The organism is Halomonas sp. SSL-5, from assembly GCF_030708455.1.
GTDB lineage: Bacteria > Pseudomonadota > Gammaproteobacteria > Pseudomonadales > Halomonadaceae > Halomonas.
This window is the reverse complement of sequence record NZ_JAUYWF010000009.1, coordinates 1-57,671: the sequence shown is the minus strand read 5'-3', so window position 1 is coordinate 57,671 and position 57,671 is coordinate 1. Positions and strand designations below refer to the sequence as shown.

At 67.8% G+C, this 57,671-nt stretch carries 44 protein-coding genes and 3 tRNA genes (1 of these 47 running past the window's edge); 25 read left to right on the top strand and 22 right to left on the bottom strand.

The annotated features are described in order from the left end of the window. The 4 genes in view from RAN53_RS11750 to RAN53_RS11735 are tightly spaced (at most 5 nt apart) and all read right to left on the bottom strand, a layout consistent with a single transcriptional unit that may run on beyond the window. Positions 1-825: the 5' portion of a GspE/PulE family protein gene (locus RAN53_RS11750; protein ID WP_305797003.1), read on the bottom strand. 681 nt of this gene lie to the left of the window's left edge; the window shows 825 of its 1,506 coding nt (coding positions 1-825); it begins with the start codon at positions 823-825; its stop codon lies off the left edge, out of view. After that, complete coding sequence (gspD, locus tag RAN53_RS11745; RefSeq protein WP_305797002.1) at positions 822-2,792, bottom strand: type II secretion system secretin GspD; 1,971 nt, start codon at positions 2,790-2,792, stop codon at positions 822-824. Before gspD ends, RAN53_RS11750 begins: the two co-directional genes overlap by 4 nt. A 5-nt stretch (positions 2,793-2,797) precedes the next feature. After that, the gene (locus RAN53_RS11740; RefSeq protein WP_305797001.1) at positions 2,798-3,226 is read right to left on the bottom strand and encodes a type II secretion system protein N; all 429 of its coding nucleotides are present in this window, start codon (positions 3,224-3,226) and stop codon (positions 2,798-2,800) included. Between the two features lie 2 nt (positions 3,227-3,228). Further along, a complete protein-coding gene (locus RAN53_RS11735) occupies positions 3,229-4,932 on the bottom strand; it encodes a hypothetical protein (RefSeq protein WP_305797000.1) in 1,704 nt (567 codons plus the stop codon). Positions 4,933-5,201: 269 nt separating this feature from the next. On the opposite strand from RAN53_RS11735, the gene RAN53_RS11730 reads away from it, so the two are divergent. Next, positions 5,202-7,340: a PhoX family protein gene (locus RAN53_RS11730; protein WP_305796999.1), complete on the top strand. Its 2,139-nt coding sequence runs from the start codon at positions 5,202-5,204 to the stop codon at positions 7,338-7,340. Positions 7,341-7,493: 153 nt separating this feature from the next. Here RAN53_RS11730 and ppk1 read toward each other — a convergent pair whose 3' ends face one another. Beyond that, positions 7,494-9,707 carry a polyphosphate kinase 1 gene (gene ppk1 / locus RAN53_RS11725; RefSeq protein WP_305796998.1) on the bottom strand — a complete coding sequence of 738 codons (2,214 nt, stop codon included), beginning with the start codon at positions 9,705-9,707 and terminating at the stop codon, positions 7,494-7,496. Positions 9,708-9,752: 45 nt separating this feature from the next. After that, positions 9,753-10,760: a porphobilinogen synthase gene (gene hemB / locus RAN53_RS11720; RefSeq protein WP_305796997.1), complete on the bottom strand. Its 1,008-nt coding sequence runs from the start codon at positions 10,758-10,760 to the stop codon at positions 9,753-9,755. A 222-nt stretch (positions 10,761-10,982) separates the two neighbouring features. On the opposite strand from hemB, the gene elbB reads away from it, so the two are divergent. Beyond that, positions 10,983-11,645: an isoprenoid biosynthesis glyoxalase ElbB gene (gene elbB, locus RAN53_RS11715; RefSeq protein ID WP_305796996.1), complete on the top strand. Its 663-nt coding sequence runs from the start codon at positions 10,983-10,985 to the stop codon at positions 11,643-11,645. Between the two features lie 108 nt (positions 11,646-11,753). On the opposite strand, the gene tatC is transcribed toward elbB, so the two are convergent. The 13 genes from tatC to RAN53_RS11650 all read right to left on the bottom strand — a co-directional run bounded on the left by tatC (position 11,754) and on the right by RAN53_RS11650 (position 24,382). Further along, entirely contained in the window at positions 11,754-12,521 is a 768-nt protein-coding gene (gene tatC, locus RAN53_RS11710; protein ID WP_305796995.1) for a twin-arginine translocase subunit TatC, read from the bottom strand. After that, entirely contained in the window at positions 12,518-12,943 is a 426-nt protein-coding gene (gene tatB, locus RAN53_RS11705; RefSeq protein ID WP_305796994.1) for a Sec-independent protein translocase protein TatB, read from the bottom strand. The genes tatC and tatB overlap by 4 nt, the downstream gene beginning before the upstream one ends. 6 nt (positions 12,944-12,949) lie before the next feature. After that, on the bottom strand, positions 12,950-13,222 hold the full coding sequence (gene tatA / locus RAN53_RS11700) for a Sec-independent protein translocase subunit TatA (protein WP_305796993.1): 273 nt from the start codon (positions 13,220-13,222) through the stop codon (positions 12,950-12,952). A gap of 64 nt (positions 13,223-13,286) precedes the next feature. Next, positions 13,287-13,622 (bottom strand): phosphoribosyl-ATP diphosphatase, encoded by a 336-nt coding sequence (locus RAN53_RS11695; protein WP_305796992.1) that lies wholly within the window; start codon positions 13,620-13,622, stop codon positions 13,287-13,289. A gap of 39 nt (positions 13,623-13,661) precedes the next feature. Then, positions 13,662-15,284 carry a ubiquinone biosynthesis regulatory protein kinase UbiB gene (gene ubiB / locus RAN53_RS11690; protein WP_305797140.1) on the bottom strand — a complete coding sequence of 541 codons (1,623 nt, stop codon included), beginning with the start codon at positions 15,282-15,284 and terminating at the stop codon, positions 13,662-13,664. After that, positions 15,284-15,922: an SCP2 domain-containing protein gene (locus RAN53_RS11685; protein WP_305796991.1), complete on the bottom strand. Its 639-nt coding sequence runs from the start codon at positions 15,920-15,922 to the stop codon at positions 15,284-15,286. Before RAN53_RS11685 ends, ubiB begins: the two co-directional genes overlap by 1 nt. Positions 15,923-15,929: 7 nt before the next feature. Then, positions 15,930-16,697, bottom strand: coding sequence for a bifunctional demethylmenaquinone methyltransferase/2-methoxy-6-polyprenyl-1,4-benzoquinol methylase UbiE (gene ubiE / locus RAN53_RS11680; RefSeq protein WP_305796990.1), 768 nt, complete (start codon positions 16,695-16,697; stop codon positions 15,930-15,932). Positions 16,698-16,790: 93 nt separating this feature from the next. After that, positions 16,791-17,174 carry a gamma-butyrobetaine hydroxylase-like domain-containing protein gene (locus RAN53_RS11675; protein ID WP_305796989.1) on the bottom strand — a complete coding sequence of 128 codons (384 nt, stop codon included), beginning with the start codon at positions 17,172-17,174 and terminating at the stop codon, positions 16,791-16,793. 266 nt (positions 17,175-17,440) lie between these two features. Next, positions 17,441-18,763 carry an ATP-dependent protease ATPase subunit HslU gene (hslU, locus tag RAN53_RS11670; RefSeq protein ID WP_305796988.1) on the bottom strand — a complete coding sequence of 441 codons (1,323 nt, stop codon included), beginning with the start codon at positions 18,761-18,763 and terminating at the stop codon, positions 17,441-17,443. Between the two features lie 10 nt (positions 18,764-18,773). Then, positions 18,774-19,307, bottom strand: coding sequence for an ATP-dependent protease subunit HslV (gene hslV / locus RAN53_RS11665; RefSeq protein WP_161430086.1), 534 nt, complete (start codon positions 19,305-19,307; stop codon positions 18,774-18,776). A 154-nt stretch (positions 19,308-19,461) separates the two neighbouring features. Further along, a complete protein-coding gene (locus RAN53_RS11660) occupies positions 19,462-20,181 on the bottom strand; it encodes an SPOR domain-containing protein (RefSeq protein WP_305796987.1) in 720 nt (239 codons plus the stop codon). 3 nt (positions 20,182-20,184) lie between these two features. Further along, complete coding sequence (argS, locus tag RAN53_RS11655; RefSeq protein ID WP_305796986.1) at positions 20,185-21,870, bottom strand: arginine--tRNA ligase; 1,686 nt, start codon at positions 21,868-21,870, stop codon at positions 20,185-20,187. A 277-nt stretch (positions 21,871-22,147) separates the two neighbouring features. Continuing rightward, positions 22,148-24,382, bottom strand: a complete 2,235-nt coding sequence (locus tag RAN53_RS11650; protein ID WP_305796985.1) for a primosomal protein N' — start codon at positions 24,380-24,382, stop codon at positions 22,148-22,150. Positions 24,383-24,568: 186 nt separating this feature from the next. On the opposite strand from RAN53_RS11650, the gene rpmE reads away from it, so the two are divergent. Both rpmE and RAN53_RS11640 read left to right on the top strand, forming a co-directional pair. Next, positions 24,569-24,781, top strand: a complete 213-nt coding sequence (gene rpmE / locus RAN53_RS11645) for a 50S ribosomal protein L31 (RefSeq protein ID WP_305796984.1) — start codon at positions 24,569-24,571, stop codon at positions 24,779-24,781. 186 nt (positions 24,782-24,967) lie between these two features. Then, entirely contained in the window at positions 24,968-26,236 is a 1,269-nt protein-coding gene (locus tag RAN53_RS11640) for a malic enzyme-like NAD(P)-binding protein (protein WP_305796983.1), read from the top strand. 90 nt (positions 26,237-26,326) lie between these two features. Here RAN53_RS11640 and RAN53_RS11635 read toward each other — a convergent pair whose 3' ends face one another. Next, positions 26,327-28,843, bottom strand: coding sequence for a penicillin-binding protein 1A (locus RAN53_RS11635; RefSeq protein WP_305796982.1), 2,517 nt, complete (start codon positions 28,841-28,843; stop codon positions 26,327-26,329). A 274-nt stretch (positions 28,844-29,117) separates the two neighbouring features. Here RAN53_RS11635 and pilM point away from each other — a divergent pair, with 274 nt between their 5' ends. The 12 genes from pilM to eno all read left to right on the top strand — a co-directional run bounded on the left by pilM (position 29,118) and on the right by eno (position 46,573). After that, positions 29,118-30,179 (top strand): type IV pilus assembly protein PilM, encoded by a 1,062-nt coding sequence (gene pilM, locus RAN53_RS11630; protein WP_305796981.1) that lies wholly within the window; start codon positions 29,118-29,120, stop codon positions 30,177-30,179. Beyond that, entirely contained in the window at positions 30,176-30,763 is a 588-nt protein-coding gene (locus tag RAN53_RS11625) for a PilN domain-containing protein (RefSeq protein WP_305796980.1), read from the top strand. The genes pilM and RAN53_RS11625 overlap by 4 nt, the downstream gene beginning before the upstream one ends. Then, a complete protein-coding gene (locus RAN53_RS11620; RefSeq protein WP_305796979.1) occupies positions 30,760-31,383 on the top strand; it encodes a type 4a pilus biogenesis protein PilO in 624 nt (207 codons plus the stop codon). Before RAN53_RS11625 ends, RAN53_RS11620 begins: the two co-directional genes overlap by 4 nt. After that, positions 31,383-31,916 (top strand): pilus assembly protein PilP, encoded by a 534-nt coding sequence (locus tag RAN53_RS11615; protein ID WP_305796978.1) that lies wholly within the window; start codon positions 31,383-31,385, stop codon positions 31,914-31,916. The genes RAN53_RS11620 and RAN53_RS11615 overlap by 1 nt, the downstream gene beginning before the upstream one ends. Positions 31,917-32,026: 110 nt before the next feature. Then, entirely contained in the window at positions 32,027-34,138 is a 2,112-nt protein-coding gene (gene pilQ / locus RAN53_RS11610; protein ID WP_305796977.1) for a type IV pilus secretin PilQ, read from the top strand. After that, complete coding sequence (gene aroK, locus RAN53_RS11605; RefSeq protein ID WP_305796975.1) at positions 34,138-34,680, top strand: shikimate kinase AroK; 543 nt, start codon at positions 34,138-34,140, stop codon at positions 34,678-34,680. The genes pilQ and aroK overlap by 1 nt, the downstream gene beginning before the upstream one ends. A 3-nt stretch (positions 34,681-34,683) precedes the next feature. Continuing rightward, positions 34,684-35,790, top strand: a complete 1,107-nt coding sequence (gene aroB / locus RAN53_RS11600; protein ID WP_305796974.1) for a 3-dehydroquinate synthase — start codon at positions 34,684-34,686, stop codon at positions 35,788-35,790. Between the two features lie 516 nt (positions 35,791-36,306). Next, the gene (gene gltB / locus RAN53_RS11595) at positions 36,307-40,758 is read left to right on the top strand and encodes a glutamate synthase large subunit (RefSeq protein ID WP_305796973.1); all 4,452 of its coding nucleotides are present in this window, start codon (positions 36,307-36,309) and stop codon (positions 40,756-40,758) included. A gap of 159 nt (positions 40,759-40,917) precedes the next feature. Further along, positions 40,918-42,336 (top strand): FAD-dependent oxidoreductase, encoded by a 1,419-nt coding sequence (locus RAN53_RS11590; RefSeq protein WP_305796972.1) that lies wholly within the window; start codon positions 40,918-40,920, stop codon positions 42,334-42,336. Between the two features lie 397 nt (positions 42,337-42,733). Continuing rightward, entirely contained in the window at positions 42,734-44,389 is a 1,656-nt protein-coding gene (locus RAN53_RS11585) for a CTP synthase (RefSeq protein WP_305796971.1), read from the top strand. A 5-nt stretch (positions 44,390-44,394) separates the two neighbouring features. Beyond that, a complete protein-coding gene (kdsA, locus tag RAN53_RS11580; protein ID WP_305796970.1) occupies positions 44,395-45,246 on the top strand; it encodes a 3-deoxy-8-phosphooctulonate synthase in 852 nt (283 codons plus the stop codon). A gap of 34 nt (positions 45,247-45,280) precedes the next feature. Further along, the gene (eno, locus tag RAN53_RS11575; protein ID WP_305796969.1) at positions 45,281-46,573 is read left to right on the top strand and encodes a phosphopyruvate hydratase; all 1,293 of its coding nucleotides are present in this window, start codon (positions 45,281-45,283) and stop codon (positions 46,571-46,573) included. Between the two features lie 494 nt (positions 46,574-47,067). Here the strand turns inward: eno and fdxA are convergent, their stop codons facing one another. After that, the gene (gene fdxA / locus RAN53_RS11570; RefSeq protein ID WP_023007499.1) at positions 47,068-47,391 is read right to left on the bottom strand and encodes a ferredoxin FdxA; all 324 of its coding nucleotides are present in this window, start codon (positions 47,389-47,391) and stop codon (positions 47,068-47,070) included. A 350-nt stretch (positions 47,392-47,741) separates the two neighbouring features. Further along, complete coding sequence (gene mutS, locus RAN53_RS11565; protein WP_305796968.1) at positions 47,742-50,321, bottom strand: DNA mismatch repair protein MutS; 2,580 nt, start codon at positions 50,319-50,321, stop codon at positions 47,742-47,744. A 151-nt stretch (positions 50,322-50,472) separates the two neighbouring features. On the opposite strand from mutS, the gene RAN53_RS11560 reads away from it, so the two are divergent. From RAN53_RS11560 to RAN53_RS11520, 9 genes are all read left to right on the top strand, one after another. Then, a complete protein-coding gene (locus RAN53_RS11560) occupies positions 50,473-50,985 on the top strand; it encodes a CinA family protein (protein WP_305796967.1) in 513 nt (170 codons plus the stop codon). Positions 50,986-51,091: 106 nt separating this feature from the next. Next, on the top strand, positions 51,092-52,159 hold the full coding sequence (gene recA / locus RAN53_RS11555; protein WP_305796966.1) for a recombinase RecA: 1,068 nt from the start codon (positions 51,092-51,094) through the stop codon (positions 52,157-52,159). Between the two features lie 3 nt (positions 52,160-52,162). Then, a complete protein-coding gene (locus RAN53_RS11550) occupies positions 52,163-52,651 on the top strand; it encodes a regulatory protein RecX (RefSeq protein ID WP_305796965.1) in 489 nt (162 codons plus the stop codon). Positions 52,652-52,878: 227 nt separating this feature from the next. Continuing rightward, positions 52,879-55,491 (top strand): alanine--tRNA ligase, encoded by a 2,613-nt coding sequence (gene alaS / locus RAN53_RS11545; RefSeq protein ID WP_305796964.1) that lies wholly within the window; start codon positions 52,879-52,881, stop codon positions 55,489-55,491. Between the two features lie 104 nt (positions 55,492-55,595). After that, positions 55,596-56,849: an aspartate kinase gene (locus RAN53_RS11540; protein ID WP_305796963.1), complete on the top strand. Its 1,254-nt coding sequence runs from the start codon at positions 55,596-55,598 to the stop codon at positions 56,847-56,849. A 206-nt stretch (positions 56,850-57,055) separates the two neighbouring features. Continuing rightward, positions 57,056-57,253 carry a carbon storage regulator CsrA gene (csrA, locus tag RAN53_RS11535; RefSeq protein ID WP_305796962.1) on the top strand — a complete coding sequence of 66 codons (198 nt, stop codon included), beginning with the start codon at positions 57,056-57,058 and terminating at the stop codon, positions 57,251-57,253. An 82-nt stretch (positions 57,254-57,335) separates the two neighbouring features. Further along, positions 57,336-57,428 (top strand) — tRNA-Ser (locus RAN53_RS11530). A 21-nt stretch (positions 57,429-57,449) separates the two neighbouring features. Next, positions 57,450-57,526: transfer RNA gene (locus RAN53_RS11525), tRNA-Arg, on the top strand. Between the two features lie 68 nt (positions 57,527-57,594). Further along, positions 57,595-57,671 (top strand) — tRNA-Arg (locus RAN53_RS11520).

The window sequence follows — 57,671 nt, the reverse complement described above, 5'->3', positions numbered from 1 at the left end:
ATAGAGGGTGGTGGTCTTGCCCGAGCCGGTCGGCCCGGTATTGAGCAGGATGCCGTTGGGACGTGCCAGGAGGCGCCGGAAGCTGCCCAGCACCGCCGGCGGCATGCCGATCCCGTTCAGGTCGAGCAGGGCGGCCTGCTTGTCGAGCAGGCGCATCACCACCCGCTCCCCATGGATGCCGGGCAGGGTCGAGACACGGATATCGACGCCGCGTCCCCCCAGCCGCACGCTGATGCGGCCGTCCTGGGGCTGGCGCTTCTCGGCGATATCCAGCTGTGCCATCACCTTGATACGCGAGATCAGCATGGGTGCCAGGACCCGGGGTGGCCGCAGCGCCACACGCAGAGTGCCATCGACCCGCAGGCGCACGTTGAGCTCCTTCTCGAAGGGTTCCACGTGGATATCCGAGGCGCCGAGCCGCAGCGCCTCGGAGAAGACGCCGTTGATCAGGCGAATGACCGGCGCCTCGCTCTCGCTCTCCAGGAGGTCCTCGGTACGCGGCAGCTCATGCAGCAGGCTGTCCAGGTCCACCTCGTCGGAGAGTCCCTGCATAAGGCTCTCGGTGGTGTCGCGCTCGGCATCGTGCAGTTCGCCGAGCCGGGCCTCGAACGCCTGCTGACTCAGCCACTCGCAGGCGAGTGGCTGTCCATGCTGGCGTTGGGCCTCCTGCAGCGCCTCCAGCGAGGCGTCATGGCGACAGAACAGGCGATAGCCCGCCTGCTGCCAGTCCAGGGCCACGCCGCAGCGCCTCGACAGCCGGTAGGGCAGCAACGGACGCCGCTCGCCGGCGCAGTCGGCAGCGTCGTGGTTACGATGCTGGTTCACCGGGCCAGCTCCCCCAGCCGCTCGCGGCCGGAGGGGAAGAGCGCGTCGAGGCTCGCCACCTGGCTCTCCAGGGGCGGCAGGACCTGATCCTCCTCGAGATCCCTGAGCAGCTGCTGGGCACGCATATGGCGGTACTTGCGGGCCGTGCCGGCATCCAGGCTGCGGTCGTCGCGGATGACCCGCGCGCGGATGAACACCACCAGGTTTTGCTTCTCCCGGGAACTGTCGGAGTAGCGGAAGAGATTGCCCAGCAGGGGAATGTCGCCCAGCAGGGGCACCTGCTGGCGCGTGTTGCTGCTCTGGTTGCTGATCAGGCCGCCCAGCACGACGATGCCGCCATCCCGGGTGGTGACGGCGGTCTCGATCTCTCGCTTGTTGGTCACCACATCGCTGGCGCTGACATTGCTGGCCACGGAGGAGACCTCCTGGGAGATGGCCAGGCGGATGGTGTTGTCGGCGCTGATCTGTGGACGAATGCGCAGCTTGATGCCGACATCCTCACGCTGGATGGTCTGGTAGGGGTTGGCGTTGTCGACGGTGGTGGAGCCGGTGACGAAGGGGACTTCCTGGCCGACCAGGATATAGGCCTCGGCGTTGTCCAGGGTCATCAGGGATGGCGTGGAGAGCAGGTTGGTGTCGGCGTCGCTGCGCAGGGCGTTGAGCAGCGCGGCGAAGCTGAGGCCGCTGGCGTCGATGCGGCCCACCCCGGTGGTGATGCCGTTGAGGCCACCCAGCAGGTTGGCCAATGCCGTGGTGTCCTCACCGGCAGCGGCCGCGGCCAGCTCGGTGATGCCGGTGGAGCCGGCGGTGCCGAAGTTCACGCCGCCGACCGGGACGGTACTGCCCGAGCCGGTATCGGCAAACAGCCACTGCATGCCGAGTTGGCGAGCGCGGGACTCGGTGATCTCGGCGATGATCGCCTCGACCGCTACCTGGGCGCGCCGAATGTCGAGCTGTTCGACGATGCTCAGGTAGGCCTCGAGGCTCTCCGGGGGGCCGGTCAATACCAGGGCATTGGTGGAGGGGTGCACCGCGAAGGCGGTTTTCTCGCTGTCGCGTGAGGAGGGCGGAGTCACGCGCTCGCCCTCCTCGTTGACCAGGGTGGCGCCGCTGGACTGCAGCTCCTCCAGCACCGTCAGGACATCCTCGGCGGCGGCGTGGTTGAGGTAGATGACACGCGTGCGTACGTGGCGCTCCACCGCGGTGTCCAGTCCGCTGGCCAGTTCGCGTACCTGCTGGCGCTGAGCCGGGTTGCCGAGCACCAGCAGTGCGTCGGCGCGAGGTGCCGCGATGACCCGGGGCCCGCCACCATCGCCATCTTGCAGCAGGCCATCCAGCGTCTCGGCCAGATCGGCGGGGCGGGTGTGCTGGACGTTGATGATCTCGGCCTGACTCTCCTGGCGTTCGTCCAGCAGTCGGGCCAGCCGGGCCAGGCGGTTCAGGTTGTCCTGCCAGTCGGTGACCACCACCTGGCGTCCGGAGGGGTGGGCGGTGATGACGCCCACCCTGGGATCCACCAGGGGCTCCAGGATCGAGGCCAGCATGCTGGCCTCGAGGTGACGCGTCTCGATGATCCGGGTGGCTACGCCACCTCCCTCCCGTTCGCCGATGTCGGTGGGGAGCGGCTGGGTCCTGGCCAACTCGTCCGGTACCACCCGCGCCTGGCCATCGGGCAGTTCCACCACCGCATAGCCGTTGACCTGCAGTTCGCTCTCGAAGAGACGATACAGTTCATCGCGGGTCAGGGGGCGCTGGCTGGTCAGGCTGATGGTGCCTTGAACCCGGGGGTCAACGACGAAGGGGCGATCCGTCAATCGCGAGATCGTGGCGATGAACTCGCGGATGCCGGTGTCCCGGAAATCGATATCGTAGCGCTCTTCCTCGTCAGGGAGACCCGGTGTCTGGGCGGCGGCGAGGGAGCAAAAGACCAGCAGGCAGGCTGCCAGGAGCCGCGGTGTTGACTTCATGAGAGTCACTCCGTGTCGAGCATCAGGGTGGGGGCTGGAGGCTCCGGCCAGGCCAGGTGCTGCTGGCGTCCCTGGTGGTCCAGGATCACGCCGTCCGGCGTGATCGCCTCGAGTGTGAGCGTCGCCGAGATCCGATCGCCTTCGCCTGCCACGCGCTGCCCGTCGGGCGTATCGAGCACCAGGATGGTGTGGCTGGCCTCGGGGTGGCGCAGGCTGCCGACGATGGTGACCGCCAGGGGCGGGGCAGCCTGGCGGGGTGGCTCGGTGGCGGGGGCAGGTGCCAGCCAGGCGACGGGGGGTACCGGGGGCAATGAGTGCGCCAGCGGTGCCTCGGTCGTCGTCAAGGAGGGTAGGGCCACGCGTATCGCCAGGGCCGCGAGCAGCAGGGCTGCAACGAGCCAGCCGAGCAGGCGAGGCTGGGCGTGGACACGCATGCTCAGGCACCGGGGCGCTGGGAGGGGTGCCAGCCGGGGTGTCCGGAGACACCGGTCAATTGCACCTCGGGAAGGCGAGGCAGGCGCCAGCCCTCTGGGCGGTCCACAAGGTATGCCTCCAGGTGCTGCCAGAGGCTTTCGCCCTCCCTGGCCCCGGGCTGCCAGGTGGCCATCCGGGTGCCGGACAGTTCCCCCAGCGTGATGCGCTGGCCGGGCTCACCGGCGTAGCGGCAGTGCCAGGTCGCCCCGCTCAGCCTGGGAAGGTCCTGGGAGGTGTCCAGCAGGGATGGCGATCCGAAACAGTGGTCACTGGCGCGCTCGAGCAGCGAACGCAGGTCGCTGGCGCTGGCGCTCAGCTTCAGCAGGCGGGCCTCATGCCCCCCGGTCAGGGTGACCAGGTGGTCACGGGTGATGGGGGTGCCGGGCGGCAGCATGATGTCGTGACGCCAGCCGGGGGAGAGCGCCAGGTCTATGCCCTGCTGTCCAAGCAGGGCGTCGGTGATCAGTGCATCCCAGCTGCCGCCGACGGTGTCCCGCCGCCATAGCCAGTCCGGGGCCGTTGCCAGAGGGGCATCCAGCCAACTGGCATAGGGCGTGCGAGCGGCCTCGATGGCTCGTTGGAAGTCGTCGGCTCGGCGGCGCTCTTCGGCTTCCATGTGGGAGGGAGCGGCCGGATGGAAGCGAGCCTCCACTCGCCACCCCGTCTCGGCTGGAAAACAGCTCAGCTGGAAGGCCCCCGTGGCGCGGCAGCCAGGGAAGCAGACGGGTAATACCCCGCCCCGGGTCTGTCGGACGGGCACCAGGGTCGGCCAGAAGTCCTGGCCGCGGGCGCACAACAACAGGTCGGCATCCGGCAGCCGCTCGGCGAGCCAGATGCCTGCGCCGCTGCCGCAGTCGGCCATCACGATGACCAGGTCGGCCTGTTCGCTCGCCTCTCGAGTGCGGCGCTCGACTGCTTGATACCAGGCGTCCAGTGGGCGCGTCTCGTCGCTGGCATGGGGGTCCGTGACACCCACCACTGCGACCCGTGCGCCGCCCCGATCGAAGAGGGCCAGGGGGGCAATCCCCGGGGGCTGGGGCTGTTCTGCCGCGGGCGTACCGAGAACGGGTCCTTCGAAGGCTCGATACAGGCCGGCCACCTGGTCCGGCCAGAGCAGGCGTTCATCGCTGCTGACCCGTGCCTCGGCCCCCAGCATCCGACTGGCCGACAGGCCGGCCTCCCCGCGGCTGAGATGGCATAGCCCGCTGCCATTCCAGCACTGGCCGTTCTCCAGTGTCAGGGTGTGCGTCTTTCCCAGGGTATGGCGCAGTGTCTCGAGGCGTGCCGCCAGGGCGGCCTGGCCGCCCTGGCGGGCTCTTCTCGCCTCCCCTGGCAACAGTAGCGGCTGGGGGCCGGACGCCATGGCGACTGCCGAATCGGCAGTGGACCAGGGGGGCTGGCCCAGACGCGCCGCGGGTCCCAGTCGAGTGGCCGGCGTCACCGGGTATTCCGGGGCCCGAGCGCCCAGCGTATCGGCATAGTAGAGCAGTTCCACACGCGCCTGAGCCGGCAGGCTTCGTGTCGGGCCTGCCGCCGAGGTCGCGCAGCCGGCGAGCCACGAGGCGGCGAGGCCGAAGGCGCCACCCCGTATCAGGTCGCGTCGGCGGATGCCGGTGGCCCCTCGGGAGTCACTGTCTGAATCGGAAGAGAACGGCCGTGACGTCATGCGTGCTTTTGATCCCCTGAAGTGGCGAGTCGGAACCATGAAGGAGGTGTCGTCATGTCGGGTGTGACGGTGGCATGACGGGCATCTTAATGAATGGATGGTGACGCTTTCATGACATCGATAGTTAGCGACATTCGCGTATTTTTTCGATAAGGAAAGCGTCTTTTTTCGTTAATCCATCTGTCACCTTGACTGCGTACTTTTCCCTAGCGATCCGGAATGAATCTGGCACCGGAGTTTCAACCTGACGAAACGATGAGGGGGAAGGCATGAGCAAGGAAATCGAGGATCATCGCAATTTCAACCAGAGCGGCAACGAGCCGTTCTCTTCCATCATGGACAAGCATGTGTCGCGTCGCGGCATGATGCGTGGTGGCCTGGGCCTGGCCGCCATGTCGGTGATGGGCTTCGGCGCGGCGAACGCCCTGGCGGCACCCGATGCCCGGACCGGCATGCGCGGCACCGGCGCGCCGGGAAAGAAGCCGCTGACCCTGGCATTCGAGTCCATTCGTGGCGCCAGGCTCGACAGCGTCGTGGTGCCTGAAGGGTATACGGCTCAGGTGCTGATTCCCTGGGGAGCCGGCCTGACCAGCGATGTTCCGGAATGGCATGATGGCCTCGAGATGACGCCAGAGATCCAGGCCAATGCCATCGGCATGCACCATGATGGCATGTACCACTTCCCCCTCAACAATGGCAGTGGATCACGGGAGTTCCTGCTCGCCATCAACCATGAGTACATCGACCAGGGTGCGCTCTGGGCGCCCAAGGGTGGGCCGACCAATGGCCGTTCGGGCAAGCGTCCGGCCGATGAGGCGCGTACCGAGATCAACGCCCATGGGGTGGCGGTGGTCCATGTGAAGAAGCAGGCCGATGGACGCTGGACCCATGTGGTCGACTCGCCCTACAACCGTCGCATCACCAATGCTTCCGAGATGGAGATCGGCGGTCCGCTGGCCGGCAGCGACTACGTGAAGACCAAGTTCTCGCCGGACGGCCTGCTGGCCCGGGGTACCTCCAACAACTGCGGCAACGGCTATACCCCCTGGGGCACCTACCTGGCCTGCGAGGAGAACTGGCCCGGCTATTTCGTTCGCAACGCCGATCGGCAGCTGGACGACGAGCGCCTCGGCGTCTCGCGGGGCCGGGGTCGCTATGGTTGGGAGACCGCCGCCGGCGACGCCTCCGAGCAGAACGACGAGTTCGCCCGCTTCAACACCGACCCATTCGCAGCAGATGCCACCGGTGACTATCGCAATGAGGCGCGTACCTACGGCTACCAGGTCGAGGTCGATCCCTACGACGGCAGCCGCCGCGCCGTGAAGCGCACCGCCATGGGCCGCTTCCGCCACGAGGGCTGCTGGGTGGGCAAGCTCGAGCCCGGCAAGCCGGTGGTGTTCTACTCCGGCCACGACGCGCGCAACGAGTACATCTACAAGTATGTCTCCAAGGCCACCTGGAGCCCGGCCGATGCCAATCGCCCCGGGGCCAACTTCGACCGCCTGGCGATCGGCGCCAAGTACCTGGACGAGGGCACGCTCTACGTGGCGCGCTTCGACGTGGATGGCAGCGGCGAGTGGCTGCCGCTCACGCCGCAGGCGGTGACCACCGATGGTCGTCGCCTGCACGAGGCACTGGGGCTGGCCGCCGATGACCAGGCCGGCATCATCATCCATACCTGCGATGCCGCCGACCTGATGGGGGCGACCCCCATGGACCGTCCCGAGTGGGGTGCCGTGGACCCGACCTCCGGCGACGTCTACATGACCCTGACCAACAACAGCCAGCGCACCGCCGAGGACACCGCGCCGACCTTCACCAACGGTGGCAGCAATCGCGAGGAACTGGGCGTGGGATACGGCACCGCGCCGACCAACGGTCCCAACCCGCGCCCCAGCAACGGTGCCGGACAGGTCATTCGCTGGCGGGATGGCGACGATGTCACCCGCTTGCAGTGGGAGGTGTTCGTCTTCGGTGCCGCCGCCGCGGATACCGACAACCTCTCCGGCCTGACCGAGCTGAACCAGTTCGCCAGCCCCGACGGCCTCTGGTACGACGATCGCGGCAACGGTGATGGCATCCTGTGGATCCAGACCGACAACGGCTACGATGGCGTCGCCGACTACACCAACGACCAGGTGCTGGCGGTGGTGCCGGGTGCCCTGGAGGGCGGCGTGGTAACGCCCGAGAACCAGCAGCACCTCAAGCGCTTCGCCGTGGGGCCCAATGGCAGCGAGGTCACCGGGATCTTCGCCACCCCGGACAAGACCGCACTGTTCATCAACATCCAGCACCCGGGCAACTGGCCGGCCTCCGAGGATGCCACCGAGCAGACCCAGGGTAGCGTTCGCCCGCGGGCCTCTACCGTGGTAATCCAGAGGCAGGATGGCGGCCCGATCGCCGTCTGACCCGGCTTCGCCGGGAGCTGTAAGCCTTAAGCTGTAAGAAAAACCGCCCCGGCAGCCTGGCTGCCGGGGCGGTTGCGTTCATGCTGTCTTCGAGCTTCGAGCTTCGAGCTTCGAGCTTCGAGCTTCGAGAGCCGGGCATAGCCCGGCGCTCGGTCAGGCCTTGGCGGCATAGGCGTAGAGCAGCGTCTCCTGGGCACTGATCGGCGCGGCCTCGCCGGCGCTCTGCTTGACGTAGCTACCGTCGGACTGCAGCAGCCAGCTCTGGCAGTTGTCGACCAGGTAGGTCTCCAGGTCCTTGCGCACCCGGGCCGCCAGCTTCTTGTCCAGCAGCGGGAAGCAGGTCTCCACGCGGTGGAACATGTTGCGGGTCATGAAGTCGGCGCTGGAGGCCCACACCTCCGGCTTGCCGGCGTTGTGGAAGTAGAAGACCCGGGTGTGCTCCAGGAAACGAGCGACGATCGAGCGTACCCGGATGTTTTCCGACACCCCTGGCACGCCGGGGCGCAGGCAGCACTGGCCGCGGATGATCAGGTCGCACTCCACGCCGGCCTGGGACGCACGGTAGAGCGCCTGGATCAGCTTCGGCTCTGTCAGCGAGTTGCACTTGACGATCAGGTGGGCGCGCTTGCCCTTGCGTGCCTCCAGGGCCTCGCGTTCGATCATCGCCACCAGTCCCTCATGCAGGGTGAAGGGGGCATGCAGCAGCGTCTCGATGCGTCGCGCCCGGCCCATGCCGGAGAGCTGCTGGAAGACCTGGTGAACGTCCTCGCAGAGGGTGGGGTTGGCGGTGAGCAGGCTGTAGTCGGTATACAGCCGGGCGGTCTTGGAGTGGTAGTTGCCGGTGCCCAGGTGCACGTAGTAGTGAAGGCCATCCTTCTCGCGACGCACGATATGCATCATCTTGGCGTGGGTCTTGTAGGCCATCACGCCGTAGATGACGATGGCCCCGGCCTCCTGCAGCCGCGAGGCCAGCGCCAGGTTATCGGCCTCGTCGAAGCGCGCGCGCAGCTCGATCACCACCGTGACCTCCTTGCCGCCACGCGCCGCCTCGACCAGCGAATTGACGATGGGCGAGTCGGCCCCGGTGCGGTAGAGGGTCTGCTTGATGGCCAGCACGCCCGGGTCCCGGGCGGCTTCGGAGAGCAGGTCCTCGACCGGCGCGAAGGACTGGAAGGGGTGGTGCAGCAGCACATCGCCGGCGGTGATGGTGTCGAACAGGCTGCCCCCCTTGTGGAGGTTCTTCGGGAAACCGGGGGTGAAGGGGCGGTAGAAGAGCTCGGGCTGGTCGACCTCGCCGAGCAGCGACATCATGCGGGTCAGGTTCACCGGCCCGTTGACCCGGTAGAGGTCATCCTCCTCCAGCTCGAACTGCTTGAGCAGGAAGGTGGCGAGCTCATCCGGGCAGGTGTCGACCACCTCCAGGCGCACGCCGCTGCCGTAGCGGCGCGCCAGCAGCTCGCCGCGCAGCGCCGAGGCCAGGTCGGAGACCTCCTCCGGGTCCACCGTCATGTCGGCGTTGCGGGTCAGGCGGAACTGGTAGCAGCCTCGCACCGTCATGCCCGGGAACAGCTCCTCGGCGTGGGCATGCATCATCGAAGAGAGGAACACGGCCTCCGTGAAGCCCTCATCGCAGAGCTCCGCTGGCATCCGGATCACCCGGGGCAACGAGCGCGGCGCCGGCAGGATCGCCAGGCCGCCTTCGCGGCCGAAGGCGTCCTTGCCCTCGAGCTGGACGATGAAGTTGAGGCTCTTGTTGACCAGCCGCGGGAAGGGGTGGGAGGGGTCCAGGCCGATGGGGCTGATCACCGGCATGATCTCCCCCTCGAAGTAGTCGCGCACCCAGGCACGCTGCGCCTTGGTCCAGTCGCTGCGCCGCCTGAAGCGCAGTCCCTTTTCCAGCAGTGCCGGCAGCAGCACCTCGTTGAGGATCCGGTACTGGCGTTCGATCTGCTCGTGGGCGATGGTCGAGATCTCGCTGAGCACCGCCCGCGGAGAGCGGCCGTCGGCCCCGGTACTGGGGTCGCCCAGGGCGACCTGATGCTTGAGTCCGGCGACCCGGATCTCGAAGAACTCGTCCAGGTTCGACGAGAAGATCAGCAGGAACATCAGCCGGTTGAGCAGCGGATGCGACTCGTCCAGGGCCTGCTCCAGTACCCGGATATTGAACTGCAGGTGGGAGAGTTCGCGATTGAAGTAGAGCGACGGGTCGCTCAGGTCCGCATCGGCCTCGGGCCTGGCCTTGGGCTTGATGCCGGCGCGGGTCTGGTTGAGGCGCGGGGTCGGGATATCGCTCCCGCTCTCCTCGCCGCTCGGGCCGCTCAGCTGATGTGTCAAGGCGGCGACGTGGTCGGGGCTGCGGTCTTCCATGGGCTTCTCTCCGTTTCCAGGAAGGGCGCGCAGTCCCCTCCCTTGCTACTGGGTGAGCAGTCGTGCTGCCCGCTTGGCGAAATAGGTCAGCACGCCGTCGGCGCCGGCGCGCTTGAAGCACAGCAGTGATTCCAGGATCACGCCATCGGCGTCCAGCCAGCCGTTCTCGAAGGCTGCCATGTGCATGGCGTACTCGCCGCTGACCTGGTAGGCATAGGTGGGCGCCTTGAGCTCGTCCTTGACCCGGCGTACCACGTCCAGGTAAGGCATGCCGGGCTTGATCATCACCATGTCGGCACCCTCGGCCAGGTCCATGGCGACCTCGTGTAGCGCCTCGTCACCGTTGGCCGGGTCCATCTGGTAGGTGCTCTTGTCGGCGCGCCCCAGGTTGGCGGCGGAGCCCACCGCGTCGCGGAAGGGGCCGTAGTAGCGTGAGGCGTACTTGGCGCTGTAGGCCATGATCCGGGTGTTGACCAGTTGCTCCTGCTCCAGCACCCGGCGGATCTCGCCGATGCGGCCATCCATCATGTCCGAGGGGGCCACCACATCGGCACCGGCCTCGGCGTGGGAGAGCGCCTGCTTGAGCAGGGTCTCCACGGTGCGATCATTCTGCACATAGCCCTGCTCGTCGATGATGCCGTCCTGGCCGTGGCTGGTGTAGGGGTCCAATGCCACGTCGGTGATGATGCCGAGCTCGGGCAGGGCCTCCTTGAGGGCCCGCACGCTGCGCTGCACCAGGCCGTTCGCGCTGTAGGACTCCTCGGCCAGCTCGCTCTTCAGCGAGGCATCCACCACCGGGAAGAGGGCCAGGGCAGGGATGCCCAGCTCGACGGCCTCGCGGGCCTCCTCGATCAGCAGGTCCAGCGACAGGCGCTCGACCCCCGGCATGGAAGGTACCGCCTCGCGCTGGCCCTCGCCCTCCATCACGAACACCGGCCAGATCAGGTCGGCCGGTGTCAGCACGTTCTCGCACATCAATCGACGCGAGAAGGCATCGCGGCGCATGCGGCGCATGCGGGTGGCGGGGAACTGGCGTGGGGTCGTGAAGCTCAAGGTCGTCTCTCCGGCTCTGGCGCCGCCGATGGTAGTCTGGCGGCCGTTGATGACAATGACGTGACAGCGTGGTGTCGACTGTCCTCGAGTATATCAGTGTGGCCTTGCGCCGAAAGTCGTTCAGGTCAAGTCTCGCCTTGTCGCACTCGAGGGATCGCTCTAGAGTGTGGAGCTCGTTAACAGGTCCTGCCGTCGGCAGGCGAACCCTGCAAGGAGATAGGCATGAGCAAACAGGTGGCGGTGATCCTTTCGGGCTGCGGGGTCTTCGATGGCTCCGAGATCTACGAGACCACCCTGACCCTGCTGCGGCTCGACCAGCTGGGCCTCGGCTATCGCTGCTTCGCGCCGGATATCGCCCAGCACCATGTCATCGACCACCGCAGTGGCGAGGTGGCAGAGGAGGAGGCGCGCAACGTGCTCACCGAGGCGGCTCGCCTGGCGCGCGGGGAGATCCAGCCGCTGGCCGAGCTGGAGGCGGACGACTTCGATGCGGTGATCCTGCCCGGCGGTTTCGGCGCCGCCAAGAACCTCTCCAGCTTCGCCGAGGATGGCGCCGAGATGCGGGTACTCGATGAGCTCAAGGAAGCCCTGGAAGGCTTTCACGAGGCCCGCAAGCCGATCGGCCTGATGTGCATCAGCCCGGTGATGGTGCCGCGCCTGCTGGGCTCGGGTATTGCCGTCACCATCGGCCAGGATCCCGGCATTTCCGGGGCCATCAGCGCCATGGGGGGGCTGCACCGCAGCTGCGGCGTGGAGGATATCGTGGTGGACTTCGAGCATCGCGTGGTGACCACGCCGGCCTATATGCTCGCCACCCGCATCAGCGAGGCCGCCACCGGCATCTTCAAGCTGGTCGACCGGGTCGACGAGCTGATGGATCTCTGACCCGGCTTTGCCGGGAGCTGTAAGCCGTAAGCCGTAAGCTTTAAGTAAAACCCCCAGAGCATTGAGGCCTGGGGGTTTTCTTATGGCTTACAGCTTAAAACTTATAACTTAGGAGTCGTCTTCCGCCTCGCGCTGGCGCTTCTTGCGCCTGGCCAGGCGGCCGAACAGCAGGCCCACCTCATAGAGCAGGTACATGGGGATCGCCAGCAGGCTCTGGGAGATCACGTCCGGCGGGGTGAGCAACATGCCCACCACAAAGCAGCCGAGTACCACGTAGGGGCGCTTCTTCGACAGGCTCTCCACCGTGGTGGCGCCCGAGGCGATCAGCAGGAATGTCGCGATGGGAATCTCGAAGGCCACGCCGAAGGCGAAGAACAGCTTCAGCACGAAGTTGAGGTAGGCGTTGATATCGGTCATCACCGTCACGTTCTCCGGCCCGGTCTGGGTGAAGAACTCGAACAGCAGCGGGAAGACCGCATAGTAGGCGAAGGCCGCCCCGGCGTAGAACAGCATCACGCTGGAGGCCAGGATGGGGATGGCCAGCGCCTTCTCGTTGTCGTACAGGCCCGGGGCCACGAAGGCCCAGGCCTGATGCAGCACGTAGGGCACGGCGATGAACACCGCCGTGACCAGGGTCAGCTTGAAGGGCGCCAGGAAGGGCGACGCCACCTCGGTGGCGATCATCTGCGAGCCTTCCGGCAGCAGCGCCATCAGCGGCTGGGCCACGAAGGTATAGATGTCGTTGGCGAAGGCGTAGAGGCCAAGGAAGATCACCAGCACCGCCACCACGGCGCGCAGCAGACGCGAGCGCAGTTCGATCAGGTGCTCGATCAGCGGGGCCTGGTGCTGTTCCGGGCCGTCACCGGGGTTGCTCATCGTTCGGGGGCGTCCTTGTCGACGGGAGAGGGCTCGGCCGCGGCGTCAGGCGGCGTATCGGCACCCTCGCGGGCGCGGGACAGGGCATCATCCAGGCGCTGCTCCGGCGTCGCCGCGGGGGCATCCTGGTGGCGCTTGTCCGTATCCCGGGAGCCACGCTCTGGCTCGGCGATGCCTTCGACGCCGCGCTTCACCTGATTGACGCTGTCGTCCAGCTTCTTCTGCTGCTCGTCGAGTTTCTGGCGCAGCTCTTCCGCCTCCAGCTGAGCGCTGATCTCGCGCTGCATGCCGGAGACGGTTCGCTTGATCTTGCCGATCCACAGGCCCAGGGTGCGCGCCGCCTTGGGCAGCCGCTCCGGACCGAGTACCAGCAGGCCTACCACGCCGAGCAGCAGGAGTTCGAGAAAGCCGATATCGAACATGGCGGTTTACTTGCGCTCTTCTTGTTCCTCGGGCTTTCGCTCGGCCTGGACGTCGTAGGTGTTGGTCTCTTCCTTGTGGTCGACGCGGGCCTGGGCCTGTTCTTCGGTTTCCTCTTCCGCGGCCTTCTCGGCCTTCTCTTCCTCGCTCATCGCCTTCTTGAAGCCCTTCACGGCGCCACCCAGGTCGGTACCGACGTTGCGTAGCTTCTTGGTGCCGAAGATCAGGATGATGATGCCGAGTACGATCAGCAGCTGCCAGATACTGATACCACCTAACATGAGCGCTTCCTCTGATTGGGGTTCCGGCTCACCCGGAACGGCCAGTGATGTTGTGTCCAGCGGACTAGGGTTGGCGTGCGGCCTTCTCGTCGTGACCGGAGATACCGAAGCGGCGCCCCAGCTCGTCGAGCACCGCACCATGTTCGAGCCCGAGATGCGACAGCATCACCAGGCTATGAAACCACAGGTCGGCCGTTTCGGCGATCAACGCTTGGCGTTCGGCATCGCCACCGGCCTCGGCGTCCTTCGCCGCGAGCAGGGTCTCGGTGGCCTCCTCGCCGACCTTCTCGAGTATCTTGTTCAGGCCCTTGTGATGCAAGGCGGCGACGTAGGAGTCGGCAGGATCGGCCTCGCGGCGTTGATCCAGGACAACCTGCAGCCGCTCGAGAATATCGCTCATCGATGACGTCTCCGTGAAAAGGGCGAGCGTGAAACGTGGTCAGTGCCAGGCCAGCAGCGCGAGGCCGATGGCCGCGGCGGTCAGTGCCGGCCAGGGCTGTCCGCCGGCCCACTCGGCCAGCGGCTGCCAGGCCACCGCCAGCGCTACCAGCAGCAGCCCCAGGCGTAGCCGGCGGTGGCGGCGCCCTTGATGCGCCAGGTGGCGCTGGATGCCGCCGAGCGCCTCACCCTGGTGTCGGCGCTGGCGCTTCTCCAGTTCGGCCTGGGAGAGCACCTGGTGGACCAGGGTCGGCAGTTCGGGAATCTGGTGGCTGAGCTCCGGGGCCTGACGCTTGAGCGAGGCCCAGAAGCCCTTCACCCCGGCGCGCTCTTCCATCCAGCGCTCCAGGTAGGGCTTGGCGGTCTTCCACAGGTCGAGCTCCGGATAGAGCTGGCGCCCCAGGCCCTCGATGTTGAGCAGGGTCTTCTGCAGCAGCACCAGCTGCGGCTGCACCTTCATGTCGAAGCGACGTGCGGTCTGGAACAGGCCCAGCAGCACCTGGCCGAAGGAGATGTCCTTGAGCGGCTTCTCGAGGATCGGCTCGCACACGGTACGCACCGCGGCGGCGAACTCGTTGGCCCGGGTATGCTCGCCGACCCAGCCCGACTCGATGTGCAGCGCCGCCACCTCGTAGTAGTCCTGGTGGAAGAAGGCCAGCAGGTTGCGCGCCAGGTAGTCCTGGTCCTCGCGGGTGAGGCTGCCGACGATGCCGCAGTCGATGGCGATGTACTGGGGATCGTGGGGGTGCTTGCGGGAGACGAAGATGTTGCCCGGGTGCATATCGGCGTGGAAGAAGTTGTCGCGGAACACCTGGGTGAAGAAGATCTCCACGCCGCGCTCGGCGAGCGTCTTGAGGTCGGTGCCCTGGGCCTTGAGGGCGGCGAGATCGGCCACCGGCACCCCGTAGATGCGTTCCTGCACCATCACCCGATGGCGGGTCAGCTCCCAGTGAATGGCCGGTACATAGAGCTGCGTGGAGTCCTTGAAGTTGCGCTTGAGCTGGGAGGTGTTGGCCGCCTCCTTGTGCAGGTCGAGTTCGTCGAACAGGGTGGTCTCGTAGTCGCGTACCACCTCCACCGGCCGCAGTCGGCGCGCCTCGGGCACGATGGTCAGCAGGCGGGCGAAATGGTAGAGCAGGGCCATGTCCTGGCGCATCACCCGGTCGATACCCGGGCGGATGATCTTGACCACCACCTCCTCGCCGCCGTGCAGCCGGGCGCCGTGGACCTGGGCGATGGAGGCCGAGGCCAGGGGCTCGGCGTCGAAGGAGGCGAAGGCCTCGGCCACCGGCAGGCCCAGCTCCGCCTCCACCACGCCGCGGGCCTCGCTGCCGGGGAAGGGGGGGACCTGGTCCTGCAGGCGCTTGAGCTCATCGGCCACGTCCTCGGGCAGCAGGTCGCGGCGGGTGGAGAGCACCTGGCCGAACTTGACGAAGATGGGACCCAGCGACTCCAGCGCCAGGCGCAGGCGCTCGCCCCGTGACCGGCTGCCGATGGGTACCAGGCGCAGCGGCGAGAGCTTGAACGGGATGCGCAGCGCCCAGGGCAGGCGTTCGAGGGGCAGCAGGGTGTCGAGGCGGTAGCGGGTGATCACCCACAGGATGCGCAGCAGACGCAGCAGGATCATGCCACCACCCTGCCCGCCAGGTGCCGATGCAGGCGGGCCAGTCGCGCCTCGAGGCGGTCTGAGGCCACCTCCAGCTCGGTCAGGTGGTCGCGCAGCACCTCGAGCTGGGGGCGGCCCGGCAGCAGGCGGGCCTCCTCGACCAGGTACTCGGAGAGGTCGGCGCAGAACTCCTCGCGGGTGCGCAGCCCGAAGCGGCCCAGGCGGCGTAGCCCCTCGGCCAGGCTGTGGGCGGGAATGTCGCCGAGCCAGCGGGCCAGTTCGCCCTCCCAGTCGAGGTCGAGGTCGAGCAGCAGATCGCGAGTCGCCTCCAGCAGCGGGATGCGGCCGCGTACCGCCAGACGCCCCTGGAACATCAGCCGTTCCATGGAGGCACCGCCCATCAGGGCGCCGAGGGTCTCGGCGTCCAGCTCGACCACGGCATCGTAGGCCTCCTCCTGCGGAGCGTCGGGGCGCAGCAGGTCGAGGCCGCCGGAGTGGAAATGGATGGCCAGCGCCAGCTCGGGGTGCTCGAGCCGCAGCAGCAACCGCTGGCCGGCCAGCCGGGCCAGGCGCGAGGGCGCCGCTGGGTCCCGGGCCAGCAGTGCGTTCAGGGTCCTCTCGGCGGCGGCGAGCAGCAGAGTCGGGGTCAAGGCCATGCCCACCTCAGAGTTTGATGCCGCGGTGCAGGGCGACGATGCCCCCGGTCATGTTGGTGTACTCCACCCGCTCCAGGCCGGCCGCTTCCATCATCGACTTGAGGGTCTCCTGGTCGGGATGCATGCGGATAGACTCGGCCAGGTAGCGGTAGCTGTCGGCATCGCTGGCCACCACCTGGCCGATGCGCGGCAGCAGGCGGAAGGAGTACTCGTCGTAGGCCCGGGTCAGCAGGGGGTTGCGCGGCTTGGAGAACTCGAGCACCAGCAGGCGGCCGCCGGGTTTGAGTACCCGGGTCATGGAGCGCAGCGCGGCATCCTTGTCGGTGACGTTGCGCAGGCCGAAGGCGATGGTGATGCAGTCGAAGGTGTTGTCCGGGAAGGGCAGGCACTCGGCGTTGGCCTGGACGTACTCGACATTGCCGCCCACGCCATGGTCGAGCAGCTTGTCGCGGCCGACGCGCAGCATCGATTCGTTGATATCGGCCAGTACCACGCGCCCGCGGGGGCCCACCATGCGCGAGAATTTCAGCGTCAGGTCGCCGGTGCCGCCGGCGATATCGAGCACGCTGTGGCCGGGGCGCACCCCGGCGCGCTCGATGGTCAGCCGCTTCCAGAGGCGGTGGATGCCGAACGACATCAGGTCGTTCATGACGTCGTAGCGGGCCGCCACGGAGTGGAACACGTCGGCCACCCGTGAGGCCTTCTCCTCGCGGGGCACTTCCTGGTAGCCGAAATCGGTGGTCGGCTTGTCCCTGGAGCTTTGGTTGGCGCTCATGCGATGGGGCTCCCGAATCGCTGCATGGGAGAGGTCAAGGCCTCGGATGGGCGCCATTGTAGCCTCCCGCGGCGGCGATTGTCTTGACGCGGGTTACAGCTGCCTGATTTCTATGCCCAGCGGCTCGCGGCTGGCACCGGCCGCCTCCAGGCGCTCCAGGTAATCGGCCCAGTTGGCCTCGCGATTATCGATCAGCCACTTGAGGTAGTCCCAGCTGAACAGGCCGCTGTCGTGGCCGTCGTCGAAGTGCAGCTTGAGGGCGTAGCGACCGGCCTGGGTGATGTCCTTGAGGCCGACGAACTTCTTGCCGACCTGCAGGGTGGCGGTATCGCGGCCATGGCCGCGCACCTCGGCGGAGGGCGAGAAGACCCGCAGGTACTCGACCGATAGCCGGTAGCTGTGGCCATCGGCATAGCCGAGCTCCAGCTCGCAGGCCCGCTTGTGGTAGTGGACATTGGTAGGAATGGGGGCTGGCATGGTTGGCGTCCGGGTCTGGGCATTAGGGGACGCGGCTGACCCGGTGACAGGCCTTCGCGGAGGCGCTGTGAACCCCTCCCTGGGCGCTACCGATGCCCTGCTTCGCTCTCGCGTCCTGCTTCGCTTGCAGGACCGGTGCTGGCCATCCATGGCCAGCCCGTTCGAAGCAGGGCTTCTCACCCCAGGCAAGGACCTCCGCTACGGCCTGTCCCCGGCGCCGCGGGCAGCCGCTGGGGGCATACCGTGCCCCGCGGCGTGCCGCTTGGTTACAGGATATACCGCGACAGGTCCTCGTCCATTGCCAGCTCGCCGAGCTGCGAGTCGACGTAGGCGGCATCGATGGTCAGCGGGGTGCCGATGTCGCTGCCCCGGAACGAGGCCTCCTCCAGCAGGCGTTCCATCACGGTGTGCAGGCGGCGTGCGCCGATGTTCTCGGTGCCCTCGTTGACCTTCCAGGCGATCTCGGCGATGCGCTCGATGCCATCCTCGGTGAACGCCACCTCCAGGCCCTCGGTGGCCAGCAGCGCCTGGTACTGCTTGGTCAGCGCCGCGGAGGGCTCGGTGAGGATGCGCTTGAAGTCGTCCGGGGTCAGGGCGTTGAGCTCGACACGGATCGGCAGGCGGCCCTGCAGCTCCGGGATCAGGTCGGACGGGCGCGAGAGGTGGAAGGCACCGGAGGCGATGAACAGCACATGGTCGGTCTTCACCATGCCGTACTTGGTGGAGACCGTGGAGCCCTCGATCAGCGGCAGCAGGTCGCGCTGCACGCCCTCGCGAGAGACCTCGCCACCGCTGGACTGGCCGCCCCCCTTGCAGACCTTGTCGATCTCGTCGAGGAAGACGATGCCGTTCTGCTCCACCGACTCGATGGCGCGGGCCTTGATCTCCTCCTCGTTGACCAGCTTGCTGGCCTCCTCGTCACGCAGCAGGGCGAAGGCATCCCTGACCGCCACGCGACGGCTCTCGGTCTTCTGCTTGCCCATGCCGGAGAACAGGCTCTGCAGCTGGCTGGTCATCTCCTCCATGCCCGGCGGGGTCATGATGTCGACGTTGGGGCCCTGCTGGGAGACCTCGATATCGATCTCCTTGTCGTCGAGCTGTCCTTCGCGCAGCTTCTTGCGGAAGATCTGGCGCGTGGAGCTGTCCTGGCGCGGCTCCTCCTCCTGGCCGCGGGGCGGCGGCAGCAGGGCGTCGAGGATGCGCTCCTCGGCGGCGTCCGCGGCGCGGTGGCCGACCTCCTCCTTGGCCTGCTCGCGCACCAGCTTGATGGCGGCCTCGGTCAGGTCGCGCACGATCGACTCGACGTCGCGGCCGACATAGCCCACCTCGGTGAACTTGGTGGCCTCGACCTTGATGAAGGGCGCGCGGGCCAGCTTGGCCAGGCGGCGGGCGATCTCGGTCTTGCCGACGCCGGTGGGGCCGATCATCAGGATGTTCTTGGGCGTCACTTCCTGACGCAGATCGCCCTCGAGCTGCATGCGACGCCAGCGGTTGCGCAGGGCGATGGCCACGGCGCGCTTGGCGTCCTGCTGGCCGATGATGTACTGGTCCAGGGCGTGAACGATCTCGCGGGGGGTCATCTGGGTCATGGTATCGGCCTTAGCCCGCCTTGGCAGGCAGCTCCTCGAGGGTGACGTTGTGGTTGGTGAACACGCAGATATCGCCGGCGATCGCCAGCGATTTCTCGGTGATCTCGCGGGCCCCGAGGTCGGTGTTCTCGAGCAGGGCGCGGGCCGCGGCCAGGGCGTAGTTGCCGCCGGAGCCGATGGCGATGATGCCACCTTCGGGCTCCAGCACGTCGCCGTTGCCGGTGATGATCAGCGAGGCGTCCTTGTTGGCCACGGCGAGCAGCGCCTCCAGGCGGCGCAGGGCGCGATCGGTGCGCCACTCCTTGGCCAGCTCCACGGCGGCCTTGACCAGGTTGCCCTGGTACTTCTCCAGCTGTGCCTCGAAGCGCTCGAAGAGGGTGAAGGCGTCGGCGGTACCGCCGGCGAAACCGGCCAGCACCTCGCCGCGATAGAGGCGCCGCACCTTGCTGGCGTTGCCCTTCATCACGGTGTTGCCCAGCGATACCTGGCCGTCGCCGGCCAGCGCCACCTGGTCGCCGCGGCGCACGGATACGATCGTGGTCATGGGGGGACTCCTTGGGGGAGCGGGTGAACGGCTCCCGATGACTTTCGGCGCCGCGGGGTGGCCGGGGCGCCGTGACGAATCTGTCTGGAGGGAGTAGGTGCGGGCAGGCGGCCCGGAATTCAAGCGGCCACGCGTGTCGGTGCGAGGCGCGGGCTCAGTTGTTGAGCTGGATCAGCAGCGGCTCGATGCCCTGGGTGACCATCAGGTCCTGGGCGCGCGACAGTTCGCGGCGGTCCTCGTAGGGCCCTACCTGGACGCGGTGCCAGGTCTCGCCGCCCCCGGCCTTCACCTCGCTGACCTGGGCCAGCAGGCCGAAGTCACGCAGCCGGCTGCGCAGCTGCTGGGCATCGCCGGCCGCGCGGAATGAGGCGGCCTGCAGCATGTAGCGCTGCCCCGAGGCGCTGGTGGCGGCCGCGGCCGGCTCACGGGAGGGCTCACTGCTGGCCTGGCGGTCGTTGGCTAAGTTGGCGGCGATCACCTCGGCGATGGGGTCGTCGCTCGCCGCCGTCTCATCCGCCGGGGGCGGCGGGGTCGCCGTGGAGGCGGGCATCTCGCCGCCCGGGGCGATCACCTCGGACTCCGGCAGCAGGGTGTAGAACTCGAAGGTCGGCATCGGCGGCTCGCTGGGTTCCGCAGGTGCCTCAGGCTCGCTCTCCGGCGGGGCGCTACGTGGCAGCACCGTGGCCAGCGGTGAGTCCTCGACCTGCCAGGGTGCCACGCCGTGCTGATGCTGGGAGAGCAGGAAGCCGGCCACCAGGCCGGCCAGGCCCCATACCCAGCCGGGCAGGCGCCATTCACAGCGCGTCTTGCTGCTGGGTTGGCGCCGGCTGTTGGTGGCGCCGCGCTTCTTGGGTGGCTGCTTGCGAGTCGCCATGGCTTACATCTCCTCCGGGGCGCCGACTCCCATCAGCTCCAGGCCGTTGCGCAGCACCTGGCGCGTGGCCAGCCCCAGCGCCAGGCGGGCATTACGCAGCTCGTCGTCCTCGACCATGACCTTCACCGCGTTGTAGCAGGTGTGAAAGTCGGCGGCCAGGTCGAGCAGGTACTGGGCGATCTGCTGGGGCTCGCGGGCGGCCGCGGCGTGCTCCACGGCCTCGGGGAAGCGGGCCAGGCGGTTCAGCAGCGCCTTCTCCTGGTCCTCCTCCAGGCGCCCTAGGCTCTGCATGGCCAACGCGTGGTCGAAGGGCGTCTCCTCGGCCTCGGCCTTGCGCAGCATGCTGCACACCCGGGCGTGGGCGTACTGCACGTAGTAGACCGGGTTGTCGTTGGACTGCGAGCGCGCCAGGTCGATGTCGAAGGTGAGCTGGGAGTCGGCCCGGCGCGCGGCCAGGAAGAAGCGCGTGGCGTCGCGGCCCACCTCGTCGATCAGGTCGCGCACGGTGACGTAGCTGCCGGCGCGCTTGGAGAGCTTCACCTCGACCCCGGAGCGGGTGACCATCACCATCTGGTGCAGCACGTAGTCGGGCCAGCCCTTGGGGATACCGGCCTCCAGGGCCTGCAGGCCGGCGCGCACCCGGGTCACGGTGGAGTGGTGGTCGGCGCCCTGCTCGTTGATCACCGTGGTGAAGCCGCGCTGCCACTTGTCGAGGTGGTAGGCGACGTCGGGCAGGAAGTAGGTGTACTGCCCGTCGGTCTTGCGCATCACCCGGTCCTTGTCGTCGCCGAAATCGGTGGTGCGCAGCCACAGGGCGCCATCCTGCTCGTAGGTGTGGCCCTTCTCGATCAGGCGCTCGACGGCCGCCTCCACCTTGCCGTCGCGGTAGAGCGAGGACTCCAGGAAGTAGACGTCGAAGTGCACGCCGAAGGCCTTGAGGTCGAGGTCCTGCTCGCGGCGCAGGTAGGCCACGGCAAACTCCTGGATCGCCGCCAGGTCGTCCGGGTCGCCGCTGGCGGTGACATGGCGGTCGTCGGCATGCACGGTCTCGCCATCGAGGTAGGCGTTGGCCACGTCGATGATGTAGCCGCCGCGGTAGCCGTCCGCCGGCCAGCCCTCATCCTCGTGATCGAGCCCCTTGGCCCGGGCCTGCACCGATAGCGCCAGGTTGCTGATCTGGGCGCCGGCGTCGTTGTAGTAGAACTCGCGGGTCACCTCGAAGCCGGTCGCTTCCAGCAGGCGACAGATGCAGTCGCCGATGGCCGCACCGCGGCCGTGGCCGACGTGCAGGGGGCCGGTGGGATTCGCGGAGACGAACTCCACCTGCACCTTCTGGCCCTGGCCGGTGAGGCTGCGGCCGAAGGCGTCGCCGGCGTCCAGCACCTGGCGCACCACCTGGGCGGCGGCGTCGGTGGCGGCGAAGAAGTTGACGAAACCGGGGCCGGCGATCTCCACCCGGCTGACGGCGGCGCTCTCGGGCAGCGCGCCGACCAGCGCCTCGGCGAGCTCGCGGGGCTTGCGGTCGGCCGGCTTGGCCAGCATCAGGGCCAGGTTGGTGGCGTAGTCGCCATGCGCCTTGTCCCGGGTGGGGTCGACCTTGATGGTCGGGGCGAGGTCGGCGGGCAGCACGCCCTGCTGCCGGAGGGAGTCGAGGGCGTCCTCGAGCAGCGCAACGATGGTCTCTTTCATGGGGCGTCGGATGTCCTGTGGCGTCGGGCTGGTGTGGCACGCCCGTCGGCGGGCATTTGGGCGAACATTATCGACAATTGCGCGCTGGCTTTAAAGGGCGGGGCTTAGCCTGGCGAGTCAATCGCTGCGGGCTCGCTCGAAGCTTACCCGGCGACAGGTCTGCGAGGGGGCGCTGTAAATACGTCCCTGTACGCTACCTCGGCCTTCCCTGGTCCTCGGACCCCCTCTTCGACCTGCCCCCGGCGCTTCTTGCTGTGTATGGCGGTGAGGGCCATGTTCAACTGAGCGTCTGAGGATCGATATCCAGCGACCAGCGTACCCGGCGCGCCTCGGGGGTGGCTTCCAGCCAGGCGGTGAGCCAGGCGCTGGCCTCATGCAGGGCGCTGCGCTTCTCGGCACCCAGCATCAGCTGCAGATGGTAGCGGCCCTGGCGCCGCTCCATGGGCGCCGGCACCGGGCCCAGGCAGTCCACCGCAAGCTCGCGCTCGGCCAGCCAGCCGCGCAGGGCGGTGGCGGCACGGCTGCCCAGCGCGCCGGCGGCGTCTTCCCTGGCGCTCTCCAGGCGCAACAGGGCCAGGAAGCGGAAGGGCGGTAGGGCCGCCGCACGGCGCTCCTCCAGCAGCCGGTCGGCCAGGGCGGCGTAGCCGCGCTCGGCCAGCAGGCGCAGGTGCGGGTCGTCGGGGTGCATCGTCTGCACCAGCACCCGACCGGGATGGGCGGCGCGCCCGGCGCGGCCGGCAACCTGCACCAGCAGTTGGGCGCCCTGCTCCAGGGCGCGGAAGTCGCTGGCATAGAGGCCGGCATCGGCGTTGACCACCACCACCAGGGTAACGTGGGGCAGGTGGTGCCCCTTGGCCAGCATCTGGGTGCCCACCAGCAGGCAGGGCTCGCCGCGGCGCACCTCGGCCAGCACCTTCTCGAAGGCGTCGCGCCGGCGTGTGCTGTCACGGTCGATGCGGTGCACCGGCACCTTCGGGAAGCGCCCGGTCAGGGTCTCCTCGGTACGTTCGGTGCCGCTGCCCAGGGGGCGCAGGTCGATGCTGCCGCACTCGGGGCAGCTCTCCGGCAGGGCGCGGCGGCGGTCGCAGTGGTGGCAGGCCAGCAGCGGCGGCTGACGGTGCAGGGTCATGCGGGCGTCGCAGGCATCGCACTCGGCCAGCCAGCCGCAGGCGTGGCAGGCCAGCGTCGGGGCGAAGCCGCGCCGGTTGATGAACACCAGCACCTGGTGGCCGGCCTTCAGGGTCTCCGCGATCGCCTCCAGCGCCGGCGGCGCCAGGCCGCCCAGACGCGGGCGTCCGCGCAGGTCGAGCAGCTCCAGGCCGGCGGGGGCATGGCGGGTGGCGCGGCGGGTCAGCGGCAGGTGACGCCATTCGCCGCGGCGCGCTCGGGCCAGGCTCTCCAGCGAGGGCGTGGCGCTGCCCAGCAGCAGCGGAATACGGTGGTGGTGGGCGCGGGCCACGGCGAGATCCCGGGCATGGTAGCGCAGCCCGTCCTGCTGCTTGTAGGAGCCGTCATGCTCCTCGTCGACGATGATCGCCCCGGGGCGGGCGAGGGGGGTGAAGATCGCCGAGCGCGTGCCGATCACGATGGGGGCCCGGCCGCTGGCGGCGGCCTCCCAGGCATCCAGGCGCTCGTGGTCGGTGAGCCCTGAATGCAGTGCCACCACCGGCACCCGGAAGCGCTTGCGGAACCGCGCCAGGGTCTGGGGGGTGAGGCCGATCTCCGGCACCAGCACCAGCGCCTGGCGGCCGCGGCCCACCACCGCCTCGATCAGCTGCAGGTAGACCTCGGTCTTGCCGCTGCCGGTGACCCCCTCCAGCAGGCAGGGATGGTAGGCATCGAGCCGCTCATGAAGGGCCGATAGGGCGTGGGCCTGCTCACGGTTGAGCGGCAGCGCCGGGTCGGCCAGCAGGTGGTCGGCATCGGGCAGGGGGGGAGCGGTAAGCGGCTCCTCGTGGCGCTCGACGAGCCCCTTGACGGCGAGTGCCTTGAGCTGATCGCGGCTGAAGGCCTGGGCCAGGATCGCCTGGCTGGCCAGGCCGTGGGGGTGCTGGCGCAGCATCTCCAGCAGCGCCGCCTGGCGCGGGGCGCGGGGCAGAGCATCACTGCCGGCGGCATGCCCCGCGGGGGTGAGGGCCCAGCGCTCCCGGATGCGGGCGGCAAGCGCGCGCCCCTGGCGCAGCAGCACCGGCAGCGCCTGGTGCAGGGTGTCGCCCAGCGGATGCTGATAATAGCGGGCCGTGAAGCGGCATAACCACAGCCAGTCTTCCGGCAGCGGGGTGTCGTCCAGGCAGGCCAGCACCGGCTTGAGATCGGCCAGCGGCAGCTCGCCCCGGTCGCGGCACTCCACCACGATGCCGACCACCTCCCGGCGTCCGAAGGGTGCCCGGACGCGCAGTCCCGGCTGCCAGCCGCAGGCCGGCGCCTCTCGGGCAGGGCGATAGTCGAAAAGGCGGTGCAGCGGCGAGGGGATGGCGACGCGCAGCACGCGCGGGGCGAGCGATTCAGGCAATTGGCCTCCGGCGGCGGCTCTGGTAGAATGCGGCGCTCCCCGGCGCCTGGTCGGCGCTTCGGGGGTTCCGGTGAGTTCCCATGATTGCTCGGCAACCGCTAGACAGGTGCCCGGCAACCGATAGACAACCGTATGCGGTGCCTGGCAGCGGATCAGGTGGCGGCATACAGCGCAACGAGGCTCAAGATGAAACAAGGTATCCACCCCGAATACAAGGCGATCAACGCCACCTGCTCCTGCGGTGCCACTTTCGAGGTCGGCTCCACCGCCGGCCACGACCTGGAGCTGGACGTCTGCTCCCAGTGTCACCCCTTCTATACCGGCAAGCAGAAGCAGGCGACCACCGGTGGTCGTGTCGAGCGCTTCAACAAGCGCTTCGGCGCCGCGCTCAAGCGCTGATCGCGTTGCGGCTCTACGCCGTGCGTGCCGAGAACCCGCCCCCTGGGCGGGTTCTTGCGTATCTGGCCGGAATAATGTCGACAATGGCGCCCAATGAACGCCGATCGGTCATCACGCATGGTGCTGTAAAGATATGGAAGCTTTTTCTATACTCTGGATCACGACTCTACCCAAGCGGACACAAGCATGACTGACGCAAGACAGGCAGCGCTGGACTATCACGCCAAGCCCATTCCCGGAAAGCTCTCTATCGAGCTCACCAAGCCCACCGCCACCGCCAGGGATCTGGCCCTGGCCTATAGCCCTGGTGTGGCCGAGCCGGTACGCGAGATCGCCCGCGACCCCGAGAACGCCTATCGCTACACCGGCAAGGGCAACCTGGTGGCGGTGATCTCCGACGGCACCGCCATCCTCGGCCTGGGCAACCTGGGGCCGCTGGCCAGCAAGCCGGTCATGGAAGGCAAGGGGGTGCTGTTCAAGCGCTTCGCCGGGATCAATGCCGTCGATATCGAGGTCAACGCCGAGAGTCCCCAGGCCTTCATCGATACCGTGGCGCGCATCGCCGATACCTGGGGTGGCATCAACCTCGAGGACATCAAGGCCCCCGAGTGCTTCGAGATCGAGCAGGCGCTCATCGAGCAGTGCAGCATCCCGGTGTTCCATGACGACCAGCACGGCACCGCCATCGTCACCACGGCGGGCACGCTCAATGCCCTGGCCATCGCCGGGAAGTCGGTCGAGGAGGCGAAGATCGTCTGCCTGGGCGCCGGTTCTGCCGCCATCGCCTGCATGAAGCTGCTGGTCAGCTGCGGCGCGCGTGCCGAGAACATCTACATGCTTGACCGCAAGGGAGTGATCCACAGCGGGCGTGAGGATCTCAATCAGTACAAGGCGATGTTCGCCGTGGACACCGACAAGCGTACCCTGGGCGACGCCATCGACGGCGCCGACGTGTTCCTGGGCCTGTCCGGTCCCAACCTGCTTTCTCCCGAGCAGCTCAAGAAGATGGCCCCCAACCCGGTGGTATTCGCCTGCTCCAACCCGGATCCGGAGATTCATCCGGAGCTCGCTCACGAGACCCGCGATGACGTGATCATGGCGACCGGGCGTTCGGACTATCCCAACCAGGTCAACAACGTGTTGTGCTTCCCGTTCATCTTCCGCGGCGCCCTGGACGTGCGTGCCACGCGCATCAACGAGGAGATGAAGGTGGCCGCGGTGCACGCCCTCAAGGACCTGGCCCGGGAACCGGTGCCCAGCGAGGTGCTCGAGGCCTACGAGATGGAGAGCATGAGCTTCGGTCGTGACTACATCATTCCCACGCCGGTCGACGTGCGTCTGCTGGACCGCGTGACCTCCGCGGTGGCCCAGGCCGCCGTGGACTCCGGGGTGGCGCGCAAGCCCTATCCGTCCCATTACCCGCTCAAGACCGTCGACGACGTCTACGGCGGCTGATGCCGAGCGTCGAGCAAACCGGATAGAACGAGATCGGGGCCCAGCTGGGCCCCGATCTCGTTGTGGTGCTGCCTCCTGGCGGGTCGCCGCCTAGAAGATCGCCTCGTAGGCGCCCGTCCCCTGGGAGCCGCTCTGCTGTTCCACCTCGCGCTCCACGCGCCGCGGCTGGGCACTGGGCAGGTGGTCGGGGTGGAAGATCTCGCTGATGCCCCCACTCGACAGGCGCCTGCCGGTATCGGGGTCGACCTGGGCGGTGACCAGGCCGGCGGGCGGTTCGGGCATCGCCGGGGGCTGTCCCTCCAGGGCCTCGCCCATGAAGGTCATCCAGATCGGCAGGGCGGCGCTGGCACCGTACTCGGCGGTGGTGGTGTTGTCGTCCTTGCCCAGCCAGACCGTGGCCACCAGGTTGCTGTTGAAGCCGGCGAACCAGGTGTCGCGCTGGCCGTTGGTGGTGCCGGTCTTGCCGACGATATCCTCGCGGCCCAGCTCCAGGGCGCGGCGCCCGGTGCCGTTCTCGATCACGTCGCGCAGCATGTCGCGCAGGATATAGAGGTTGATGGGGTCCACCACCCGGGCGGCGACCGGATAGCGCTTGTCACCGATGGTGACCTGCTCCTGCCCCGGGGCGCAGTCGCGACAGGCGACGGCGGGGCTGGCCTCTTCCACGACCGTCTCGCCCTTGGCGACGCGCTCGACGAACCAGGGGGAGACCTTGAAGCCGCCGTTGGCCAGTACCGCATAGGCGTTGGTCATCTCCAATGGCGTCAGGCTGGCACTGCCCAGTGCCAGGGAGAGGCCGTTGGGCAGGCGCGCCTCCTCGAACCCGAAGCCCTCGAGGAAGCCGATGGTCTCGTTCAGGCCCACCTCGCGCAGCACGCGGATGGTGACCAGGTTGCGCGAGCGGGCCAGGGCGTTGCGCAGGCGCATGGGGCCCAGGAAGTCACCGCTGGAGTTGACCGGACGCCACAGCTCGTTGCTGCCGTCGTTGATCACCACGGGGGCATCGTTGACCACGCTGGCGGCGTTCATCCTGCCGCTCTCGAGCGCCGCCAGGTAGATGAAGGGCTTGAAGATGGAGCCCGACTGGCGCTGGGCCTGCACGGCGCGGTTGAACTTGCTGGCGTTGAAGTCGAAGCCGCCCTGCAGGGCGAGGATGGCCCCGGTCTCGGGGTGCATCACCACCAGCGAGCCCTCGGCGTCGGGGCGCTGGGCCAGGCGCAGGCTGCCGTCCTCCCGCTCCATTACCCGCACCAGGTCGCCGCGGCCGGCGATCTCGGCCGCCGAACCGGGCTCCGGGCCGCGGTACTGGGCGTTGCGGTACTCGCGGGCCCAGGAGAGGCCATCCCACTCGATGGTGCCCAGCTCGCCGTCGCGCATCAACACGCGCATCTGGCGGCCTTCACTCGCCACCACGATGGCCGGGTGAAGCAGGCCGTAGCGCGGGGTGCGCTCCAGCACCTGCGCCCAGTTGCTGACGTCGCCGTCGATGCCCTCGACCCGGGTCTCGCTGCGTTCGGCGGCGCGCCGGGCGGTCTCCAGCACCTCGGGCGATTCGTCGAGCTCCTCCTCCAGGCCGCTGCGTTCGGTGCGGTCCTGGGCCTCGGCCAGGCTTTGCGGCAGCTCCTGCTCCTCCGGGCCGCGCCAGCCGTGGCGGGTGTCGTAGTCGACCAGGCCACGGGCCAGGGCGCGACGCGCCATGGGCTGGAGCTCGCTGTCCAGGGTGGTAGTGATGTTGTAGCCGCCGGTGTAGGCCTCGCTCTCGCCGAAGCGGTCCACGGCATACTGGCGGGCCATCTCGGCGACGTAGTCGGCATCCACCTCGGCCTGGGCCACGTGGCGCTCGGCGGTGATCGGCGCCTGCACGGCCTCGTCATAGGTGGCCTGATCGATATGCCCCAGGTCGCGCATGCGGAACAGGATCCAGTTGCGGCGGATCAGCGCGCGCTCGGGGTTGGTCAGCGGGTTGAAGCTGGAGGGTGCCTTGGGCAGGCCGGCGATCATCGCCGTCTCGGCCAGGGTCAGCTCGGCAAGCGGGCGGTCGTAGTAGATCTCGGCGGCGGCGGCGATGCCATAGGCGCGGTGGCCGAGGAAGATCTTGTTGACGTAGAGCTCGAGGATCTCCTCCTTGCTGAGCACCTGTTCCATCTGCAGGGCGAGCAGGATCTCGCGAATCTTGCGGGTGAAGGTGCGGTCCAGGGTCAGCAGGTAGTTGCGCGCCACCTGCATGGTGATGGTGGAGCCGCCGGACTGGATCTCGCCGCCGCTGGCGACCAGTTCGCCGGCCGCGCGCAGCAGCCCCATGGGGTCGACGCCGCGATGTTCGTAGAAGCGGTCGTCCTCTGCGGCCAGCAGCGCCTTGATGAAGGGCTCGGGGATCTCGGCATGGTCGACCGGCAGGCGCCGCTCCTCGCCGTATTCACCGATCAGCTTGCCGTCGCGGGTATAGATGCGCAGCGGGGAGTGCAGCTCGAAGTCCTGGAGCTGGCGCACGTCGGGCAGCCCGGGGGCGAAATAGAGGGCGGCGCCCACCACGCCGAGCCCGGCCGCGGCGATCAGAGAGACCATGAGCCAGGCCAGGGAGAAGAGCAGGGTTCTGATAAACGTCATGAAGTGGCGGTGTCCATGCAGGGAACTGGAGCGGTTGTGATGCGATGACGAGAGATCCGGTTGCGCGGCCATTATAGGAAGCCGGGGCGGGGGTCACCAGCGTTGACGGTGCAAGCCCAAGGTTTACCGTGTGACCATTGGCAAGATCATGTAACCTCATGCTACAGGATGGGAACAACAATCGAGACCTGCCGACATTCGTAAGGCAGGCGCCATGACAAGGCGGGCAAGCCGCAACCGATAGCCCGCACGAGACAGCAGGGGCAGGACCGAGATGCGATTGATGGCATCCAGCAAGGGACTGATCGGCGTCGACATCACCTCGGCCACGGTCAAGCTAGTGGAACTCCGGCGAGCTGGCGCCACTTATCAGGTGGAGAGCTATGCCGTCAGGCCGCTGCGCGAGGGCGCGGTGGTCGAGCGGCGCATCCAGGACATGGGCGAGGTCGTCGATGCCCTGACCCGAGCCGTTCAGCAGGCCAAGCCGCACAGCCGCCAGGCGGTGGTGTCGGTGCCCGCCAGCGCGGCGATCACCAAGACCCTCACGCTGCCGGCGTCGCTCAGCGACGACGAGATCGAATCGCGCATCCAGCTCGATTCAGACAAGCACATTCCCTTTCCGTTCAGTGAGGTCGCCTTCGACTTCCAGCGCCTGGGGCTCAACGCCCGCTACGCCGACCAGCAGGACGTGCTGCTGGTGGCCTGTCGGCAGCAGGACGTCAGCCAGCTGACCGATGCCGTGATGCAATCCGGCCTGACGCCGGCGGCGGTGGATGTCGAGACCTTCGCCATGGAGCGTGCCTTCACCGAGGTGCGCCACCAGCTGCCGGCGCTCAGTGGCGAGGAGGATTGCGTGGCGCTGGTCGATATCGGTGCCACCATGAATACCTTCCATGTGCTGCGTCAGGGTCGCGTCGTCTACAGCCGCGATACCGTGTTCGGCGGCCGGCAGCTCACCGAGGAGATCCGCAATCGCTACGGGCTGAGCTACGACGAGGCGGGCCTGGCCAAGAAGCGTGGCGGCCTGCCGGATGACTACCAGCGCAGTGTCCTCGACCCCTTTCTCGACACCCTGGTCCAGCAGGTGGGGCGCTCGCTGCAGCTCTACTACACCGCCGGACGCAAGCAGGAGGTGCGTCACATGGTGCTGGCCGGTGGCTCCAGCGTGCTCCCGGGGCTGGCCGAGCGCCTGGCCCAGGAGAGCGGCATGGAGGTCTCCATCGCCAACCCCCTGGCGCGCATGAAGGTCAACAACCGCATCGACGTGCAGACCCTCTCCGGCGATGCGCCGGCGATGCTCACGGCCTGCGGCCTGGCAATGAGGGTGCGCCCATGACCATCGAGATCAACCTGCTGCCGTGGCGAGAGGAGCAGCGCGCCCGACGCAGCAAGCGTTTCTATGTGGCCCTGGGGCTGGCGGCGCTGCTCGGGCTCGGTGGCGGCTACGGCATGACCTGGTACTACGAACAGGAGGCCGAGGCCCAGCGCCAGCGCAATGCCCATATCGAGGCCCAGAGCCGCCAGCTGGACTCCGCCATTCGCGAGATCAGCGAGCTCGAGCAGATCCGTGAGCAGATGCTCGAGCAGGTGCGGGTCTTTACCGAGTTGCAGAACGGGCGCACCCAGACGGTACACGTGATGAGCGACCTCACCACCAGCCTCGAGGAGGGCGTGCATTACACCCAACTCAATCGCCAGGGCGACAGCCTGCGCCTCTCCGGCCGGGCCGAGGATAACGGCCAGGTCTCCGACCAGCTGCGTCGATTGGCGGCAGCGGTCTCCTTCACCGAGCCGGTGCTCTCCGAGGTGGAAGCCGAGGGAGGCGGAGAGCGCAGAAGCTTCAGCCTCAGCATGAGCCAGCGCATGCCCGAAACGCCCGCCCAGGCACCGCAAGGCGAAGCCGAGGAGGAGGGGTCATGAGTCTCAACGCCGAGATGCGCCGCCTGCGTGAGCTGGACTGGCGCGAACTGGATATCAAGGAGGCCGGGATCTGGCCCTGGTCGCTACAGCTGCTGCTCTGCCTGGTGCTGCTGGGCGTGACCTTCTTCGGCATGCACTGGTACCTGGCCGGCCCCGCCAAGGAGCAGCTCGATCAGGTCAGGGCCGAAGAGCCGCAGCTGATCCGCGACTACCGCAGCAAGGCGGCCCAGGCCGCCAACCTCGAGGCCATGCGCGAGCAGATGGGCGTGCTCGAGGCACGCATGGACACGCTGCGCGAGATGCTGCCCAGCGGTGCCGAGATTCCGGCGCTGATCGACGACATCACCGAGACCGCCCTCGACAATCAGCTGACCATCGATTACATCCGCCTGCGCGGCACCGCGGCGCGGGAGCACTACGTCGAGCAGCCCTTCGATATCCAGGTGCGCGGCGACTATCACCGCATCGCGGCCTTCCTGGCCGGGGTGGCCGGGCTGCCACGCATCGTCACCCTGCACGACATGACCCTGGTGCCGGAGGGGGGAGATGGCCAGAACCTGCGCCTCTCCATGCTGGCGCGCACCTACAGCTATCGGCAGAGTGGGGAGGGCGGCTCATGATGGCCTGGCAGAAAGCGTTCCTCGCCGTGGCCGGCCTGGCGCTGATCGCCGGCTGTGCCGACCCGCAGTTGGCCAGCCTCGATCGCGACCTGGCCGATATCCGCAGCAACCCTGGCCCGACGCCCGTTGTGGAGCTGCCGGAGATACCCGACTACGCACCGGTCCCCTACGATGAGGCCGACCTGCGCAGCCCCTTCGTGCCGCGGCTGCCCGAGGCGGAGCAGCAGGCCCAGGGCTCCGTGGAGCTGGCGCCCGACCTGGCTCGCGAGAGGGAGACGCTGGAGGCCTACAAGCTCAGCGAATTGCGGCTGGTGGGCACCCTCACCCAGAGCGGCCAACCCTCGGCGCTGGTACGTGCACCGGATGGCCAGGTCCATCGGCTGCGGGTCGGCAACCATATGGGGAGCGACTTCGGCCGCATCGTCAGCATCACCTCGTCCACGGTGCAGCTGATCGAGGTAGTGCCGACCGGGCGTGGCGGCTGGATCGAGCGCACCACGCGCCTCGAGCTCAATGACCAGGATGGCGCCTGACACACGGCAGGTTGGCCCGGAAACGGTCCACGGCCAGTCATAAAAAGCGAATAGCACAGCAAGCCTATCGCCGTTCCAGGGGAACGGCGTCAAGCGGGGGGAAGGGAACCATGCGATCACTCATCATCAAGCGTGCCGCGGTATTGCTCGCCATGCTGGCGGTGTCGGGAACCGCCCTGGCGGCCTCGACGCTCGAGGGCCTCGACTTCCGGCAGGGTGCCAGCGGTGAGCTCGAGGTCGATCTCGACTTCGCCGGCTCGGTGCCCGAGGTGCGGGGGTATCGAATCGATGACCCGGCGCGGCTGACCATCGACCTGATGGAGACCGACAACCGCCTCGATCGCCGCAGCTACTCACTGGGCATCGGCGGCGTTCAGCAGGTCACCGCCCTGGAGGCCGGCTCGCGCACCCGCCTGGTATTCGACCTCGAGGGGCCGCTGCCCTACAACACTCGCGAGCAGGGCGACCGCCTGCGCCTGGCCATCGGCGGTGGTGCCGCCGATACCGGCGTGGCCGCCCGTGCCGCCAGCCCTTCCACCACCCCGACGGCCAGCGCCACGTCAGCCGCCGCGCGGTCCGAGCCGGCCCCGCGCCAGCCGGTCAGCAGCGGCCCCAGCGTCGAGGATATCGACTTCCGCCGCGGCAGCGATGGTGCCGGTCGACTGGTCGTCACCTTCGACCGCGCCGGCGTCGATGCCCGGGTGCGCGAGAGTGGCCGCAACCGCATCACCGCCGAACTGATGGACGTCGACCTGCCCACCTCCCTGGACCAGGTCTACGACGTCAGCGATTTCGGCACCCCGCTGCAGCGCGTGACCCCGCGGGTAGGGCGCAACGGCGTGACCCTCGATATCCAGGGCAGCGGCGACTACGCCATGGTCTCCACCCAGAGCGGCCGCCAGCTGACCATCGAGGCCCAGCCGGTCACCCGCCAGCAGCAGGAGCAGCGGGTGCGCGAGCAGTTCCCCTACACCGGCGAGCGCATCACGCTGAACTTTCAGGATATCGAGGTGCGCTCGGTGCTGGCGATCATCGCCGACTTCACCGGCCTCAACCTGGTGGCCAGCGACAGCGTGCAGGGTCGCGTGACCCTGAATCTCGAGGATGTGCCCTGGGACCAGGCGCTGGACCTGGTGCTCAAGAGCCACGGCCTGGCCAGCCGCCAGGACGGCAATGTCATCGTGGTGGCGCCCGCCGCCGAGCTCGCCCAGCGGGAACAGCTCGAACTGCAGACCCGCGAGCAGCTCGAGACCCTGGCGCCGCTGGAGACCGAATACATCGAGGTCAAGTACGCCAAGGCGAATGATATCGCCGCCCTGCTGCGCGGTGGCGGCCAGTCAGGCTTCGGCCTGCTGACCGAGCGCGGCAAGGTGGCGGTGGACCCGCGGACCAATACCCTGTTGATCCAGGATACCGCCGACCAGATCGATAGCATCATGGATACCCTGGAGCGCCTCGACGTTGCGGTGCGCCAGGTGCAGATCGAGGCGCGTATCGTCATCGCCGGTCAGACGGCCTCGCGCGAGCTGGGCGTCAACTGGGGGGCCTCCTCGCCGGATCGCCGCGTCGGCGGTCGCCTGGATCTTGGTGGTGCCTCGGATGGGACCCCCATTTCCGGGCTTGGCGGACTGGCGGTAGATTTCGGTTCGACCGACCGTGGCGTCGGCGGCATGACCAGTTTCGCCTTCGGCTACCTCTCCGGCGATGTGCTGCTCGACCTGGAGCTGCGCGCCATGGAGAGCGATGGCAAGAGCTATACCATCTCCCAGCCGCGGGTGATTACCGCTAACCAGACCACCGCGGTGATCAAGCAGGGGCAGGAGCGGGCCTATCGCGAGGCGGCGGCCAGCGGCGCCTCGGCGGTGGATTTCAAGGAGGCGGTGCTCTCCCTGGAGGTGACGCCCCAGATCACCCCGGATAATCGCATCATCATGGATGTGGCGATCACCAATGACACCTTCGGCGAGTTCAACCCCGGCGAGGAGCCTCCGATCAACAAGAACGAGATCGAGACCCAGGTGCTGGTGGACAATGGTCAGACCGTGGTGCTGGGCGGCATACTGCAGACCGAGGAACTGCAGAACCTGGTCAAGACGCCCTTCCTGGGTGATATCCCGGTGCTCGGCAACCTCTTCCGCTATACCCAGGAGAGCAACGACAAGGTAGAGTTGTTGGTATTCATTACCCCTCGAATCCTGGACGACGGTGTGGCCCTTCGCTGATGCTGGCACTACCCAACCTGATACTGATCGGCCCCATGGGGGCCGGCAAGAGCACCATCGGCCGCCTCCTGGCGGCCGAACTTTCTCGCGACTTCCTGGATACCGATCATGAGATCCAGGCGCGCTGCGGCGCCGATATCCCGTGGATCTTCGACGTCGAGGGCGAGGCGGGTTTCCGCGACCGCGAGACCCAGATGATCGACGAGCTGACCCATCGCGAGGGCGTGGTGATCGCCACCGGCGGCGGCGCCGTGCTGCGCGAGGAGAATCGCCGCATGCTGCGCGAGCGGGGCACCGTCATCTACCTCTTCACCACGGTGGAGCAGCAGCTCAAGCGTACCGCCAAGGACCGCAACCGGCCGTTGCTGCAGCGCCCCGACAAGGAGGCGGTGCTGCGCGAGATGTTCGGCGTGCGCGACCCGCTCTACCGTGCCACCGCCGACCTCACGGTGCGCACCGATCGCCGCGGCCCGCGTGCGGTGGTCAACGACATCGTCCGCCGCGTGACACGGCTGGTCGACCCCCTGCAAGCCAAGGCCTGAACCATGACCCAGACCCTCTCCGGCCCGCACACCCTCGAGGTGGCGCTGGGCGATCGCAGCTATCCCATCCACATCGGCCCCGGCCTGCTCCGTGAGCCCGGGGCCCTGGCGCCCTGGCTGGCCGGTCGCCAGGTGATGATCGTCACCAACGAGACGGTGGCGCCGCTCTACCTTGCCCAATGCCGCAGCGCCCTGCCGGCCGACGCCGAAGTGCGCGAGCTGGTGCTGCCCGACGGCGAGGCCACCAAGAATCTCGCGCATGTCTCGCGCATCTGGGATGCCCTGCTCGAGGCGGGCTTCAATCGCCGCTGCACCCTGGTGGCCCTGGGCGGCGGGGTGATCGGTGACATGGTGGGCTTCGCCGCGGCCTGCTACCAGCGCGGCGTGGCCTTTATCCAGGTGCCCACCACCCTGCTGGCCCAGGTGGACTCCTCGGTGGGCGGCAAGACCGGGGTCAACCATCCGCTGGGCAAGAACATGATCGGTGCCTTCTGGCAGCCCCGGGCGGTGCTGATCGACACCGACACCCTCGACACGCTGCCGCCCCGCGAGCTCTCCGCCGGCCTGGCCGAGGTGATCAAGTACGGCCTGATCCGCGACGCCGACTTCCTCGCCTGGCTGGAGCGGTCGCTGCCCGCGCTGCGCGACCTGGAGCCGGCCGCCCTGGCCCGCGCCATCCAGCGCAGCTGTGCGCTCAAGGCCGAGATCGTCGCCGAGGACGAGACCGAGCAGGGCGTGCGCGCGCTACTCAACCTGGGGCACACCTTCGGGCACGCCATCGAGGCCCATCAGGGGTACGGCAACTGGCTGCACGGCGAGGCCGTGGGCACCGGCATGCTGATGGCCGCCGAGCTGTCGGCGCGGCTCGGCTGGCTCGGCGAGGGCGATGTGCTGCGGGTCCGCACCATCCTGCGGGTGGCGGGCCTGCCGCTGGAGGCCCCGGCCGCCATGTCGCCAGAGGACTTCCTGGCGCGCATGCGACTCGACAAGAAGAATGTCGACAGCCGTCTGCGCCTGGTGTTGCTGCGCGCCCTGGGCGACGCCTGCGTGGATGACGCCACGCCCCTGGAGACCCTCCAGGCCCTGCTCGAGCAGTTCCCCCGCGGCTGAGTCCAGGGCCTCGCTTTCCATTGGCTGTCGCCCGAAAAGCCTCGAGCGGTGCGGCGACCCGTGTGGCTCCACTCTCTCCAATGCTTCATTCGATTGTCACGCCCGCGCCATCTCGGTGCGGGCGTTCGTCGTCTATGCTCCTGATAACGGCACCGGCAGCGACCATGAATCGCTCGATTGGCATGCCTTATGCGCTATCGGCATGGCCTCTTTGGCAAAAATGCGACTAAAGTCTAGTGCTTTTCCCTAATCGTTGGCTGCGCGTTTATGCGTACTGCAAGTCATTGAGCGGCGGGGTTTTTTGTTTGGCGGAGCGTTGGCAACTATCGGATTTGTCGATGGTTTCCGAGTGGTGGAGGGGGGCGTCCCATTGCGCTGCAGCGCAGGCGCTGGCTATGCTGGGCGGCCTTTTGCCAAGCAGGTGGGCGCGGGATTCGCGCCGTCTCCGTGAAATAAAAAACCGATAAAAATATCACGAGATTCCTGTCAAGAAAACCACTTTTCCGAGGCGCGCCAATGAACAGAGGTCTACACCAGCCCGGCGAATTCCGCGACAACTGCGGGTTCGGCCTGATCGCCCACATGGAGGGTCGCCCCAGCCATGAGCTGCTGCGCACCGCCATCGAATCCCTGACCTGCATGACCCACCGTGGTGGCATCGCCGCCGACGGCAAGACCGGCGACGGCTGCGGCCTGCTGCTGCAGCTGCCCGACGCGTTCATGCGCGACATGGCCGAGGAGGCGCTGGCGGTCACCCTGGGCGATCGATATGCGGTGGGGGCGGTGTTCCTGCCCGACGACGACGCTCGAGCCGCCCATGCCGCGGAGGTGCTCGAGGGGGAGCTGCGCGCCCGGGGCCTGGTGATCCGCGGCTGGCGCGATGTGCCGGTGGATTCGAGTGTCTGTGGTCCCATGGCGCTCGAGTGCCTGCCGCGCATCCGTCATCTGTTCGTGGAGCCGGGCAAGAACACCAGCCCCGAGCACTTCGAGGTCGACCTGTTCATGGCCCGCCGCCTCGCCGAGCAGGCGCTGAGCAGCGAGTCCGAGTTCTACGTCTGCTCGCTCTCCGAGCAGGTGATCTCCTACAAGGGGCTGGTGATGCCGGTGGACCTGCCGGCCTTCTACCACGACCTCGGCGACGAGCGCCTGGAGACGGCGATCTGCGTCTTCCACCAGCGCTTCTCCACCAACACCGCGCCGCGCTGGCCGCTGGCCCAGCCGTTCCGGCTGCTGGCCCACAACGGCGAGATCAACACCATCGAGGCCAACCGCGGCTGGGCCAACTCGCGCAAGGAGAACTTCACCTGCGAGCGACTGCCCGACATCGCCGAGCTCGACGAGATCGTCAACACCGTGGGCTCCGACTCCTCGAGCATGGACAACATGCTCGAGGTGCTGCTGATGGGCGGCATGGAGCTGCATCGCGCGGTGCGCATGATGGTGCCGCCGGCCTGGCAGAACGTCGAGCTGATGGATGCCGAGCTGCGCGCCTTCTACGAGTACAACTCCATGCACGTGGAGCCCTGGGATGGCCCCGCCGGGGTGGTCATGACCGATGGCCGCCAGGCGCTGTGCATGCTCGACCGCAACGGCCTGCGCCCGGCACGCTGGGTGATCACCAAGAACGGCTTCATCACCCTGGCCTCGGAGATCGGTACCTACGCCTACCAGCCCGAGGACGTGGTGGCCAAGGGCCGCGTGGGGCCGGGCCAGGTGCTCGCCGTGGACACCGAGACCGGCGAGGTGCTGCACACCGACGACATCGATGAGCGCCTCAAGTCGGCCTACCCCTACAAGCGCTGGCTCAAGCAGGAGGCGCAGTATCTGGAGTCGGCGCTCACCGAGCTTGCCAGCTTCCACACCATGGACGCCGACGCCCTGGCGGTGGCCCAGAAGATGTTCCAGGTCAGCTTCGAGGAGCGCGACCTGCTGCTGCGCCCGCTGGGCGAGAGTGGTCAGGAGGCGGTGGGCTCCATGGGCGACGACACCCCCATGGCGGTGCTCTCCGCCAAGCCGCGGGTGCTCAGCGACTACTTCCGGCAGAAGTTCGCCCAGGTCACCAATCCGGCCATCGACCCGCTGCGCGAGGCGATCGTGATGTCGCTGGAGACCTGCATCGGCGCCGAGCGCAACGTCTTCAAGGCGACCCCGGAGCACGCCCACCGCATCATCCTGACCACGCCGGTCCTCTCGCCGCGCAAGTTCACCGCCTTGGTGGAGCAGGAGGACCCGGCCTACGCCAGCCACCGCCTGCGCATGGCCTACGACCCCGAGCGGCATGGCCTGCAGGCGGCGCTGCGCGAGCTCTGCCGCGGGGCCGAGGAGGCGGTGCAGGCGGGCAAGGTGATCCTGGTGCTCTCCGATGCCGACCTCGAGAAGGGCGAGCTGCCGATCCACGCCGCCCTGGCGGTGGGCGCCGTGCACCACCACCTGGGTCGGCTGGCCCTGCGTCCGCGCTGCAACATCGTGGTGGAGAGCGGCTACGCCCGTGACGCCCACCAGATGGCGGTGCTGTTCGGCGTCGGCGCCACCGCGGTCTTCCCGTGGCTCGCCTACCAGGTGATGGCGGACATGCACCGCACCGGCGAGCTGGTGGGCAACCCTGCCGATGCCCGCGAGAACTACCGCAAGGGGCTGCAGAAGGGGCTGTTCAAGATCCTCTCCAAGATGGGCATCTCGACGCTCGCCTCCTACCGCGGCTCCATGCTGTTCGAGGCGGTGGGCCTCGACGACGAGGTGATGGCGCTGTGCTTCCCGGGCATGGCCTCGCGCATCCAGGGCACCGGCTTCACCGAGCTGCAGTTGCAGCAGGAGCTGCTCGCCCGCGACGCCTGGATCCCGCGCAAGGGCATCAGCCAGGGTGGCCTGTTCAGGTACGTGCACGGCCACGAGTACCACGCCTTCAACCCCGACGTGGTCAAGTCGCTGCAGGAGGCGGTGCAGGAGGGCAGCTACGCCAAGTGGAAGAAGTTCGCGGCGCTGGTCAACGAGCGCGCCCCCGCCACCCTGCGCGACCTGCTCAGGCTCAAGCCGGCCGCCGAGCCGCTGTCCCTCGAGGAGGTGGAGCCGGTCGAGGAGCTGCTACCGCGCTTCGACAGCGCCGGCATGTCGCTGGGCGCGCTGTCGCCTGAGGCCCATGAGGCGCTGGCCCAGGCCATGAACGAGTCCGGCGGGCGCTCCAACTCCGGCGAGGGCGGCGAGGACCCGGCCCGCTACGGCACCATCCGCTCCTCCAAGATCAAGCAGATCGCCTCGGGCCGCTTCGGCGTGACGCCGGCCTACCTGGTCAATGCCGAGGTGCTGCAGATCAAGGTGGCCCAGGGCGCCAAGCCCGGCGAGGGGGGCCAGCTGCCCGGCGGCAAGGTCAACGAGCTGATCGCCCGGCTGCGCTACGCGGTGCCCGGCGTGACCCTGATCTCGCCGCCGCCGCACCACGACATCTACTCCATCGAGGACCTGGCGCAGCTGATCTTCGACCTCAAGCAGGTCAACCCCGACGCCCAGGTGTCGGTGAAGCTGGTCTCCGAGCCCGGTATCGGCACCATCGCCACCGGCGTGGCCAAGGCTTATGCCGATCTGATCACCGTCTCCGGCTACGACGGCGGCACCGCGGCGAGCCCCATCACCTCCATCAAGCACGCCGGCTCTCCCTGGGAGCTGGGCCTGCCCGAGGTGCACCAGGCGCTTCGCATCAATGGCCTGCGCGACAAGATCCGCCTGCAGACCGACGGCGGCCTGAAGACCGGCCTCGACGTGGTCAAGGCGGCGATCCTCGGCGCCGAGAGCTTCGGCTTCGGCACCGCGCCGATGGTGGCGCTGGGCTGCAAGTACCTGCGTATCTGCCACCTCAACAACTGCGCCACCGGCGTGGCCACCCAGGATGATTACCTGCGTGGCGAGCACTTCCGCGGCACCGTGGACATGGTCAAGTACTACTTCCGCTTCATCGCCGAGGAGGTGCGCGAGCTGATGGCGATGCTCGGCGTGCGTCAGCTGACCGACCTGATCGGCCGCACCGACCTGCTCGAGGCGATCGAGGGCGTGACCGCCTCCCAGCGCAAGCTGGACCTGTCCCCGCTGCTCGGCAACGACCACGTGCCCGAGGACGCACCGCAGTTCTGCCAGGTGAGCCGCAACGTGCCCCACGACCCGGGTGCCAAGAACCAGGAAGTGCTGGCGGCGCTGGCCGATGCCATCGAGCAGAAGAGCGGCGGCGAGTTCGCCTTCACCATCACCAACTGTGATCGCAGCGTGGGCGCGCTCACCTCCGGCGCCATCGCCAAGCGCTACGGCGAGGCGGGACTCGAGGACGCCCCGGTCACCGCACGCTTCACCGGCGTGGCCGGCCAGAGCTTCGGCGTCTGGAATGCCCGCGGCCTGCAGCTCTACCTGGAGGGCGACGCCAACGACTACGTCGGCAAGGGCATGAACGGCGGCAAGGTGGTGATCACGCCGCCCAGGGGTAGCCGCTTCGAGAGCCACAAGACGGCGATCGTCGGCAACACCTGCCTGTATGGCGCCACCGGCGGCAAGCTGTTCGCCGCGGGCACCGCCGGCGAGCGCTTCGGGGTGCGCAACTCCGGCGCCCACGCGGTGATCGAGGGCGCCGGCGACCACTGCTGCGAGTACATGACCGGCGGCCTGGTGGCCGTGCTCGGCGAGACCGGGGTCAACTTCGGCGCGGGCATGACCGGCGGTTTCGCCTATGTGCTCGACGAGGATCGCTCCTTCGTCGACAAGTACAACCACGAGCTGGTGGAGATCCACCGCGTCAACACCGAGGCCATGGAAGCCCACCGTCGCCACCTGCGCGAGGTCATCGAGGAGTTCGTCGCCGAGACCGACTCGGCGCGCGGTCGCGCGATCCTCGACGACTTCGGCGACTTCACCCGCCACTTCTGGCTGGTGAAGCCCAAGGCGGCGAGCCTGAACAGCCTGTTGGCCCAGTCCCGGCGTCAGCCGGAATAAGAGTCGGCGTCAGCCGGAATAAGAGGCGGCGTCAGCCGGTAAGAGGCGGCGTCAGCCGGAGTAGAGGGCGACGTCAGCCGGCGCAAGCGAGCCCGGCAACAGGTGAAGCGCCCCGGCAGTGCCGGGGCCCAGGCCAACAGGACTTCCAGGAGAGAGAACATGGCTAACCGTCTGAGCAACGACTTCCAGTTTATCGACGTGGGTCGCCAGGACCCCGACAAGAGGGACGCCCGCATCCGCTCGCGGGAGTTCGCCGAGATCTACGAGCCCTTCAAGCCCCAGGAGGCGGCCAGCCAGTCGCATCGCTGCCTGCACTGCGGCAACCCCTACTGCGAGTGGAAGTGCCCGGTGCACAACTACATCCCCAACTGGCTGCAGCTGGTCAGCGAGGGCAATATCCTCGAGGCGGTGGAGCTGTGCCACAAGACCAACTCGCTGCCCGAGGTGTGCGGACGGGTCTGCCCCCAGGACCGCCTCTGCGAGGGGGCCTGCACCCTCAACGACGGCTTCGGTGCCGTCACCATCGGCTCGGTGGAGAAGTACATCACCGACACCGCCTTCGCCATGGGCTGGCGCCCGGACCTGTCCCAGGTGAGCTTGACCGACAAGCGGGTGGCGGTGATCGGCGCTGGCCCGGCGGGCCTTGGCTGTGCCGACATCCTGGTGCGCAACGGCGTCAAACCGGTGGTGTTCGACCGCAACCCGGAGATCGGCGGCCTGCTGACCTTCGGCATCCCCGAGTTCAAGCTCGAGAAGAACGTCATGGAGCGCCGCCGCGCGGTGTTCGAGGAGATGGGGGTGGAGTTCCGCCTGGGCGTGGAGATCGGCCGCGACATCGCCTTCGACACCCTGCTCGAGGAGTACGACGCGGTGTTCCTGGGCATGGGCACCTACAAGTACATGGAGGGGGGCTTCCCCGGCGAGAACCTGCCCGGGGTCTACAAGGCCCTCGACTTCCTGATCGCCAACGTCAACCACTGCCTGGGCTTCGAGAAGGACCCCGCCGAGTACATCTCCTTCAAGGGCCAGCGGGTGGTGGTGCTGGGTGGCGGCGATACCGCCATGGACTGCAACCGCACCTCGGTCCGCCAGGGTGCCACCAGCGTCACCTGCGCCTATCGCCGCGACGAGGAGAACATGCCCGGCTCGCGCAAGGAGGTCGCCAACGCCCGCGAGGAGGGCGTCGAGTTCCTGTTCAATCGCCAGCCGGTGGCGGTTGTCGGTGAGGGCAAGGTCGAGGGCGTGAAGGTGGTGCGCACCCGCATGGGCGAGCCCGACGAGAACGGTCGCCGCCGCCCCGAGGTGGTGCCGGGCTCCGAGGAGGTGATTCCCGCCGATGCCGTGGTCGTCGCTTTCGGCTTCCAGCCGGACCCGCCCGAGTGGTTCTCGACGGCGGGGGTCGAGGTCGACGAGCGCGACCGGGTCAAGGCCGTGGAACAGAGCGAGTTCGCCTTCCAGACCAGTCACGAGAAGATCTTCGCCGGAGGCGACATGGTGCGCGGCTCCGACCTGGTGGTCACCGCCATCTACGAGGGCCGCCAGGCCGCCGAGGGCATCCTGGACTACCTGGGGGTGTAAGGCCTCGACGGTCCGAAGCCGCCGGTTTCGGCGGCTTTGGCCCCGCGGCTTTCCCGGGGGCAGGTCTACGAGGGGGCGCTGTGAACCCCTCCCTGGGCGCTACCGACGCCCTGCTTCGCTCTCGCGTCCCGCTACGCTTGCAGGTCCGGTGCTGGCCATCCATGGCCAGCCCGTTCGAAGCAGTGCTTCTCACCCCTGGCGTAGGACCCCCTCTACGACCTGCCCCCGGCGCCGCTAGTCTCGTCAGCACCGCTTGCCGGGTGCATGCAGCGTAGTCTCCATACTGCTTGGCCGCTTGGCGCTGAAATTGAGACAAAGGTCGCCCTCTGCTATTCTGTCGTCCCATCCGGGCGCGGCTTCCTGCCGGGCCTACCGATCACGCTTCGACAGGTTCCTCATGACACGATATATCTTCGTGACCGGCGGCGTTGTGTCCTCTCTCGGCAAGGGCATCGCGTCGGCCTCGCTGGCGGCGATTCTCGAGGCGCGTGGCCTCAAGGTCACCATGCTCAAGCTCGACCCGTACATCAACGTGGATCCGGGCACCATGAGCCCCTTCCAGCATGGCGAGGTATTCGTCACCGAGGATGGCGCCGAGACCGACCTCGACCTGGGCCACTACGAGCGCTTCATTCGCACCAAGATGACCCAGGGCAACAACTTCACCACCGGCCGGGTCTACGAGCACGTGCTGCGCAAGGAGCGCCGCGGCGACTACCTGGGCGGCACCGTGCAGGTGATTCCGCATATCACCGACGAGATCAAGCGTCGCGTCTACGAGGGCGGCGAAGGCTTCGACGTGGCGCTGGTGGAGATCGGCGGCACCGTGGGCGATATCGAGTCGCTGCCCTTCCTGGAGTCGATCCGCCAGATCAGGAGCGAGCTGGGCGCCAGCCGAGCGATCTTCATGCACCTGACCCTGGTGCCCTACATCAAGACCGCCGGCGAGACCAAGACCAAGCCGACCCAGCACAGCGTCAAGGAGCTGCGCTCCATCGGCATCCAGCCGGATATCCTGATCTGCCGCAGCGAGGTGGAGCTGGAGGAGAGCGAGCGGCGCAAGATCGCCCTGTTCACCAACGTCGAGGAGCGCGCGGTCATCCCGCTGCAGGATGCCGATACCATCTATCGTATCCCGCTGATGCTTCACGAGCAGGGCCTGGACGAGATCGTCTGCGACAAGCTGCGCCTGACGGCCGACGAGGCCGACCTCGGCGAGTGGGTGCACGTCCTGGATGCCAAGCTCAACCCGCTCAAGTCGATCAATATCGCCATGGTCGGCAAGTACATGGAGCTGCTCGACGCCTACAAGTCGCTCAACGAGGCGCTGATCCACGCCGGCATCCAGACCCGGGTGAAGGTCAACGTCGACTACATCGACTCCGAGGACATCGAGCGCCACGGTACCGAGCGCCTGGCCGGCAAGGACGCCATCCTGGTGCCCGGCGGCTTCGGCGAGCGTGGCGTGGAGGGCAAGATCGCCACCGCACGCTTCGCCCGCGAGAGCGGTATTCCATACCTCGGCATCTGTCTCGGCATGCAGGTGGCGGTGATCGAGTTCGCCCGCAATGTGGCCGGCTGGGCGGATGCCGACTCCACCGAGTTCACCCACGATACCCAGCACCCGGTAGTCGGCCTGATCACCGAGTGGTTGAGCCCCGAGGGCAAGATCGAGCTGCGCGATGCGGCCTCGGATCTCGGCGGCACCATGCGCCTGGGCGGCCAGGTGTGCCAGCTCAAGGCCGGCAGCAAGGCCCGCGAGGCCTACGGGGCCGACGAGATCGTCGAGCGCCACCGCCACCGCTTCGAGGTCAACGAGCAGTTCGTCGGCGAGCTCGAGCAGGCCGGCCTGGTGGTCTCCGGCAAGAGCGTCGACAACTCCCTGGTGGAGGTGGTCGAGCTGCCCGACCATCCCTGGTACGTGGCCTGCCAGTTCCACCCGGAGTTCACCTCCACGCCCCGCGATGGCCATCCGCTGTTCACCGGCTTCGTCAACGCGGCGCTGGAGCACAAGGCGGCGCGCACTCGCGCCCAGTCCACTCACCAGGAGTGAAGCGGATGAGCGCACCCGAGAGAACCCTCGAGATTGCCGGCCTGAAGGCCGGCAATTCGTTGCCGCTGATGCTGTTCGGCGGCATGAACGTGCTGGAGTCCCGCGAGCTGGCCCTGGAGGTCGCCGAGGCCTACGTCGAGGTCACCGGCAGGCTCGGCATGCCCTATGTGTTCAAGGCCAGCTTCGACAAGGCCAACCGCAGCTCCATCCACTCCTTCCGCGGCCCGGGCCTGGAGAAGGGGCTCGAGATCCTGGCCGAGGTGAAGGCGCGCTTCGGCGTGCCGATCATCACCGATGTCCACGAGCCCTGGCAGGCCGAGCCGGTGGCCGAGGTGGCCGACGTCATCCAGCTGCCGGCCTTCCTGGCCCGCCAGACCGACCTCGTGGTCGCCATGGCCAGGACCGGCGCGGTGATCAACATCAAGAAGCCGCAGTTCCTGGCGCCCCACGAGATGCGCCATATCGTGCGCAAGTGCGAGGAGGCCGGCAACGACCGGGTGATCCTCTGCGAGCGGGGCTCAAGCTTCGGCTACAACAACCTGGTGGTCGACATGCTCGGCTTCGGCGAGATGAAGCAGGGCGGCCTGCCGGTGTTCTTCGACGTGACCCACTCGCTGCAGCGCCCCGGGGGGCGCGCCGACAGCGCCGACGGCCGCCGCGCCCAGGTGGCGGAGCTGGCCCGGGCCGGTGTTGCCGTGGGGCTGGCGGGGCTCTTCCTGGAGGCCCATCCCGACCCCGACAACGCCAAGTGCGATGGGCCCTGCGCCCTGCCGCTGGATCGCCTCGAGCCCTTCCTGGCCCAGCTCAAAGCCCTCGATGACCTGGTCAAGGGCTTCGCACCGCTCGAGATTCAATGACACTGCAACGCTGACACGACTGAGGATGACCCGCATGACCAAGATCGTCGAACTCCGTGCCCTCGAGGTACTCGATTCCCGCGGCAACCCCACCGTCCAGGCCGAAGTGCGCCTGGAGAGCGGTGCCGTGGGCGTGGCCTGTGCCCCCAGCGGTGCCTCTACCGGCTCCCGCGAGGCGCTCGAGCTGCGCGACGGTGACAAGGCGCGCTACCTGGGCAAGGGCGTGCTGAAGGCGGTGGCGGCCGTCAATGGCGCCATCCGCGACACCCTCGTCGGCATGGATGCCCGCGACCAGCGCGGTCTCGACGATGCCATGCTGGCCCTCGATGGCACCGACAACAAGGCCAAGCTTGGCGCCAACGCCATCCTGGCGGTGTCGCTGGCCGCCGCCAAGGCCGCGGCCAACGCCAAGGGCGTGCCGCTCTACGCGCATGTCGCCGAGCTCTATGGCCAGCCGGGCCGGTACAGCATGCCGGTGCCGATGATGAACATCCTCAACGGCGGCGAGCATGCCGACAACAACGTCGACATCCAGGAGTTCATGGTCCAGCCGGTGGGCGCGCCCAACTTCCGCGAAGGCCTGCGCATGGGTGCCGAGATCTTCCACGCCCTGAAGAAGGTGCTCTCCGCGAAGGGGCTCTCCACCTCGGTGGGCGACGAGGGCGGCTTCGCTCCCAACCTGGCCTCCAACGCCGAGGCGCTGGCGGTGATCAAGCAGGCGGTGGAAGACGCCGGTTACGCGCTCGGCCGCGACGTGACCCTGGCGCTGGACTGCGCCTCCTCCGAGTTCTTCAAGGATGGCCAGTACGATCTCGCCGGCGAGGGCAAGCAGTATGACGCCGCGGGCTTCGCCGACTACCTGGCCGGCCTGTGCGATGACTACCCCATCGTCTCCATCGAGGATGGCATGGACGAGTCCGACTGGGACGGCTGGAAGGCGCTGACCGACAAGCTGGGCGACCGCGTGCAGCTGGTGGGCGATGACCTCTTCGTCACCAATACGAAGATCCTCAAGCGCGGCATCGACGAGCAGATCGGCAACTCCATCCTGATCAAGTTCAATCAGATCGGCTCGCTCTCCGAGACCCTGGACGCCATCCGCATGGCCCAGGATGCCGGCTTCACCGCGGTGATCTCCCACCGTTCCGGCGAGACCGAGGACACCACCATCGCCGACCTGGCCGTGGGCACCTGTGCGGGGCAGATCAAGACCGGCTCGCTGTGTCGCTCCGATCGCGTGGCCAAGTACAACCGCCTGCTGGTGATCGAGGATGAGCTGGGTGGCGACGTGGCCTACCCCGGCCTTGCTGCCATCAAGGGGCAGTAACCTCGTGTAGGAGATCGCCGACAAAAGGGCGGAGATATTGTCGTCATCTCGGCGCAAAGGCCGGCACCATATGGTGCCGGCCTTATTTTTATCTGTTTGAAATAGAAGCATTATTCCTGAAAGGGCGGCGCCCGGAAGGAGAGCCTGTCGACGCTGACGGCGGCGCACAGGGTGCTTGTGCCTACGCCAGGCTCTGCCAGAATGCGAAGCGGGACGAGGGGGCATGGAGCAGTGCCTCCGGCAGGATGCAACGGGATGCAGTGATGCGCCAGGTGCGGCAGGAGGCCGCTTCCGGGCAGGGAGGTCATCACGGGAGTCCGGGTGGAAGGAGCCGCCCATGGAATCGCTTGGAGCTGGCGGCCCCTGGGCCGCCTTTTTTCGCTGTAGGGTGTTCTCCTTTCTTCTGCCCGGTGGTAGGGCAGAAGCGACAGCGCCGACCGTCGTGAGACGGTCGGCGCTGTCGTTGGTGGGCCCGTGGCAGCGGTGAAGCGGGCTCAGCGCTCCAGCTGCTCGAGTTTGCCCGGCTTGCCGTCCCACTCCTCGGCGTCGGGCAGCGGGTCCTTCTTCTCGCTGATATTGGGCCACACCTCGGCCAACTCGGCGTTGATCTCGATGAACGGCTCCTGGCCATCGGGTAGCTCATCCTCCGAGAAGATCGCCTCGGCGGGGCACTCCGGCTCGCACAGGGCACAGTCGATGCACTCGTCGGGATGGATCACCAGGAAGTTGGGCCCCTCGTAGAAGCAGTCCACCGGACACACCTCGACACAGTCGGTGTACTTGCACTTGATGCAGTTCTCGGTGACGACGAATGTCATACCGCTCTTCCCTCCCTCGTGGCCGGGCGCGCCTGGGGCCGCGGCCGCTGTGAATAGTAAAAGGTAATAAAAACCAGGTCTCTTATTCTAAGAAGTCCGGATATTCGTCCATTCTAGTCGCCGCCGCCAGGCCGCCGCAAGCGAGGGGCCGGCTATTGCATATGGATGTACCGCTCAAGGCTTTCCCGGCGACAGGCCCCGGGGCGCCGGACCGTCGATGGGGCGCTGTGAACCCCTCCTTGGGCGCTACCGATGCCATCCCTGGCATAGGCATAGGACCTCCTCTTCGACCTGTCCCCGGCGCCTTTCGCTAGCGCAGCATGGCTAAATGCGTTAGCCCTGCTTGCCTCTTACAGAGTTTCCCGCCAACGATAGAGCAGCTCCAGCGCCTGGCGCGGGGTCAGCTCGTCCAGGGCGAGGCCGCCGAGCTCTTCCACCAGAGGGTGAGGCGCGCTGGCGAAGAGGTCGTTCTGCAGCGGTGCCGCCGCGGCGCCGCCATCGGCGCTCGCCGGGCGGCTGCCCTGGTCGACCTCCTGCTGCTCCAACTGGGCGAGCTTCTCCCGGGCCCGGGCGATCACTCCCTGGGGCACGCCGGCGAGCTGGGCCACCTGCAGGCCATAGCTCTGGCTGGCCGGGCCTTCTTCCACCCGGTGCATGAAGACGATGCCATCCCTGTGCTCCGCCGCGGTGAGGTGAACGTTGGCCACCCCCTCGGCCTGCTCGGGCAGGGCCGTCATCTCGAAGTAGTGGGTGGCGAACAGCGTGAAGGCGCGGGTGCGGGTCAGGTGCTCGGCGCTGGCCCAGGCCAGCGACAGGCCATCGAAGGTGCTGGTGCCGCGGCCGATCTCGTCCATCAGCACCAGGCTTTCGTCGCTGGCGTTGTGCAGGATGCTGGCGGTCTCGGTCATCTCCACCATGAAGGTGGAACGCCCGCCGGCGAGGTCGTCCGAGGAGCCGATGCGGGTGAAGATGCGGTCCACCGGGCCGATCTCCGCCGTATCCGCGGGCACGAAGCTGCCGGTGTGGGCGAGCAGCACGATCAGCGCGGCCTGGCGCATGTAAGTGGACTTGCCGCCCATGTTGGGGCCGGTGATCACCAGCATGCGGCGGTCATCGCCCATCATCAGGTCGTTGGGCACGAAGGGGGTGTCGGAGACCCGCTCCACCACCGGGTGGCGGCCGCCCTGGATGGCGATGCCCGGGGCCTCGGCCAGCCGCGGACGCACGAACTCCAGCGCCCGGGCGCGCTCGGCGAAGGCGCACAGCACGTCCAGAGCGGAAAGCGCCCGGGCGCTATCCTGGAGGGCGTCGAGCTCGGTGTTCAGGGTGTCGAGCAGGCCCTCGTAGAGCAGCTTCTCCCGGGCCAGGGCGCGGGACTTCGCCGACAGCGCCTTGTCCTCGAACTCCTTGAGCTCGGGGATGATGAAGCGCTCGGCGTTCTTCAGGGTCTGGCGGCGCACGTAGTCGGCCGGGGCGTCCCTGGCTTGGGCGCGGGGGATCTCGATGTAGTAGCCGTGGACACGGTTGTAGCCCACCTTGAGGCCGGGCAGGCCGGTGCGCTCGCGCTCCCGGGTCTCCAGCCTGACCAGGTAGTCGCCGGCGTGCTCGGCCAGGCCGCGGTGCTCGTCGAGTTCGGCATCGAAGCCCTCGGCGAGTACCCCGCCGTCGCGGATCACCACCGGTGGATTCTCCACCAGGGCGCGGTTGAGGGTGTCGGCGAGTTCGGGGTAGGGGCGGATATGGCGCCTGAGCTCGTCCAGGGCGGAGCCCTCGGGATAGTCGGCGAGCCGGGCCTCGAGATCGGGCAGGGCGTTGAAGGCGTCGCGCAGCCGGGCCAGGTCCCGGGGCCGGGCGCTGTAGAGGGCGACGCGGGCCAGGATGCGCTCCACGTCGCCGATCGCCTTGAGCGAGTCGCGCAACGCCTCGAAGCCGTCCGCCTCCAGCAGCAGTGTCACGGCGGCCTGGCGCGCCTGGACGCGCTCGCGGTCGCGCAGCGGGCGGTTGAGCCAGCGCTTGAGCAGCCGTGAGCCCATGGCGGTGGCGGTGGTGTCGAGCACGCTGGCCAGGGTGTTGTCGCCGCTGCCGCCCAGGTTGGTGTCGATCTCCAGGTTGCGACGGCTGGCGGCGTCGATGACCACGGCGTCGTCGCGGCTCTCAACGCCGATGGCGGTGACGTGGGGCAGGCGCGAGCGCTGGGTGTCCCGGGCGTACTCCACCAGCACCCCGGCGGCGGTGATGGCGGCCTCGAGGTGGGCGCAGCCGAAACCGCGCAGGTCGGCGACGCCGAACTGGTCGCACAGCAGACGGGTGGCGCTTTCCGGGTCGAACAGCCAGTCGCCCTGGCGGCGCAGTCCGCGGCGTCCCTCCAGTGTCGGCGGCAGGGCGAGGCTCTCGGCCACCAGCAGTTCGGCCGGGTCGAGTCGCTGGAGCTCGGCGAGCATCTCGCCTTCGCCCTCCACCTCCAGCACGCTGAAACGCCCGCTGGAGAGTTCCAGCCAGGCCAGGCCGATGCGCTCACCGGCGGCATGCACGGCCACCAGCAGGTTGTCGCGGCGGGCGTCGAGCAGTGCCTCGTCGTAGAGGGTGCCGGGTGTGACGATGCGCACCACGCGTCGCTCGACCGGGCCCTTGCTGGCGGCGGGGTCACCGATCTGTTCGCAGATCGCCACCGATTCGCCGGCGGCCACCAGGCGGGCGAGATACCCTTCCGCGCTGTGGTAGGGCACGCCGGCCATGGGGATCGGCTTGCCGGCGGACTGACCGCGCTGGGTCAGGGTGATGTCGAGCAGCGCCGCGGCACGCCTGGCGTCGTCGAAGAAGAGTTCGTAGAAGTCGCCCATGCGATAGAAGAGCAGCACCTCCGGGTGCTCGCGCTTGATCTTCAGGTACTGGGCCATCATCGGCGTATGCTGGGCGCTGGCCTGGGACATGGCGATCTCTGGGCTCCTGGTCTCGTTGAGCGGTCGTCAGAGGCGCACGCGAAGCAGCTGCGCCTGCATCCCCTCGGCAAAGGCAGTATTCTACGCAGATGGCCTTGTCTCGTCAGGCATGCCTTCGATCCACCGTGCAGGAGTCTTCACCATGTCCCACTCTGCCACGAGCCTCGCCAACCTCGACCTGGCCACCCTGGCCGAGCGCCTGGGTCGCCTGTGTCGAGAAAAGGGGGTGACCATCACCTGCGCCGAGTCCTGCACCGGTGGCGGGGTGGCCAGCGCCATCACCTCGGTGGCCGGCAGCTCCGACTACTTCGAGACCGGCTACATCACCTACTCCAACGCCGCCAAGACGCGCCTGCTGGGCGTCGACAATGCGTTGCTCGACGCGCATGGCGCGGTAAGCCGCGAGGCGGTGGAGGCGATGGTGACCGGCGCTTGCCGCGACAGCGGGGCCGACCTCGGCGTGGCGATCAGCGGCGTGGCTGGCCCCGGCGGTGGCAGCGCCGACAAGCCGGTGGGTACCGTGTGGCTGGCCTGGGGTGACGCCGACCACGCCGAGGCTGGGTGTCATCACTATCCCGGCGATCGCCGTGCGGTGCGCGAGCAGGCGGTGCGCGAGGCGCTGGTAGGGCTGGTGCGGCGCCTGGAGCGGGGGTGACGCCGGAGCAGCCGCGAGCGAATCAGTACTGGCCGAGTGCGCCATTTTTCTCCATACTACTGTTCAGTCATACAGTACCCAGAGACCCAGATTGAGGAGGCCCGTGATGGCTCAGGAAGACAACCGTTCCAAGGCGCTGGAAGCCGCCCTTTCCCAGATCGACCGCCAGTTCGGCAAGGGCACCGTGATGCGCCTGGGTGACGCCCCGCGGGTGGTGATGCCCTCGGTCTCCACCGGCTCGCTGGGCCTGGATATCGCGCTGGGCATCGGTGGCCTGCCGCTGGGCCGGGTGGTCGAGATCTTTGGCCCGGAGTCGTCGGGCAAGACCACCCTGACCCTGTCGGTGATCGCCCAGGCCCAGAAGCAGGGCAAGACCTGTGCCTTCATCGACGCCGAGCATGCCCTGGACCCGAGCTATGCCGAGAAGCTGGGCGTCAACCTGGACGACTTGCTGGTCTCCCAGCCCGACACCGGCGAGCAGGCCCTGGAGATCTGCGACATGCTGGTGCGCTCCGGCGGCGTCGACGTGATCATCATCGACTCGGTGGCGGCGCTGACCCCGCGGGCCGAGATCGAGGGCGAGATGGGCGACTCCCACGTCGGCCTGCAGGCGCGCCTGATGTCCCAGGCCCTGCGCAAGATCACCGGCAACATCAAGAACGCCAACTGCATGGTGGTCTTCATCAACCAGATCCGCATGAAGATCGGCGTGATGTTCGGCAGCCCCGAGACCACCACCGGCGGCAATGCGCTCAAGTTCTACTCCAGCGTGCGCCTCGACATCCGCCGCACCGGTTCGGTCAAGCAGGGTGACGAGGTGACCGGCAACGAGACCCGCGTCAAGGTGGTCAAGAACAAGGTCGCGCCGCCGTTCCGCCAGGCCGAGTTCCAGATCCTCTACGGCAAGGGGATCTACCACGCCGGCGAGGTGGTCGACCTGGGCGTGCAGTGCAAGCTGGTCGACAAGGCGGGCGCCTGGTACAGCTATCAGGGCAACAAGATCGGCCAGGGCAAGGCCAACGCCGCCCAGTTCCTCGAGGACAACCCGGCGGTGATGGAGGAGATTGAGAGCCAGATTCGCGCCCAGCTGCTCGCCGCGGTGGAGCCGAAGAAGGAGGCGGCCGAGGAGGCCGCCCTGCCGGCCGGCGGCGAGCAGGACGACGACCTGCTGTAAGCCATGCGCGAGCGGACCCCGAGTGAGGCCACGCCCCGTGATGATGCCATCCGCCTGCTGGCCCGGCGCGAGTACTCTCGCGCCGAGCTGGCCGAGCGCCTGGCGGCGAAGGGGCATGCGGCCGACAGCGTCGCCGAGTGTCTCGACGGCCTCGCCGAGCGGGGTCTGCAGTCCGACGCCCGCTTCGCCGAGGGCTTCCTGCGCTCGCGGATCTTCCGCGGCCAGGGGCCGGTGAAGATCCGCCTGGAGATGGAGCGGCGCGGCCTCGGCCGTGATGAGGTCCATGATGCCTTCATCGCGAGCGAGCAGGCCGGCGAGGCCGACTGGTTCGCCCTGGCCTGCGCGGCGCTCGCGCGGCGCTTCACGGGGCCCGGCGACACCCCCCGCGAACGCGCCCGTCGTGAACGCTTCCTGGCAAGCCGAGGCTTCGATTTCGACCAGGTGCGCCATGCCCTGGCCCACGCCTGGGATGATCTCTCCGACGAGCCGTAGTTCGGTTTCGTCCCCAAGGCTAGCGTAGTTCCCGAAACCAAGGGGCGCTGGGGGGCAAGCCCCCCCCCTCTTCAGTCCCTTGACAACTGCGCTATAATGTCTCCCTTTGCGAACGCCCCGGGTGGCACCCCGCGGCGCCGTGATGCGCCTGGAGAACGCGCGTCGTGGTGCCCGCCTCGCGCCAGCGTCGCCCGCCGGGTCACCCCGTTCATCGCCACGGATACCCCATGAAAAGCGCAGACATCAGACAGGCCTTTCTGAGTTACTTCGAGGCGCACGGCCATACCGTCGTGCCCTCCAGTTCCCTGGTTCCCGGCAACGACCCGACCCTGCTGTTCACCAACGCGGGCATGGTGCCCTTCAAGGACGTCTTCCTGGGCCGCGACCCGCGCCCCTATGTGCGTGCCACTTCCTCCCAGCGTTGCGTGCGCGCCGGTGGCAAGCACAATGACCTCGACAATGTCGGCTATACCGCGCGACACCACACCTTCTTCGAGATGCTGGGCAACTTCAGCTTCGGCGACTATTTCAAGGGTGATGCCATCCGCTTCGCCTGGCGCTTCCTGACCGAGACCCTGGGGCTGCCGAAGGAGAAGTTGTGGGTCACGGTCCACGTCAGCGATGACGAGGCCGAGCGCATCTGGAAGGAGGAGATCGGCGTCGACCCCGAGCGCTTCTCGAAGCTCGACGAGGACAACTTCTGGCAGATGGGCGATACCGGCCCCTGCGGGCCGAGCTCCGAGATCTTCTTCGACCATGGCCCGGAGGTGTGGGGCGGCCCCCCCGGCAGCCCCGAGGAGGACGGCGACCGCTACATCGAGATCTGGAACCTGGTGTTCATGCAGTTCGACCGTGACGCCGAGGGCACCATGCATCCGCTTCCCAAGCCCTCCATCGATACCGGCATGGGGCTGGAGCGCATCGCCGCGGTGATGCAGGGCGTGCACTCCAACTACGAGATCGACCTCTTCCAGAACCTGCTCGAGGCCGCGGCGCGCCATACCGGCCATGCCGATACCCGCGCGCCCTCGCTGCGGGTGATCGCCGACCATATCCGCTCCTGCGCCTTCCTGGTCGCCGACGGCGTGCTGCCCTCCAACGAGGGGCGCGGCTATGTGCTGCGCCGGATCATCCGTCGCGCCATCCGCCACGGCCACAAGCTGGGCGCCCAGGGCAACTTCTTCCACAAGCTGGTGGGGGCGCTGGACGCCGAGATGGGCGACGCCTATCCCGAGCTGCGTGAGGCGCGCCACCAGATCGAGCGCGTGCTGCTCAAGGAGGAGGAGCAGTTCGCCCGCACCCTGGAGCACGGCATGGGCCTGCTCGAGGAGGCCCTGGCCGGCCTCGACGGCGAGGTGTTGCCCGGCGAGACGGTCTTCAAGCTCTACGACACCTATGGCTTCCCCTTCGACCTGACCGCCGACGTCTGCCGCGAGCGCGGCGTCACCCTGGACGAGGTCGGCTTCGAGCGCGCGCTCGAGGCCCAGCGCGAGCGCGCCCGCGCCGCCAGCCAGTTCGGCGCCGACTACGGCGCCGCACTGGAGCTGGAAGGAGAGACCACCTTCACCGGCTACGAGCGCCTCGCGGATCGCGCCAGCGTCACCGCCCTGGCCGACCGCGAGGGCAAGCCCCTGGCGCGGCTGGCTCCGGAGCATAAGGCGGTGGTGGTGCTGGATCGCACCCCCTTCTACGGCGAGTCCGGCGGCCAGGTGGGCGATACCGGCTACCTGCATCTCGACGGCGGTGGCCGCTTCCTGGTCGAGGACACCCAGAAGCAGGGTGGCCACCATCTGCACCACGGCGTGCTGCTCGAGGGCGAGCTGGCTGCGGGCGACACGGTGCGCCCCGAGGTGGACGCCGGCCTGCGTGCCGCCACGGTGCGCAACCACTCCGCCACCCACCTGATGCACAAGGCGCTGCGTCTGGTGCTGGGCGACCACGTGGCCCAGAAGGGTTCGCTGGTGACCCCGGAGCGCCTGCGTTTCGACTTCAGCCATTTCGAGCCGATGAGCGCCGACCAACTCGCCGAGGTGGAGCGCCTGGTCAATGAGCAGATACTGGCCAACGCGCCGACCCGCATCGAGCAGATGTCCCTCGATCAGGCCAAGGCCAAGGGAGCGGCCGCGCTGTTCGAGGCCAAGTACGCCGACAGCGTGCGGGTGCTGACCATCGGCGCCGAGGACTTCTCCATCGAACTGTGTGGCGGCACCCACGTGGCGCGCAGCGGCGATATCGGTTGCTTTCATATCGTCAGCGAGCAGGGCATCGCCTCCGGCGTGCGCCGCATCGAGGCGATCACCGGCGAGGGGGCGCTGGCCTGGTTTCATGAGCAGGAGGCCCGCCTCAATCGCATCGGCGAACGCCTCAAGGCCAAGCCCGAGCAGGTCGAGGAGCGCGTGGAGTCGCTGGTGGAGCGCAACCGCGGCCTGGAGAAGGAGCTCGAGCGCCTCAAGGCCAAGCTGGCCAGCGCCGCCGGCAGCGACCTGGTCGCCGAGGCCCGCGAGATCCAGGGGATCAAGGTGCTGGCCAGGTCTCTCGAGGGGGTCTCCGGCAAGGAGCTGCGCGGCATGCTCGACCAGCTCAAGAACAAGCTCGGCTCCGGCATCATCGTGCTGGGCGTGGGCGATGAGGCCGCCGGCAAGGTGAGCCTGATCGCCGGTGTCACCGACGATCTCACGGCGCGCGTCAAGGCCGGCGAGCTGGTCAATCACGTGGCCGGCCGGGTCGGCGGCAAGGGTGGCGGCCGGGCCGATATGGCCCAGGCCGGTGGCAGCGACGTGGCGGCCCTGCCGGCCGCCCTGGAGGGCGTTGCCGCCTGGGTCGAGGAGCGCCTGAAGTAGGTTTCGACAGGGCCGGTAGCCGCGAGGCGCCGGCCCTGCTTGTAGAGAGTCACCTTTCACTCATCCGGGCATGGCTGCCCGACATACGAGGGGAAACATCACCGATGGCACTATACGTACAGAAATTCGGCGGCACCTCGGTGGGCTCCGTGGAGCGCATCAAGGCCGTGGCCGAGAAGGTCAAAGGCTTCCGCGACGACGGCCACCAGGTCGTCGTCGTGGTCTCCGCCATGAGCGGCGAGACCAATCGACTGATCGGCATGGCCAACGAGATCAACGATGAGCCGACGCCGCGCGAGATGGACATGCTGGTCTCCACCGGTGAGCAGGTGACCATCTCGCTGCTGGCCATGGCGCTGCAGAAGATCGGCGTTCCGGCGACCTCCTATACCGGCTCCCAGGTGGGCATTCATACCGACAGCGCCCACACCAAGGCACGTATCCAGCGCATCGAGACAGATGAGCTGCAGTCCGACCTGGACGATGGCCAGGTGGTGGTGGTCGCGGGCTTCCAGGGCGTGGACGAGGAGGGCAACATCACCACCCTGGGCCGCGGCGGCTCCGACACCACCGGCGTGGCACTGGCCGCGGCACTCAAGGCCGACGAGTGCCAGATCTACACCGACGTCGATGGCGTCTACACCACCGATCCGCGAGTCGTCTCAAGGGCCCGGCGCCTCGAGAGCATCACCGTCGAGGAGATGCTGGAGCTGGCCAGCCTGGGCTCCAAGGTGCTGCAGATTCGCGCCGTCGAATTCGCCGGCAAGTACAATGTTCCGCTGCGCGTGCTGTCCAGCTTCGAGGACGGCCCCGGCACCCTGATCGTTGCAGACTCCGACCAAGACGAGGACTCCATGGAAGAACCGCTGATCTCCGGTATCGCCTTCACCGCCAACGAGGCCAAGCTGACCCTGCTCAATACCCCCGACGTGCCGGGCGTGGCATCGCGCATCCTCGGGCCCATCGCCGACGCCAACATCGAAGTCGACATGATCGTGCAGAACGTGGCGCCGGCCGGCGACTACACCGACTTCACCTTCACCGTGGCCAAGGGCGACTACAAGCAGACCCTCAAGATCCTCAACGAGCAGGTGTTGCCCGACCTGGGCGAGGGCGAGGTCAAGGGCGACGACAACATCGCCAAGGTCTCGCTGGTGGGTGTGGGCATGCGCTCCCACGCCGGCGTGGCCTCCAAGATGTTCCGCGTTCTCTCCGAAGAGAACATCAACATCCGCATGGTCTCCACTTCCGAGATCAAGATCTCGGTGGTGATCGACGAGAAGCAGATGGAACTGGCCGTGCGCGCCCTGCACAAGGCCTTCGGCCTCGACAAGGCCGATATCGAGAGCGAAGAATAAGCCGACCCGTGGCGGCAGATTACCTTCTACGCTGGTAGGGAAGCCCGTCGCGTCCCGCGGCGGTGTTTCCCTTCAACGGGCGGCCCGTGTTTCATGGGCCGCCGTGTTGGTCACGGAGGACGTTCTGCCACATACTGGGGCGGCGTGGTACCGCAGGCCAACATCCCGTTGCCCGCCAGAGAACAAGTCTGAGAAGGAGATCAGCCATGCTCATCCTGACCCGCCGTGTCGGCGAGACCCTGATGATAGGTGACGACATCACCGTGACGGTGCTGGGCGTGAAAGGCAACCAGGTCCGCATCGGCGTGAACGCACCGAAGGATGTGGCAGTCCATCGCGAGGAGATCTACCAGCGCATCCAACGCGAGAAGAGCGATGAGGAAGGCACTGGTCACGAGGAGTAACGGCCAGGGGCGTGAACAAAAAAGCCGCGGGGGTGCTGGACAAACTCCTTCGGAAACGGTAAGATATGCGCCGTGTCGTTAGGGAGAGGTGGCCGAGTGGCTGAAGGCGCTCCCCTGCTAAGGGAGTAAGGGGTTTATAGCCTCTTCGAGGGTTCGAATCCCTCCCTCTCCGCCACAGCGATACCGTGAAGCATCAGCGCCCGTAGCTCAGCTGGATAGAGTACCTGACTACGAATCAGGGGGTCGGAGGTTCGAATCCTCCCGGGCGCGCCAGCTTCAATTGCGCGGCAAGTGATCAAGCGCAGCAGGTGATGGCGGTCACCGTGACAACACCGCACATTGCGCCCGTAGCTCAGCTGGATAGAGTACCTGACTACGAATCAGGGGGTCGGAGGTTCGAATCCTCCCGGGCGCGCCA

Bases quoted from the DNA above. Each gene is read 5' to 3' on its own strand.
- elbB (WP_305796996.1), top strand. From the start codon at position 10,983: ATGAGCAAACAGGTGGCGGTGATCCTTTCGGGCTGCGGGGTCTTCGAT.
- tatC (WP_305796995.1), bottom strand. From the start codon at position 12,521: ATGAGCAACCCCGGTGACGGCCCGGAACAGCACCAGGCCCCGCTGATC.
- RAN53_RS11540 (WP_305796963.1), top strand. From the start codon at position 55,596: ATGGCACTATACGTACAGAAATTCGGCGGCACCTCGGTGGGCTCCGTG.
- csrA (WP_305796962.1), top strand. From the start codon at position 57,056: ATGCTCATCCTGACCCGCCGTGTCGGCGAGACCCTGATGATAGGTGAC.
- RAN53_RS11735 (WP_305797000.1), bottom strand. From the start codon at position 4,932: ATGACGTCACGGCCGTTCTCTTCCGATTCAGACAGTGACTCCCGAGGG.
- RAN53_RS11550 (WP_305796965.1), top strand. From the start codon at position 52,163: ATGCGCGAGCGGACCCCGAGTGAGGCCACGCCCCGTGATGATGCCATC.
- gspD (WP_305797002.1), bottom strand. From the start codon at position 2,792: ATGAAGTCAACACCGCGGCTCCTGGCAGCCTGCCTGCTGGTCTTTTGC.
- hslU (WP_305796988.1), bottom strand. From the start codon at position 18,763: ATGACCCAGATGACCCCCCGCGAGATCGTTCACGCCCTGGACCAGTAC.
- aroK (WP_305796975.1), top strand. From the start codon at position 34,138: ATGCTGGCACTACCCAACCTGATACTGATCGGCCCCATGGGGGCCGGC.
- RAN53_RS11615 (WP_305796978.1), top strand. From the start codon at position 31,383: ATGGCCTGGCAGAAAGCGTTCCTCGCCGTGGCCGGCCTGGCGCTGATC.
- tatA (WP_305796993.1), bottom strand. From the start codon at position 13,222: ATGTTAGGTGGTATCAGTATCTGGCAGCTGCTGATCGTACTCGGCATC.
- RAN53_RS11685 (WP_305796991.1), bottom strand. From the start codon at position 15,922: ATGGCCTTGACCCCGACTCTGCTGCTCGCCGCCGCCGAGAGGACCCTG.
- gltB (WP_305796973.1), top strand. From the start codon at position 36,307: ATGAACAGAGGTCTACACCAGCCCGGCGAATTCCGCGACAACTGCGGG.
- kdsA (WP_305796970.1), top strand. From the start codon at position 44,395: ATGAGCGCACCCGAGAGAACCCTCGAGATTGCCGGCCTGAAGGCCGGC.
- RAN53_RS11590 (WP_305796972.1), top strand. From the start codon at position 40,918: ATGGCTAACCGTCTGAGCAACGACTTCCAGTTTATCGACGTGGGTCGC.
- ppk1 (WP_305796998.1), bottom strand. From the start codon at position 9,707: ATGGAAGACCGCAGCCCCGACCACGTCGCCGCCTTGACACATCAGCTG.
- rpmE (WP_305796984.1), top strand. From the start codon at position 24,569: ATGAAACAAGGTATCCACCCCGAATACAAGGCGATCAACGCCACCTGC.
- RAN53_RS11640 (WP_305796983.1), top strand. From the start codon at position 24,968: ATGACTGACGCAAGACAGGCAGCGCTGGACTATCACGCCAAGCCCATT.
- mutS (WP_305796968.1), bottom strand. From the start codon at position 50,321: ATGTCCCAGGCCAGCGCCCAGCATACGCCGATGATGGCCCAGTACCTG.
- RAN53_RS11695 (WP_305796992.1), bottom strand. From the start codon at position 13,622: ATGAGCGATATTCTCGAGCGGCTGCAGGTTGTCCTGGATCAACGCCGC.
- RAN53_RS11740 (WP_305797001.1), bottom strand. From the start codon at position 3,226: ATGCGTGTCCACGCCCAGCCTCGCCTGCTCGGCTGGCTCGTTGCAGCC.
- alaS (WP_305796964.1), top strand. From the start codon at position 52,879: ATGAAAAGCGCAGACATCAGACAGGCCTTTCTGAGTTACTTCGAGGCG.
- RAN53_RS11560 (WP_305796967.1), top strand. From the start codon at position 50,473: ATGTCCCACTCTGCCACGAGCCTCGCCAACCTCGACCTGGCCACCCTG.
- argS (WP_305796986.1), bottom strand. From the start codon at position 21,870: ATGAAAGAGACCATCGTTGCGCTGCTCGAGGACGCCCTCGACTCCCTC.
- pilM (WP_305796981.1), top strand. From the start codon at position 29,118: ATGCGATTGATGGCATCCAGCAAGGGACTGATCGGCGTCGACATCACC.
- aroB (WP_305796974.1), top strand. From the start codon at position 34,684: ATGACCCAGACCCTCTCCGGCCCGCACACCCTCGAGGTGGCGCTGGGC.
- eno (WP_305796969.1), top strand. From the start codon at position 45,281: ATGACCAAGATCGTCGAACTCCGTGCCCTCGAGGTACTCGATTCCCGC.
- RAN53_RS11675 (WP_305796989.1), bottom strand. From the start codon at position 17,174: ATGCCAGCCCCCATTCCTACCAATGTCCACTACCACAAGCGGGCCTGC.
- pilQ (WP_305796977.1), top strand. From the start codon at position 32,027: ATGCGATCACTCATCATCAAGCGTGCCGCGGTATTGCTCGCCATGCTG.
- tatB (WP_305796994.1), bottom strand. From the start codon at position 12,943: ATGTTCGATATCGGCTTTCTCGAACTCCTGCTGCTCGGCGTGGTAGGC.
- hslV (WP_161430086.1), bottom strand. From the start codon at position 19,307: ATGACCACGATCGTATCCGTGCGCCGCGGCGACCAGGTGGCGCTGGCC.
- fdxA (WP_023007499.1), bottom strand. From the start codon at position 47,391: ATGACATTCGTCGTCACCGAGAACTGCATCAAGTGCAAGTACACCGAC.
- RAN53_RS11730 (WP_305796999.1), top strand. From the start codon at position 5,202: ATGAGCAAGGAAATCGAGGATCATCGCAATTTCAACCAGAGCGGCAAC.
- RAN53_RS11625 (WP_305796980.1), top strand. From the start codon at position 30,176: ATGACCATCGAGATCAACCTGCTGCCGTGGCGAGAGGAGCAGCGCGCC.
- RAN53_RS11620 (WP_305796979.1), top strand. From the start codon at position 30,760: ATGAGTCTCAACGCCGAGATGCGCCGCCTGCGTGAGCTGGACTGGCGC.
- RAN53_RS11660 (WP_305796987.1), bottom strand. From the start codon at position 20,181: ATGGCGACTCGCAAGCAGCCACCCAAGAAGCGCGGCGCCACCAACAGC.
- RAN53_RS11635 (WP_305796982.1), bottom strand. From the start codon at position 28,843: ATGACGTTTATCAGAACCCTGCTCTTCTCCCTGGCCTGGCTCATGGTC.
- ubiE (WP_305796990.1), bottom strand. From the start codon at position 16,697: ATGAGCGCCAACCAAAGCTCCAGGGACAAGCCGACCACCGATTTCGGC.
- recA (WP_305796966.1), top strand. From the start codon at position 51,092: ATGGCTCAGGAAGACAACCGTTCCAAGGCGCTGGAAGCCGCCCTTTCC.
- RAN53_RS11585 (WP_305796971.1), top strand. From the start codon at position 42,734: ATGACACGATATATCTTCGTGACCGGCGGCGTTGTGTCCTCTCTCGGC.